Consider the following 53,104-nt stretch of genomic DNA (forward strand, 5'->3'; position numbering starts at 1 on the left):
CTTCGAACCACCGATGGGCCCGACCGGTTTTCCGTTGTCGATGAACAAGGGGCACCGGGCCCGTCCGACCAAGGACGGCCTGGCCATGATCATCCCGTACAGCCCGCAGAACTTCCGCGACCTGTTCGCCGCCGCGGGCCGTCCCGACCTGGCCGGCGATCCACGGGTGAACGGCGAGTTCATCGATGCGAAGCGGGACGGCGAGGCTCTGGCGGAGCTGCTGGAGACGGTGACGCCGCGTCTGACCACGGAGGAGTGGACGGAAGTGTGCACCAAGCACAGCATCCCCGTCGGCCCGGTGCTGCGGCTCGACGACGCGCCCGAGGACCCGTACGTCCGCGAGGGGCATCTGCTGGACGTCGCCGAACACCCCAGCGAGGGTGCCTACCGGGTGGTCGGCATACCGCTGACGTTCTCCGCCACGCCGGCCTCGGTGCGCCGGCACGCACCGCTGCCCGGCCAGCACACCGAGGAAGTGCTCGCCGAGCTCGACCGCGGTCTCACACTCGGCCCTGGTGAGGTGCGGCGATGAGCGGCGTCCGTACCGAGACCACCGGCAGCACCCTCGTCATCACCATCGACCGGCCGCTGGCCCGCAACGCCGTGAACGCCGAAGTGGCCCACGGCATCGCCGCCGCCGTCGACCGGCTGGAGTCCGACCCCGGGCTGCGGGTGGGCGTGCTCACCGGCGCGGACGGCACCTTCTGCGCGGGCATGGACCTCAAGGCCGCCGCCCTCGGCGAGCAGGTGACCGTGCCCGGCAAGGGCTTCGCCGGACTCGTCGAGGCCCCCGTCACCAAGCCGCTCATCGCGGCCGTCGAAGGCCACGCCCTGGGCGGCGGCTTCGAACTCGCCCTGGCATGCGACCTGGTGGTCGCCGCCGAGGGCGCCCGCTTCGCCCTCCCCGAGGTCAAGCGCGGCCTGATCGCCGCCGGCGGCGGAGTCGTACGGCTCCCCCGGCGCATCCCCCGGCACCTGGCGACGGAGCTGCTGCTGACCGGCCGCACGATCACTGCCGGACGCGCCCGCGAGCTGGGCGTCGTCAACCGCCTCACCCCGGACGGCGGGGCACTGCCGGCCGCGCTGGAGCTCGCGGAGGAGATCGCGGCCAACGCACCGCTGGCCCTGGCCGCGGTGAAGAGGACCGTCCGGCTGACCGACGGCGTGCCGGAGCCGGAGGCGTTCGCCGTACAGGCCGCCGAGGCCGGAGCCCTGCTGCGCTCGGCCGACTTCGCCGAGGGAGTACGAGCCTTCACCGAGAAGCGGGCCCCGCAGTGGAGCGGACGATGAACCGAGCAACCATCCTGGGTACCGTCAGCACCCCGGCCACGGCGCCCGCGTACGCCCCCGTCGCGGCCCGCTTCACCGATCGCGAATACCTCACCATCGTCTACCGCACCGACCCCGAGGCACTGCGGGCCGTGGTGCCCGAGCCGCTGCAGGTCGACGAACCGCTGGTGCGGTTCGAGGTGATCAAGATGGCGGACGCCACCGCCTACGGCCCGTACGTCGAGGCCGGGCAGGCGATTCCGGTGCGGTTCGGGGACGAGCACGGCGAGTACCTGCACGCGATGTACCTGGACAGCTTCGCCGCCACCGCCGCGGGCCGCGAGGTGAGCGCGTACCCGAAGGCCATGGGGACTCCGGCCCTGTTCGCCGACCACTCCGCGCTGGTCGGGACGCTGGACTACGGCAGCGTGCGAGTGGCCACCGCGACGATGGGCTACAAGCACCGGCCGCTCGACCCGCGCCTCGCCCACGAGCAGATCGCCGTGCCCACGTACATGCTCAAGGTCGTCCCCGGCTACGACGGCACCCCACGCGTCTGCGAACTGGTCCGGACGCGGATCACCGATCTCGTGGTCAAGGAGGCCTACACCGGCCCCGCACGGCTGCAGCTCTTCGAGCACGTGCTGGCGCCGCTGGCGGACCTGCCGGTGCGCGAGATCGTCTCGGCCTGCCACATCGTCACGGATCTCACGCTGGACAAGGCCGTTCCCGTTTACGACTACCTGACCGAGGAGGACGCGTCATGACCGCCGAGTGGGACAGCGGGCGCAAGGCCGAGGGGGAGCGCGGACGGAAGGCCGAGGGGGAGCGCGGACGGAAGGCCGAGTGGGAGGCCCAGCGGACGAGCAGGCGGGAGACCGAGCGGACGAGCGGCTCGGAGACCGAGTCGACGAGCAGGTGTGAGACCGAGTCGACGGGCGGCTCGGAGGCCGAGTCGACGGGCGGCTCGGAGGCCGAGTGGAAGGCCGTCGCCGTCGTCGGCGCCGGCACCATCGGCCTCGCGTGGGCCGCGCTGTTCGCCTCGTACGGAATCGAGGTGACCGTCACCGATCCGCGCGAGGACCTGGACGAAGCCATCGACGACGCACTGCCGATGCTCGCCGCCGGACTGCCCGGCGGCGACGCGGCCGCACTGCGCCGCCGCATCCGCTCCACCCACGACCTGGCCGAGGCCGTGGCCGGGGCCCAGCTCGTCCAGGAGAACGGCCCGGAGAACCTGGAGTTCAAACAGCGACTCTTCGCCGACATCGCCCGGCACGCCCCGGCCGGCGCGGTGCTGGCCACCTCCAGCTCCGGCATCGTCGCCTCCCGGATCGCCGCCGGCCTGCCGGACACCGTCGCCGCCCGGCTCCTGGTCGCCCACCCCTTCAATCCCCCGCACCTCGTGCCCCTCGTGGAGATCGTGCCCGGCGAGCGCACCGCGGAGGACGTCACCGAGGCAGCCGTCGCCTTCTACCGGGCCCTGGGCAAGACGCCCGTGCGGCTGCGTAAGGAAGTCCCCGGATTCGCGGCCAACCGGCTGCAGAGCGCGGTGCTCCAGGAGGCGATCCACCTCGTGATCAGCGGGGTGGTGGACGCCGAGGAACTCGACACCCTCATGAAGGCGTCACTGGGCGGCCGCTACGCAACCGTCGGCCCCTTCGAGAGCTTCCACCTGGGCGGCGGGCCCGGCGGCATCCGCCACATGATGCGGCACCTGGGCCCCGGCCTCGCCGAGGGCTGGCAGCGCCTGGGCCGCCCGGAGCTGGACGACGACGCCGTCGCCACGATCGTCCAGCAGACCGAGGCCGCCTACGGACACGGCCCCGAGGCGTACCGCGAGCGCGCCCTCCTCCGCGACCGCAAGCAACTCGCCCTGACCGCCGCACTGCGCCGCGCCGACCACGGCTGAGTCTTTGCCCGTGCCGATATGAGCCTTCAGGAGTCATCCATGCCCAAGCCCGTCCACTCCAGCCCCGACTTCTTCGGCTTCGCCGACCTCCTCAGCGACGCCGAACGGGCCGAACTTGCCACCATTCGCGATTACCTGGAAAGCGAGATCAAGCCCTTGGTCCAGGACGCCTGGGACCGGGCCGAGTTCCCCGTCGCGGCGGTCGAGAAGATGGCCAAGCTCCGGCTGGCCGGATACGCCTATCCCGAACTCGGCGACGGCCGCCCGCGCAGCGAGCTCTTCTCCGGCTTCCTCAACCTGGAGCTCAACCGGGTCGATCCGTCGCTGGCCGTCTTCTCCGGGGTCCACACCGGCCTGGCGATGGGCAGCATCCGCGGCGGCGGAAGCCGGGAGCAGCACGAGCGCTGGCTGCCGGACATGGCCTCGATGAACAAGATCGGCGCCTTCGCCCTGACCGAGCCCGAGGGCGGCTCCGACGTCGCGGGTGGCATGCGCACCACCGCCCGGCGCGAGGGCGGCACCTGGGTCCTCGACGGCGCCAAGCGGTGGATCGGCAACGGCACCTTCGCCGACCTCGTCGTGGTCTGGGCACGCGACGTCGCCGACGGCAACGTCAAGGGCTTCGTGGTGGAGAAGGGCACCCCCGGCTTCACCGCCACGAAGATCGAGGGCAAGATCGCGCTGCGGACCGTGCAGAACGCCGACATCGTCCTCGACGGGGTCCGGGTCCCCGAGGCCGACCGCCTGCAGCGCATCGACAGCTTCCGCGACACGGCCGCCGTCCTGGCGCACACGCGGGGCGGCGTGGCCTGGCAGGCGCTGGGGATCGCGGTGCGCGCCTACGAACTCGCCCGTGAGTACGCCGCCACGCGCGTGCAGTTCGGCAGGCCCATCGGATCCTTCCAGCTGATCCAGGACCTCCTGGTGAAGATGCTCGGCAACATCACCGCGATGTTCGGCATGGTCGTCCGCCTCAACCAGCTGGTCGCCGCCGGCCGGGGCAGCGCCGAACAAGCCGCGCTCGCCAAGGCGTTCACCACCACCCGCATGCGCGAATGCGTCGCCTGGGCCCGCGAGCTGTTCGGCGGGAACGGCATCGTCCTCGACTACGAGATCGCGAAGTTCTTCGCGGACGCGGAGGCCGTCTACTCCTTCGAGGGCTCCCGGGAGATGAACACCCTCATCGTCGGCAAGGCCGTCACCGGGCACAGCGCCTTCGTGTGACGAGGGGGGCGCGGTTGGCGGGGTGCCTGCAGCATGCAGCCCGCCACCGCATGCCACACGCCGCCGTCGGGGTGCCCAGCCTCACCGGACTGAGGGGGCCGGGCACCACAGCGGCGGCGCGAGCGTGCTGCTGGGAACGGAGCGGGCGTGGTGCCGCATCCGGTCGCGGACCGGTCGGACGGGCCCGGTGAGCTGCACGATGCCGCCGTCGTCGTCGGAGCGTACGGGTCCGCTGCGGGGCTCGCTTCGTACCACCGGACACGGCGGACCATGCCGGCGCACACCCCGCAGAATCCACCTCAATACCGAGAATCGAAACGCCCCCTTTACGGCGTGCGGTGGCGGTTGCCATTGTGGTTGCCGAGGCCGCTCCCCCTCCCCCGCCCCCTGTCCAGCAGCAGGCCGTCAATGATCCGCCCGTACATCAGGCGTGCGGCCCGTCCCGTCAGACCGTCGAGGAACCGGGGCACTCCGCGCACGCGCACGTCGGCGGACCACACGACGCGGCACCCCCTGGCGTCCGTCCCACCGGCGACAGTCCGCACTGTGATCTCGGCCCAGCCGTGGACCACACGCCCTCGCTTCTCCAGCCGGCAGTAGCCGGGAGCGGCGCCGGACGGGGGCGGCTGCCATCGCACGACCTCCATGGGGTCGTCGAAGGCGACGGGGCCGAGACGGGTGCGGGCGACGAAGCGCGTTCCCGTGTGGGTGGGTGGCGGAGTGGTCACCTCGATGGTGGTGAACGGCACCTGGGCGGCGTGTTCCTCCCAGTGTGTGAGCCGTTCCCAGACGGTCCCGGCCGGCAGCGGGACCTCGCGTTCGACCCGGAAGAAGGCCATGCCCGTACGCAGCCGCCGGTCGCGCTCAGCGGAGGCCGCGCGCGAGCGGGTGTCGCGGCTCGTACAGGCGCAGCTCGCCTCCGCCCGGGAGGCGGAGCGTGGTGAGCAGCCCCCATCCTTCGTCGCTGACCGGCTGGGTGAACTCCACGCCCTGCGCGGTCAGCTCTTCTACGGTCTGCCGGATGTCGTCACACATCAGGAACAGCTCGTGGCCGCCGGGTGCGTCGGAGGGGTGTACCGCGGCTTCGGCGGGCGGTAGCTCGAAGATCAGCCACCCGCCGCCGGCGTCGACGTACGGGAAGCCGAGCACGTCCCGGAGGAAGGCCCGGTCAGCCTCGGCATCCTGACTGAACACGACAACGTGCGCACCACTGATCACGTCTCCGCCCTCCCTACCGGCTCGGGAAGCCTTCCGCCCTCACCGTAAGGAGCGGGGCGGGCTGCCGCCACCGGGCAGCCCTCTCCGGCCGGGCACTCGAAGGGCCCGGGCCGGTGTGTGGTGCCGACCTTGGAGCTCGACGGCATTCAGGGCTCCGTGCTGCGCCGCCGCCTCAGTATCCGGGGACCGAGCCCGGCTCCGGGAGGCTTCCCTCCGGCAAGCTGCCCCTCGCCCCCGCCGTCAGGGCGCCACCGAGGGACTGTCCTGTCGATGTCGCCGTCTGTCCGGTGGACCGCTCGACGTCGGATGTTGTCTGTCTCAAGACCCCGCTGGTCCGGCCGACCGCGCGCACGGTCCTCCCTAGCTCGCCGCCCCCGGCCGCCCGGCCCAGCCCCGCCGTCGCCTGCTGCAGGACATCGTCCACCTTCGCGATCACCGTTACCGGGGTGATCTCTGTGCCGACCATGTCGATGCCCGGCACCGCCCCGGCCGCGGCATGGGCAACCGCGCCCGGACCGGTGACGCCTGCGCTCAGCGCGGCCGCGGTCAGGGCGGACACCGTGAGGACTCGTCGCATCCGGACTCCTTCAGTCAATTCCGGCAAGTGCATTCCTTTACGGCGAGAACGAGCCGGAGGAGCTGCCGGACACGTCCCCGTTCACCCGATCGCCACACCCGCCGTTCCTCGTCCCCGCCGGCTCCCCCCCCCCGCTGCACCGGCGCACTCGCAGTCAGCGGCGCGTGCTGCGAGCCTGCTGCCGGCGCCGAGAGGCCGATGGGAGCCTGTCCGACGGGTCGAGTGACGGGCCCGCCGACGAATCGTTCAGTCTGAGCGTGGGGCGGGGTGACCTTACGGACGTGGAGTGGGTTCGACTGGAGCCGCACCTACCGAAGAACAGGGGCCGAGGCGGGCGCTGGAAGGATCACGGTTTGATCATCAACGGCGTTCTCTTCCGCCAGCGGACTGGCGTCCCCCGGCGAGACTTGCCCACCCGGTTCGGGAACTGGGCAACGGTGCATGACCGACACCGACGTTAGTCAGCGGACGGCACCTGGGATCAGATCTTGGCGAGACGCTCAGTCACGCTGACCCATCGGACAGGCCCTAACGATGGGTCTGGGTTTCGACGCGTTGGGTGGCGGGCTGTGAGGGTACGGACCGGGCGCAGGGTCCGACACGAAAAGGGGCCCGTACCTGCGCGGCTATGCAGGTACGGGCACCGTAGCCGGTCCCGGATAAATGGTGCGGCCACCGGACGAGATCACCGCCCGCAGGTGTGACGTGCCGGCCCATCCGTCAAATCCAGGGGCGTTACACCAGGTCAGCGATGACCAGAGCGGTGACCTCCGCGACGAAGGCCAGGCTTCCGGGGTTGTCCCGCATCCAGGCCGTCGCCGTGATCGGCACCCCGTTGTTGCGCGGCTCCCCCCTCTCGACCTTCACCAGCTCCTGCGCAATCGAGCCGCCCACAGTCCGCCGTTGTTGTAACTGATGTCGAAGTGCTGGATCGCTACCTCGACAATGGGAGCGCCGTTCTCGTCCCAGCGGATGGGCTTGGAGAACTTCACCCATTCTTCCTGTGACTTGCTGTTCCTGCCGTCCGACTGCTCGATACGAAAGTGAACCGTCTGGAACTCAATTGCCACGAGCTTCCCCTCCACAGGAGGCCGGATTACCGGCGCCCTTCACTGTTCCAGCCCGTAAAGCTATGCCTCGACGGCAATGCCGTTCGGGTTTTCCAGGAGTTTCTTAGCACAGCCGCCAGGGCTTCAGACAATCACCTGTGAGAATATGAGACATCCTCAATCATAATGACGCGCCCCGGTAGTTGCGGAGCTCATCGATTACTTGTTCCACCTCCGGGCTTCTGCTGAGCCAAGGCCGCGGCGCAGCCTCCTGTCCCACTTCTGCGCAGCTCAGAGGCTGTCCGAGTGGCACTGGCGGCCGGGTTCCGGATCGGGCAGGAGGCCAGCGGCAAATATGCCGAGCCGTCGGCATTCCGTGCCCGGCGCCCGAAAGCTACTCCGCCGCAGCCCGTGTATTTTCGTGGCGATTGGCTGGTGTCCGACAGGTGGCTGGTAGCCGCCCTTGTACACGTCCTGGCATCCCGCACGGTGGACCAGACTGTTACTTCGGTGAACATGAAGTGCAGGGTTGGCCGAGATTGCCCCTCACACAACGCAAGAAGATCCATACCTTGAATGATCGCCGGCGGGTGCCGGCAGCATGACAAGGCTGGAGGGGCGTATGGGGAACTTTGCGGAGGGCACGTATCTGATCAGGAATGAGGCGACCGGGCTCTACCTGACGGTGCGGGACAAGGAGCCGGCGACTGTGTCGCAGCAGCCGAAGTACGACGCGAAGTACCAGGAACAGCAGTCGTGGGTGGTGAAGCAGGTCACGGCGGAGAAGAGCGAGATGTTCGCGGGGCTCTACCGGTTGCAGAACCTCAAGACCAAGCTGTACGTCCACATGCCGCGCGGAGTGCTCCCGGAGACCCTTCCCGGGCGGGCCATGGACCTGCTCGGCGAGGGCGCCGATGACCCGGCGACGTACTGGCAGCTCACCGACGAGGGCGACGGCCGTTACGGGCTGCACAGCGGTCTGAGCGCGAAGAATCCCGACTCGGTCAACAACTACGACCTGTGGCTCGGGATCCGTAACCTCGACCGCAACAAGGACGCCGTGCTCGAGCAGTACACGCGCCTCCCGGACAGGGACCGCGCCTTCCAGTACTGGCGCTTTGAGAAGCCCGACGTGCCCAGGAAGGAGGAGCCGCGGGTCATCGGCTGCGGCGGCTCGTTCGACTCCTACCTGGGCAGCACGTACAAGGGGACGTATCAGACCGAGTCCGTCAAGCTTCCGGACGGGACGTCGGTTATCGGCCGCGAGATCGGCGGCTTCTTCGACGGGCTCAGCCACACGGTCCCGCCCGTGCCCGGCATGGAGGGCATGGCGGAGAAGGGGTCGAACTTCGGCAGAATGCTCGGCGAGGGCGCGGCGGAGTTCCTGGCGGAGACGTATGACGTCACCGCCCGGTTCTTCCTGGACGGCAACGAGCGCAAGGTAGAGGTGACCGTGCTCAAGCGCGAGCCGGGGGCCAAGCCGTACACCCAGGTGACGGGCTTCGCACTGAACCTGGCCGGCCGGCCCGCGACGGTCCAGTTCAGTGCCCACACTTTCCACCCTTACACGGTAGGCGAGGTGAATCCGTACGACCCGAGCGTCGATCTGACGAGTGAGACAGAAGTACGGGACCTGGACCGCAAGGGCAGCCTCATGGAGCACAGGCTCCACTTCTCCGTCCAGGCAACGGAGTGCAAGGCCGGCAGTCATGTGCCGCAGCGACTGCACGAGTCCCGCACGGAGGATGGCATGAAGACCGAGATCGACCTCCGCCGAGTCTGACCGCAGACACCGTGGCCAGGGCCGGCCCGTCCTGGCCACGACGCACCGTCCTCCGGGCCCAGCTCCTCCGGAGCGGCCGGACGCGGCCGGATCGCGACCTGCATGAACGTCCTGTGTGCTCGCTGGTCACGCATGGCGCTGTCCGCAACGTGCTGACCCATAGGACGGACCCTAGTCGGCGCCGATCATTGCCCTCCGGCGGCCCCCATCCTCTTCGGGCCAGTTATGCAGCCGGGCTGAACACCGCACGAGCGGGCAGCAGGTCGGCGGGGCGACGGGTTCGACGTCCACGAGCACCGTGCCGTACGTCAGCCCTTGCGGGTGGAGTACTCGTCTGCTCCGACCACTCGCGGTGCCGGGACGTCCGGTTCCGGAAGAGCATTGACCAGGCACAACACGGTGCTCCGGCTGACGGATATCCCCAGCACGGAGGCCGACCGAGCCCCGGCCCGCCCCACCGAGGCCAGCCCCACATCAGCAAGCGCCGACCGCAGCCGCTCGGTCCGCCGTCCGTACCGGCGGGCCAGGCCCCGGATGTGCTCAACGAACGTGCGACGCAGGCACGAAGTGTTCCGGCCGAACGAAGCAACGGACTCGCAGCTGGAGCACAGCATGTCCTCCCGCGCTTGACATCTCAGCGAGAAATCACAGGTAGCAGCCATGAACCCGGCTCGATCAGGCCCCGCACTCGCGGACAGACAGCGCCGTCCGCGATGCCTTGCGGCGCCTGGAGAGCCGGCCGCGGAGTAAGAGTCCTGCGGCACCGCCAGGTCGTGGGAGCAGGCTGTCTCCGGTTTCCGCCCGCGCGGCTCCCGCGTGCGGGGTACGGCCCTTCGCACGGAACCGGCATCGTGAAATCATCCAGCGATGACCGAAACAAGCAGCGACGACGGCCGCACCTTCCAACGCGAGACCGAGCGGGTCGTCAACGAGATCGCCCAAGGACTCCGCACGTTGGACGATGGTGCTAACTGGTTCTCCGGCCTCGCTCCGAGACGCCGGCTAGAAGTACTGCAGGAAGTCACCGGCTATGCGATGCAGGCGCACATTACAGCTGCGGACGGCCATGCGGGCGTGGCGCGGTCAGGTGTGAAGCCCACGGCCAACCCCTCGGTAATGATCTGCATGGATCCGCCCCGCTACGGGTTCGCGGGCCTCCCCGCCGCTGAACACGTCAAGGCGTTCCGCGTTCTCGTTTCCGTATTCGCCGTTGCCGACACTCGCCGCCGCAAGACGTACTGCAAAGGCGCCTGCGGACATGCATGGCACAACCTGCCGGCTGCAGCCAAGCAGCCGTAGGACCGGCCATTCCGGCTCTTGGCCGGGCCGCTTCTCGGACAGATCCGCCGCGCGCAGCAGCCGGCACAGCCCGGGAAATCGGCAGAAGCCGCGCCATGTCCACTCGCTCCCAGAGTTCGCAACCTTCCCGAGATTCGGTCGTTAACGCAGAAACAGGCTGGAAACCGGTCATGAGCGCTGGTGCGGGATGAATGAGGTGACGTATGAGCGCGGCGACGCGGGCCAGGTGGGTGCGGAAACGGGCGGTGCTGGTCGGTACGGGACTGGGCACAGTGGCGTTGTCGGCGGCGCCGGCACACGCGATCATCAGCATCGGCAACCCGGCGTCCGGCAACGTCTGCGCCGCCGCGGGAGGGCCGCGAGCAGCGGGTGCGACGGTGTCCAGCACGGGAACGGTTTCGGGCAACGCCGGGCAACTGCCGCTCGGGCTGCCACGGAATCACTGTGGCAACAGTGGACTCACCTGCGCGATCGCCACCGCCGAAGAAGGAGGCCTCTCCCTCGGAGGCATCTCTATTCCTGGGGCTGAGTAGCTCGGTTCTCTTACGCACTGAGAACCCGTTGGCCGCCGCCTGTACGGTGACGCTCGTGTGCTGCGTACGGCATCCGTCCGCAGGAGAAGGTGGTGAAGGTGTCGTTGTTGTCGAGCCTGTCGGCATCGGATCCGGCGGTGGGCCAGTGGCTGGCAGCGACCGGTCGTTCCACTGCCGCGCTCCAGGAGCTCGTGCAGCGACGCCCCGGCTGCGGGCTGTCCAGGGCGCTGGTCGTGTTGGCGGACAGCGAGGCACTGGATGATGCGACGCTGCGCAGCGAGTTGCTGCTCGCCCACCGGGACGCCACGCGGGCCGGTGCCGGTGCGCGGGAGCAGTCGCTCGTCTACGCGATCTACCTGTTCACCCACCGCCATTACCGGGCCACCGCCGACCATCTGATCGTGCATTTCGCGCAGTTTCCGGCCGATGTGTTCGCAGGGAGCATGCTCAGCGCCTTTGCCCTCGCGGGCCCGCTCGACTACCGCGAGCACGGTCATACCCTCGCCGAGCAGCAGTACGCGCTCGCCGGGGCGGAGTCCTGGCCGTGGGCGTCCTGGCTGGCCGGGGCCCGTGCTGAGCAGGGGCGTCCCGACGACGCATGGGCCCTGGCCGAGCACGCCCTCGCCCTCAACCCCCGCTCGGGACCGGCCGTTCACGCCCGCGCCCACGCCGAACACGAACACGGCACCGGCCCCGCCTGTGCCGCCTACATCGACACCTGGCTCGCCGCCGACCCCCACGCCACCCAGCGCCGCCACCTGCAATGGCACGCAGCCCTGCAATCCATCGCCGCCGGTGACTTCGCCGACGCCCGACGCCGCGCCGATACCGAGCTCCACCACGGTGACGTGGGCATGCGCTCGGCCACCAACTGGCGCCTGCTCCTCGCCGGACAGGCCCCCGCCCGCACCGCGGATCTCGACCACATCCACCGGCTCTTGGCCGAGCCCGGCGGCTGGGCCGAGGTCTTCCACACCTTCCAACTGGCCCTGGGACTCGCCGTCGCCGCCGACACCGACGCCCTGCAGGCCCTCGCCCGCCGCGCCGCAAGCGATGCCCGCCCCGACTACGCCGACGTACTCGCCCCTGTAGCTCAGGCGCTGGCCCACATCACGGCGGGCCGCGCGGGACCGGCCGTCGATCTCCTCGCCGCGCTGGGCGACCGGTCGGAGCGCATCGGTGGGGTGCGCGTGGAGCGGGAGATCATCCAGGACACCCTCGCCCGCGCCCTCATCGATGCCGGCCAGCCGCAGCGCGCCGCGCACCTGCTCCACCATCGCACCACCGCCCGTCGGAACCACACCTACGAAAACCTCCTCCTCGCCCCTCAGGACCCCACCGCACGCCCTGCGGGGCGCCGGAGGGTTCGGCCGGACGGCGTGATGCCGGCACAACCACGCGTCACAGCCCCGAATACCAACACGGCATAGGGCCCACCTCGACCTGCGCCTCACCGGTGTCTTGCAGGCCGACGACCGGTGACCAGGCACGGTGGGGGTGACGGAGGCGCCGACCTCGGCCAGGAGACAGTCTTCAGAGGCAGGGTCACACAGGCTTTCCACCAGGCGTGAGCCGGCCGACGGAAGCACAATCGGAGTCGGCCCGGGCCAGGGGATCTCTCGACGGGCGGGGTCGAGCCGAAACAACACCCCGCGCGTGCACCCTGCCGGCCACCGTCCTGGACTCGGTTCCCTCAGAGAGCAGGTGGCGCCGGACGGTGGGCCGACGCCTGCTCATCGGAGAGCGGGACGTGAGCAATCACCGTACGCAGCAACCAACGTGCGCAGGGAGCCTTGGTGGTGGGAGCCGCGGAGGCCAGGCCACCAACGACCAATACCCGGCCTCGCGGGGGTGCCGCCTCGCCGAGCATCCCGGGGTCTGCGACGCCACTGCGATCGCGAGGTCGTTGCCGTATACGCCGGGGGGATCCTGAGTGTCTGGCCGCGATCGTGTTCGTGGCCACGTCGGGATGCACGTGGCAGCAGGCGCCGCCGCTGCTCGGGCCGGCCTGGCCGACGATCTGTCGCCGGTCCGCAGCCGCCGCGGTCCACGCCGTAGGCGGCCCGGCAAGCTCCACGGCGACAAGGGCTACGGCTACCCCCACGTGCGGCAATGGCTCCGCTCTCGCGGTATCGCACCACGGATCGCCCGCCGCGGCATCGAGACCTCCCAACGACTCGGAACGTCACCGATGGGTCATCGAACGGACCATGTCCTGGCTCGCCGGCTGCCGCCGGCTCCACCGCCGCTACGAACGCAAGCCGGAACACTTCCTCGCCTTCACAGCCATCGCCACGAGCCTCATCAACTGCCGACGACTCACCGAGTAGGGCGCTGCCTCAAAGACCCCTGGGCTCATACGTTGCCGCCGACACCAGCGCGGTCGATGCCAGGATCACAAGGGTGAGGAAGCTGTAGATCCAGACGGCCGAGAGGCGGTCCATCGTGACTTTGCCTCCGGGATTCTGCAGTTGGGCGAAGTAGTGCCGATACATCCGACGCCGCATCGGAAGCAGGGCGATCGGCATGGATCCAATCCCAACGCTGTACAGGAACAGGACGACTGCTGCCGGTTCCGGCCTGAGCAGGGCTGTCAGGCCGACCACAGCGTAGAGGACAGGGGCTGCCACGTAGGCGGCCCACTTGCCGTTCCTCCTGAGCTGCTCGAACTTGGCTCTTGCCGCCTCTGGTACCTCGTCAGGCTTAGGCGGCAGCGCCACGAGCGTGATCATGAACATCACAGTCACCGCAGCCGCGATCAACCACCACGTTTGTTCCGGAACCGAGAACAGCATCGCCTGTAGCTCTTCCTTCCCTGACCCACACTGAACGGCAACAGCATCCACGTTCGTCGCACGTTCCACATTTCCTGTACCCGGCAGCCTTCGGCCCGGCTCCCTGCCCGGCTCGGCTCACTACGAAGCGCTTCCAGACGCATGCATCGATGGCCCAGCAAGGCCGCATGGGCCAAAGGTAACGACGTCTTAGCGGGTACCCGGATGTCGTCCCAGTACCTGCCGAGCAGCCTTGGCGGGTAGCGGTCCGGCAGCAGCAAGATCCGGCAGCCCGCCGACCCACCGTTGCGGTCGCCGGTGTGCCGGCCTGCGCTGCGTCCCTGTTGTGGGGAGTGGGACCCGTGATCGTTGACGGATTGCCGTTATAGCACGACCGCGCTAGCATCCGTTTTAGCTTAGTCGTGCCATATAGATGGGCGGTAACTGCGTGAACCCCTGGCTGCTCGCTCTGATCATCGCGGTGGTCGTTATCGCGGTCGTGATCAAACGGCTGATCGGCGAACCCGTCAACGCGAGGGACCTCTTCGCGGCCCCGGTGATCCTCACCGGGATCGGGCTGCTGTCCCTGGCGAAGATGGCGGACGTGACCGGCACCGACCTCGCCTGGGTCACCGCGAGCGCCGTCCTCGGCGTGGCACTCGGCGCGCTCCGCGGCGCCACTGTTCAACTCGTCGACAAGGGTGGCTTCTTGTGGCAGCGCTACACCGGCCGCACCTTCCTCGCGGTGATCGGTACGCTGGCGGTCATGGCCGGCTTCAGCGTCCTGGCGGTGAAGATGGGCATGCACGAGAACGCACGCCCCATCCAGCTCTCCATCGGCGTGAGCTTCCTCGGCGAGTCCCTCGTGATCGGCCGCCGCGGTTTGGCTTCGGGAATCCCCTTCGCCCCGGCACGCCTACGTTGACTCACTGCCCACCCGCGTCGCCGCGTCGGACCCACGCCGGGCCTGTCGCACGCGAGCCGGTGGCGTGACAGCCGGACTCTCTGCGCATCGGTCTCTGCTCAACGCCCGGTTTTCCGTCAAGGGCCAGGACGCGCTCGATCGCCGCCCGGAGTTCCTCGTCCTGGAGTATGGCCTCGTAGCCGTCGCGCAGCGACAGACGCCGGTCGGTTGCCTTGGCCGCGTGAAGAGCGGTGCGTATTGCCGGAGTGGTGGTGCCGATCCGGGTGAGGGCGCGCAAGGCGTCGCCGAAGATTCCGTAGCCGCCGTCGCCCCGGCCGTCGGCGAACGGCAGCACGCACGCTTCCAAGGCCGAGACGCTCGGTTCGGACTCACCGGTGATCGCCCACAGCGTCACCGCCGCCTGCACGCGGTCCCACCCGGTCGCAAGGTCCAGAACCTGCCGCACGCGGTCGGCGTACGGTGCGGCTGCGCTGCCGAAGTCCGCCAGCAGACCAACGGGGCAGGACGGGCCTTCTTCCCTCAGCACCTCGTCACCGAAGAACCGCAAGGCGGACGGGCCGTCGCCGCCGATGCGCCAAGCAGCCCAGGCCACCTTGCGGTGGTTCGCCGGCGTGTCGAGGACCGAGCAGCGGCGCAGGGCCGGCTCGGCGGACGCGGCGGCATGACCCATCGCGGCCAGCGCACCGGCGGCGTCCAGCGAATAACAGGGGTCGTCCAGCAGCGGCACGACGTCCGGCAAGGCCGGTACCGACGCCTCGCCCCATGCTTCCAGGACACGGAGGAAGGTACCTGTCAGCAGTCCGCTCACCTGCCCGTGCGCGGCGTGGTGGCGCATGACGTCGAGCAGCTGCGGCATCAGGGCGTCTGCGTGGCCCCGCAGCGGAACCAGGAGGTCGTCGAGGTCGGGGCGACGCGGGGCGCCGACGACCCAGCCACCCGAGTATCCGTTCCGGTACGGCTCGTAGAACCGCTCTACCAGGCCCGGCAATGCACGAGCGTCACCAATACGGGCCAGCGCCCAGCGCGCGTACTCGCCGACGGTGCAGTCGATCCACTCGTCCTCCCCCGGGTCGTCGAGGAACGCGGCGAGCTGGTCCGCGTAGGACGCCGCACGCGGGCCGAGTACGGCAAGGAGGTGCGTCGCTCTGAGCCGTACGCCGTCGTCCGGATCTGTCAGCAGCCCGCCGGCCACCGGCAGCAGCGCGGCCGCCGTGGACGGCCGGCGCACCAGCAGGTCCCACGCCACGTCGAGCGCGGCGCGGCACAGGGCCGCGTCCCCGGCGCGGCAGGCCGCCTCCACCATCCCGGCCACGAACGACGTCCCCGTCTGCGGCTGGTCGTAGAAGAGGTCGGCCATGGGGGAGATGACGTCGTCGCGTGACGACGGCTCATCCGCTCCCGGGGTGTACCAGGCGGCCTCGAAGGCTTGTGGCGCGGCGGGGTCGGACAGTGCCTCCATCAGCAGACCGACCTGCTGGACCGGGATTTCCGGATCGATCCGCGCCCAGGCGCGCACGGCAGCAACCCTCACGGCGGGGTGGTTGTCCTGGAGCGCGGTGCCGAATACGGCCAGCGCCTCATCGTGCAATCCCTGGGCTTCCTGCTTCGTACGGGCGGCGGCAGCTTCAGTGGCAGCAGCGCCCAGAGCCAGCAGCAAAGGCACGCGTACCGCCGGGTCCTGCTCCGTCCGGCACAGCTCGGCCAGGGCGGCGACGCCGACCGCGAGGGGGATGGACGCCCGGCGCACCACGGGATCCGGATCCGCATGCAGCGTTCGTATCGCGCCCTGGTGGCGCTGCCACGCCTCGGGCCATCCAGCGTCGATGTGCTGCGGTTCGGCCCTCACCGCGGCTCGTCGCAGTACCTCCAGCACGTCGATGAGCGTCACTCGCGCCCCCATGCCCGGATCGGCAGCGAGCTGCACGACGAACGGCAGCGCAGCAGTTGCCGTACGCGGTAGCCCGCCGTCCCACGGGGCGAGGAGGTCGAACAGCGGGGCGCAGTCCTCTTCCGTCGCCTCCATGCCCTTGTGTACGAGACGGCGGAGCGTGCGAGCCACTTCCTCGCCGGAGCGATCTGCGTGTCCGGGGTGCTCAGGGTGAACGGCCGCGAGCCGGTCCCATGGCACCGCGTCCAGGGCCTCCCACAACTTCGGCGATACTCCAACCACGTTCACCACGTTCACAACCTGCGTTTTCGTTGACCACCTTGACCAAGGCGGCGCTACGTCTCCCGGACAAACATTGAGGACGCCACCTGCAACCGCACGGTCATACCGTACTCGGGACCCCTACGACGTGGTCCGGGGTGTCCAACCAGACGTGCTGGCCGCGGCCGTCGCCGTGAACGGTCAGGCCGAGTCGGCCGAGTCCGGGCCGGCCCTGCTCCCGCCACCACGCGTGCGCGATTTCGACCTCGTCCCACAACCGGCGAGCCCCGTACTGATACACCGTGGACGATGACGGCAGATCGTCCGGATCGTCCTCGCGGAACAGTACGCACGCCCAGGAGCGGTCGTCGTCGCCGAGGCCGCACAGCCAGACCGGCCGCCGGCCGCCCCGCGGCGCGTCGAAGACGACAGCGCAGTCCGGGACCAGGAGGCCGAGGACGAACCGCGAAAGATCCCAGTCCCCCGCGAGGGTCTCGCCGAGGGTCAGCGTCGTCGTGCCCCGCTCGGCCTTCTCCCGGGACTCGGCGGTCACGTAGTCCGCGTACGCGGGGAGCTCCTGGCGCTGGGCGCGCAAGCTCATGAACTGCACCAGCGCCGTGAAGGGCCCGCCGGCGCTGCGCCCGTCCTCGGCGACCGTGAGCGTCACCGTGGCTTCTGTCCGGGTAAAACGGGTGCCCCACGGAGCCACGATCCGGCCTCCTGGGCTGCACTGCTGCAGCCAGGCGGTGGGAATCGTGTGCACGCCGCAGGTGGCGACCACCCGGTCGTACGGCGCCCCGGGCCGGTGCCCCTGGAAGCCGTCCCCGTGCACCACCGTGACCGCCCCCAGGCCCTGCCTCGCCAGGGCCGCGCGGGCGGTGTCGGCGAGATTCCGGTCCACCTCCACCGTGGTCACTGCTCCGGCGCCGAGTCGGTGGGCGAGGAGGCCGGCGTTCCAGCCTGTGCCGGTGCCGATCTCCAGGACCCGGTGACCGGGGTGCGCGTCGAGGCCGGTGAGCATCGCGGCGACGACGGACGGGGCGGACGCCGATGACGACGCCATCCGCCCCTGCTTCAGCCCGTGATGCTCACCGTCGTCCCATTGCGTCACCAGCGGATCGCGGGACTCGGCCGCCGCTCGCCACCGCTCCGGCTCCCGGGCCCGGTCGACGGCTTCGACGTGGCCGGTGGGGACGTGGTGCCGCCAGATGACATCAGGCAGGAACCCGGCCCGGGGCAGGGCTTCGAACGCCGGCGCCCACTCGGCGGTCAGCGTGCCGTCCGCGGCGAGGTCGGCGACCAGCTTTTGCCAGCTGTTCACTTGCCGTGCTTTCCGCCGCCTCCGGGGGAACCGCCGTCCATCGTGGGCGGCTCCTTCGGGGGCGTCCAGGGCCGGCCCGGCAGCTTGTCGCCCTTGCCGCCGTCGTCTTGCTTGTCGTGCCTGCCCATGCGCGCCTCCTCCTCATGCGTTCGTCGCCGCTCGTATGCGCCTGCGCCCGCCTGTGGTTCGTATGAGGTGGACCACCGTAGGGGCGGGCCGCTGTCCGGGGAAGACGGGGCGGTGTCGCTGCGGGCACCCGGCGCGCGCCATGGAGACTTAACAGCGGCGTCATCGGGCCGGTGAGCGTGTCGGCATAGGGCCCGAGCTCAGGCTCACTGGGCGGCGGAGACCTTGTGGACGGTGGTGTCCCCGGGGTTCAGCCGCCGGCCGTCCGCGGACAGGACTTCCAGTGCGCGCAGGGGCTGCCCCTCTCGGCGGTCCACCAACTGCGAGTGCGGCTCCCCAGCGGCGAAGAAGTTCTGTTCGCCCCACTGCCGCAGTGCCACGATGACGGGGAAGAGCGCTTCGCCCTTCGGAGTCAGTACGTACTCGCGGTAGGCGCTGCCGTCGGAGGCGGGGACGGTTTCGAGGACACCGCCGGCGACCAGGGTGCGCAGGCGCGCGGTGAGGATGTTCTTCGCCACGCCGAGGCTGCGCTGGAACTCCCCGAAGCGCCGGCTCCCGTCGAAAGCGTCCCGCACGATCAGCAGGGACCACCAGTCGCCGATCGCGTCCACGGACCGGGCGACGGGGCATTCGCTGTCGTCGAAGCGCGTCCTGCTGACCATGGCGTCCCTCACTCTCACTGTGGTTGCAACATGCTACCAAGGAGGTTACCGTCACCATCAGTTTCAAGTTGAAACCAGATGGAGGGGGTTGCTGATGCCCGGCAACGGTGGAGCCGTGACACAACAGACCGACACCCGAGGCGGGGAGGGTCCCGGGGTTGTGCTGACCCGCGGCGTCGTCGCGCTCTTCGCCGTCGCCTGCGGGGCCGCGGTGGCCAACGTCTACTTCTCCCAGCCGCTCCTGGTGACGATGGGTCACGACCTCGGCATGAGCCCGGCGCTCGTCGGCAGCGTGGTCACGCTCACTCAGGTCGGATACGGGCTCGGGCTCTTCTTCCTCGTCCCCCTGGGTGACGTGGCCGACCGCAGGCGGCTCATCGTGGCCCAGTTACTGCTCCTGGTGGCGGCCCTGACCGTGGTTGCTGCCGCCCGCACGGCGGCGGTCCTGCTTGCGGGCATGGCCGCGACGGGGCTTCTCGCGGTCGTCACCCAGACGCTGGTGGCCTTCGCGGCGTCACTCGCCCCGCCCTCCGGACGGGGACGGGTCGTCGGGCTGGTCACCAGCGGCGTGGTCACCGGAATCCTGCTCGCCCGCACCGCATCCGGCCTCGTGGCCGACCTCGCGGGCTGGCGCTCCGTCTACCTCGCCTCGGCGTCGCTCACCGCCCTGCTCGCCCTGATCCTGTACCGAGCGCTGCCGCGCCGCGCCGGCGCTCCGTCGACAACGATGCGCTACGGACAGCTCCTGCGCTCCACGGTCACGCTCTTCGCGCGGGAACGGCTGCTGCGGCTCCGGGCCCTGTTCGGACTGCTCGTCTTCGCCGCCTTCAGCACCCTGTGGAGCAGCGTCGCGCTGCCGCTCAGCGAGGCCCCGTACTTCATGTCCCACACCGAGATCGGGGCGCTGGGACTGATCGGTGTCGCGGGCGCCCTGGCCGCGAGCGCGGCAGGCCGCCTGAACGACCGCGGCCTCTCCCGCCGGACCACCGGCATCGCCTTCGCCCTGCTCGCCGTCTCGTGGCTGCCCTTGGCCTTCGTTCGTAGCTCGCTCTGGGCCCTGTTCGCCGGCGTCATCCTTCTCGACCTCGCCGTGCAGGCAGTTCACGTCACCAACCAGACCCTGATCTACGCCCTGCACCCGGACGCGGGCAGCCGGCTGATCGGCGGGTACATGGTCTTCTACTCGGTCGGCAGTGCCACCGGCGCCATCGCGGTGACCTTCCTCTACACCGTGGCCGGCTGGGGCGCGGTATGCGCGCTGGGTGCCGCGTTCAGCTGCCTCGGGCTCGTGCTGTGGGCGTTCACACGAGACAGCCGCCGAGGTGACCTCCTCGTGGAGCGGACCGGGCCGGAGTAGCGCACGCCCGCGGCGTGGGCATACCTCCACCCCGGTCTCGCAGCTGCCACGAGAAAGCGACCGGCCGGCGGCGGGCCGTCCGGTCGCTGACCTCGCGTCAGGATCCCGAAGACGGCGGCACGTAGAAGTCCGTCGTGGCCGATGTCATCGCCGCGACCGTCCCGGCGGGCGTCCCGTAGGCCGCGTTCGCCTTCCCCCACGCCTCGCTGCTGGCCGTCAGGAACGAGCGCGCCTCCTCGGACTCGCTCCAGGCCTGCGTCGCCTCGCGGTCGAACGCTTCGCCCTCGGTCAGGTACATCCCGAGGCTGACCAGGCCCAGGTCCCAGCCGACACCGGTGGCGCCGGGGCCGTAGGTGTCCCAGAACGCCGGGTCGACGATGGCCACATGCTCCAGCTCGAAGAGGGTGCGTTCCTCGCCGTCGGGCGTCAGGCGCACCTCTACCTCGCTGAGGTCACCCTCCTTGGGCTCCCCGAAGATCCAGCTGACCCGCAGCAGCCGGGGCGGCTCGCAGCGCAGCACTTCGCCGCCCGCGTTCCCCTCCAGCTGGTACCGGCCGCCGGGCTTCAGTTCGCCCGTGACGGGCAGGAACCAGCGTCCGAGGCGCTCCGGGTCGGTGCACGCCTCCCAGACGTCGTGGACGGCGGCGTCATAGGTGCGCCGCATGATGATGCTGCGGCCCGTGCCCTTGGGGGTCTCGGTGTCCCGCACCTGGCGGTGCATGGCGTTGATCAGCTCGATGATGTCAGCCATCTGAGGTCTCCTCGTTCTCTTTCGCGGCAGTACGGCGCTCCGTACCGCGGTCATCGCCCCCTCGTGTGCCGTCATGCAGCCGCCGGGCGCGCTTGCCCCTGGCGAGTTCGGTGCCGAGCGCGTCGAGGCGCTGCTCCCAGAAACCGCGGAAGCGCTCCAGCCAGGTGTCCACCTCGCGCAGCGGCGCCGCGTCGATCGCGTAAAGCCGGCGCGCGCCCTCAGCTCGTACCGTCGTGAACCCGCTCTCACGCAGGACCCGGAGGTGCTGGGACACGGCCGGCTGAGAGATCGCGAATTCCTCCCGGATCGCGGCGGTCACCGCCCCGGAGGTCTGCTCGCCTTGAGCCAGCAGCTCCAGGATGCGACGCCGGACCGGGTCTCCCAGCACATCGAATGCATGCACACTCACAGCATGCCAGGCTCACCTTATATAAGGCAAGTCTTATAGTTCGCTGCCCCGACCCGTGCCGTGGCGGTCCCACCCGGCCCCACCGCACCTACCTCGCCACCTGGCGCAAACCGATCCTTGACGCCGTCCCGCGCCTCGTCAATCGTGTGATCGCTGAACCACTGTCCGTCGCTTCCGCAGCTCAGCGGCGGTGTCAGCGCAACCCTCGCCACACCCCTCGCCACACCCCTCACCGCAACTCTCACCCGGCCTACCCGCCGGTGCACCCCACAGCGCCCCCGCGGTGCCGGCGGCTCCCCCGCCGGCACCGAAGCCTTTCAAGGAGACTTCTTGTCCGGCGAGCAACACCTTCTCAAGGTCTACAGCGACCGCACCTACCTCCACACCACCACCGTCCGCCACCAGGGCACCACCGTGGCCCTGGCGATGGACGACGAGCGGCGCATCGTCTACAGCGTGCTCGACCTCTCCCGCCACGACGACGCCAAGGGTGAACTGGACGCCGCGTACTGGTCGGAGAACCCGGTCCCGCTCCGCTTCCCCTCCGAGATCGCGGAGGCCGGCATAGCGGCTGCCGGAGCGACCGCGCTGCCGGTGGTGAAGAACGGCGGCCGGGTGGAGGCCGCGCCCGGTGAGCGGCTGGACGCGGACGAAATCGACCCCTTCCTGTCCACCACGGCCCGGCTCACGGCCCTCGCGCCCTTCCACGCCCTGTCGGACGGCACGCACATCGTCGTGTTCCGTCAGTCGGTGGGGGCCGAGCACCCCGACGCCGTCCACAAGCTGGCCGGCGGCGGATCCTCCGGAGATCCCGGGCGCAGCGGCTACGTGACCGACGCCGCGGGCGCGAAGGTGGCGCTGGTGGAGGACACCCTGCTGTGCGACCGGTTCCTGCTCGTCGGCGGCGAGCTCAAGCCCGTCCTTGAGGCCCGCTACCGGCGCAGCCGGCACAAGACCCGCCCGGACTCGGCCAAGGACAGCCTGGGAACGAGCGACATGGAGGGGCGCCCCTTCCACGAGCCGACGCAGGAGCTGTCGTTCGTCCGCCGCCTGTCCGGCGGGCGCTTCGCCGCCCTGCTCGTGCCCACCGCCGTCCACGGCCGGCAACGCTGGCAGATCTTCACGCACAACGACGCCACCGGCCGCATCGACTCCTTCAACGTCGAGCAGGGCCGCGACGGCCTGTTCAACCTCCGGGGCACCCAGGCGTGGACCAGCCCCGATCCCGCCCACCGGGACGCCGTCTACGAGTCCGGCCCCGGCACCTGCCCGTTCACCGGGCAGCCCCTGATACCCGTCGTCAGCACGGAGGGTCACGCCGAGACGGCGCTGGCTTTCGGCGAGGACGACGCCCACGTACGCGTCGCGGACGCCCCGCAGCTCGCGGACCGCGACTTCACCGTGGAGTTCTGGGCGCGCCGCACCGCGCACGGCCGGCAGGAGTTCCTCTTCGGCCACGGCGACGAGTCGGGCAGCCCGCACAAGTCCCTGCACATCGGCTTCCGCGAGGACGACCGCTTCACCTTCGCCTTCTACGCCGAGGACCTCAACGCGGAGGTACGCACCGAGGACACCGCCTGGCACCACTGGGCCTGCGTCTACGAGCACGCCGCCCGGCGCCAGACGGTCTACCGCGACGGCGAGGTGGTCGGCAGCCGCACCACGGATGCCGGCTACTCCGGCACCGGCCCACTCCTCCTGGGCCGCGCCCTCGCGCAGGGTGCCCGCGCCGAGCTCGACGAGGTGCGCGTGTGGGACCGCGCGCGCACCGCCGAGGAGCTCCGGCGCGACAAGGGCGTCCGCCTGATGGGCAACGACCCGGGCCTCGTCGCCTACTACCGCTTCGACGAGGGCACCGGCACCCGCCTGCACGACCAGACCGACCACGCCCGGCACGGCGAACTCGTCGGCGGGCCGAAGTGGGTGACGTCCGAGGCGCCCATCGGTGACCACCCGGGCGTGCGCCGCGACAGCTTCACCGTCTCCGGACGCAGTGCCGTCTCCGGCCTGTCCGCCGTCCTGTACCACCAGCAGGAGGAGACGGCGGCCGGCTACGGCCAGGAGCCCAGGCCCGCCAAGCGCCAGGCCCGCGTCCTGCTGTCGTACGCCACCTCCGGCCCGGACCCGAAGACCGGCGCGGCGACCGACGAGGCGTACGTGGCCACGGTCGACTTCGGCGTCGGACGCGACGGGCGCCTGGCTCAGGTGCCCGACGAGCTGGCCCTGCCCGTGCTGGCCGCGCCGGAAGGCAGCGGCGACGTCGAGACCATCAGCGAGCTGGACGCCCGGATCCGGCAGCTGGTCCGGGACCTCGCGGCCAAGGAGAGCGAGGTCGCCGAACTCGCCCGGCGGACCGCGGACATACCGGAGCTGGAGCGCCTCCGCGAGGCGTACTACACCCGGTGGCAGGACATCGCCGGCTGGACGTGCCGCCTCCGCTTCAAGAACACCCGCGACGGCAAGCCGCAGTACCTCGCCGTGAAGGACGACGGCGCCGGCGATGAACCGCCGCTGATCCGGACCTCCGACAAGGACGCGAAGTCGGCCCTGTGGTCCGTACTGATCCCCCCGGGGGCCAGTTGGAGCGGCCCCACGCCCTACCACCTGTACAACCCGCACACCGGCAAGGACATGAACGTCGCCGGTGACCGTCAGGACAACGACGCGCCCCTGATCGTGTGGCCACGGCAGACCACCGCCGAGAACACCCACTTCCATATCGACGAGCGCAGCGACGGCTACAGCACTCTCACCAACAAGCACAGCCGGAAGGCGGTGTGTGCTCCCGACCGGCTCGGTGACCGCGTCGTCCAGTACGACCCCGCCACGGTCACCGAGTCCGGCGAGGGACTGATCGCCTTCGAGCGGGTCGCCCTCCACGAGTTCGGGCACCCCGACATCCGCGACGCGGGCGAACGCGTGGAGGCGCTCGACGCCCAGCTCGCCGAGCTCCGCACCCAGCGCGAGCTGCTGGAGCGGCGCCGCCGCGAGATCGAGGCAGGGCAGGCCGAGCTGACGGCCGGGCGCGACGAGCTCGCCCGGCTCACCGGCGGCCTCAAGGGCGCCGACGACATCGCGCTGCCCATGCCCCGGCTCTCCCTCGACCGCACCGGTCTGAGCACCTCCGGCGCCCTGCTGTCCTTCGCCCGTTCGGCGGACCGGCCGTACCTGCTCGACAGCGCCACCGGCAACGTCGTCCTGTACTTCCGGGGCGCCAACGGCCAGTTCTTCGCCACCTACTACGACACGACGGTCGTGCGCTCCTCACGGCGGCTGACGGCGGGCGACGGCCACGCGGTCACCTTCACCGCACGCGACTCCGGCACAAGCCTGGAGTCGGTGACGATCCGGGTGACGGCGGGCGACGGTCCCGGCCTCTGCGACGTGACCGTCGAGCGGGGCGAGGAACGCGAGACCTGGAAGGGGCTGCCGCGCCCGGCCGCCGACTTCGCCGCGATCATCAACGGGGCTCCGGAGACACCCGTCACGATCGGTGCGGTGAAGACGTTCGACGCCACCACCAGACTCCTGTCCGGCGGCCGGGCAGGCGACGTCGCCGGAGGTGTCCTGCGGCTCGCCGAGCCCCTCTCCGCCGCCCTGCCCGCCCGTACGCCCGTCACGGTCGGCGGTCACCTCTACCTCACGGAGACCGCCCACGCGCCGGGAACCACGACGCTCCGGCTGGACGGAGGCGAGGGCGGCCCCGAGCCGCAGCCGGGCGAACCCGTCCAGCGACTGCGCTACGACCACCGCCTCGCCTCCTCCAGCCGCCCCGGCGTCCCGCTCTCCGCCGGCTCCCGGCTGGTGCTGGCCGACCCGGGCACCGCACGGGACGTCCCGCTCGGCGAGGTCTCCGACCTCGTCGCCGGGCACGGCTGCCGCTGGCGCGCGGACAAGCCGGGCCGGGCCTACTCCTTCGACGGGCAGCAGAACGTCCTCACCCTGCCGCAGGAGCGGCTCGACCAGGTGGCGGTCACCCGCGACCTGACCCTGGAGGCCTGGGTCAACCCCGAGTCCGTGTCCGGCGCGGCCCGGATCGTCCACGCCGGCACCGGCGCCGTCCCGTACACCCTGAGTTTGCTCGCGCCGGCCGCCACGGTCGTGCCCGCCCTGGCCTTCGACGGCAAGAGCGGCGTGGCCATGACCGAGAGCGGCTTCAGCCTCGCCGGGCAGTCCTTCACGGTGGAGTTCTGGGCGCGGCGCACCAAGGAATGGCAGGGCAAGGCCCAGTACGTCGTCGGCCACGGCTCGTCGCAGGGCGGCACGCGCACGGCCCTGCACATCGGCTGGCGTGAGAACAGCACCTTCACCTTCGCCTTCTACGGTGACGACCTCACCACCACCCACGGGCAGGACCTCGCGGGCTGGCACCACTGGGCCTGCGTCTTCGACGCGAACACCCGGGAGCAGGTGATCTACCGGGACGGCGTCGCCGAGGACCGGCGCACCGCCACGGATACGTACCAGGGCGACGGTGTCTTCAGCTTCGGCAGCCACTTCGCCGGCTGGGTGCCCGACTACGCCGCCGTGGAGATGGACGAGGTCCGGCTCTGGGGCACCGCCCGCACCGCGACGGAGATCCGGGACCGCAAGAACGTGCGCCTGACGGGCCGGGAACCCGGCCTGATGGGCTACTGGCCCTGCGGCGACCCGCTCGCCCAGGTGGGCGGCAAGCCGGGCGTCCTTGACCGCTCCGGGCAGAACCGCCACGTCTACCTGCGCGGCGGCGTCACCACCGCGACCACGACCGCCGAGCTCAAGCAGGCCGCGGACACGACGTACCGCGTCGTCGCCGGGGCCGGCGACCGGCTGGTGGTCACCCGTGCCGCCTTCCCCCCGCACGAGTGGGCCCACCTCGCCGCCGCCTACGAGCAGTCCTGGGCCGTGGAGCTCAGCGACGGCGCGTACCTCGAAGCGCCCGACAACGACGCCCTCGACATCGCCGGCGACCTCACCGTCGAGGTCTTCTGCCGCGTCGACGCCCTCGGCGCGACGCAGGGCCTGCTCTCCAAGGGCCGCACCGCCGACGGCTCGGGCGGCAGCGTCCCGTACCGGCTGCTCGTCCTGCCCGACGGGAAGCTGGAGTTCGGCTTCGAGGAGCCGGACGGCAGGCTGGTGCGGTTCACCTCCACCGAAGCCGTCGGCGCCGGGACCTTCCACCGCCTGGCCGTCGTCCGCAAGGGCGGCCGGTCGATGCAGGAGCGCAAGGGCAGCAAGGAGATCACCGCGGCCGGCGCCGACGGCAAGCCCGTCCGGCAGACCGTCGAACTCGTGGAGTCCGTCGACGTCCAGGAGTGGCAGGACATCCGCTTCTTCATCGACGGCCGCGAGGCCGGATCCGCCCGCTACGAGGGGCCCGGCGCCAAGGGCAACACCGGCACGCTCGACATCGGCCGGGCCCGCGAGGGCCTGGAGACCCGCTTCCTGAGCGGTGTCGTCGCCGAAGTCCGGCTGTGGGGCCTGGCACGGGACGCGGCGCAGCTCGGCACGCCCGTCTCGGCGCGCGACCGGGGCCTGACCGCCCAGTGGCGGTTCGAGGAGAACGCGGGCAACACCGCGGCCGACACCACCGGCTCGCACCCGGCCCGCCTGCGCGGCGCGCGCTGGACCCGCAACCCCGACCCGCGCGGCAGCGCCTTCCGCGTCTACCGCAACGGCGTCTCCCTGGCCTGCGACCCCCTGGCACCGGCGGACTTCGGGGCGGCCGGCTACGGCGACGCCCAGCTCTCCCTCGGCGCACGGCTCGACGCGGGCCGGGTCACCGAGGCCTTCCACGGCGTCCTGGAAGAGGTGCGGATCTGGCGCACCGCCCGCACGCAGGAGCAGGTGCTGGACAACCTCTTCACTCGCCTCAGGGGCGAGAAGGAGGACCTGATCGCCTACTGGTCCTTCGACCGCGCCTCCACCGACGAGAGCGCGCACCTGGTCCGCGACGAGGGCCTGCGCGGCAACGACCTCACCCTCGGCGACGCCCCGCGACGCCCCTCCCCCGTGCTGTCCACCGCACCCGTCTCCACCGACACCGCCCAGGTCCGCTCCGCGCTCGCCGCGATGCGCACGCCCTTCCACGAGACGGTCACGGGCGCACCGGCCGTCGCCGAGTACGCGGACATGCAGTACACGGCCAAGGGCGAGGCGTTCGGCGTGCTCAAGCGGGCCTACGGCTACCTGCGCGACGGACGCTGGCACCTGGTCACCGGCTACAAGGTCGGCGACCTGGTCAGCGAGTGGGTCAGCCAGGTGCAGTTCGACCCGCAGCTCGTCGGCTACGTCGAGGGCGCACCGCCCGTGCCGTCGGAGAACCTCACGCCCAACACCGTCGACCCGGACCGTGCGACGTACGACGGTGTCGCGTCGGTGGAGTTCACCGAGTCCGAAGAGGTGGTGCACTCGCTGTCGTCGGCCAAGGAGCGCAGCGTCGACGCGGCGTTCGACTTCGCCCTGTCCAACGAGGTCGACGTCGACATGTGGATGATCGCCGCCCCGCTCGGCTTCGGCGTGGCCAAGTCGATGGCGAAGGCCAAGGTGTCGGTGGGCGTGCGCGGCAGCCTGGAGTTCTCCAACAGCTGGGCCGACGAGACGACCGTCTCGCAGGGCGAGAACACCACCCGTGCGATGAAGGTCGAGCTGTCCGGCAGCTGGGAGGACCCGCTCAGGCCCCTCAACCCCTCCCTCGGCCGCCGCTACGTCCCCGTCAACACCGGCTTCGCCGTCGTGCAGTCGCAGACCGCCGACGTGTTCGCGCTGCGCCTGGCCCACAGCGGGGCCCTGGTCGCCTACCGCATCCAGCCCAACCCGGACGTCCCCAAGGACTGGAACGTCGTCCCCTTCCCCCTCAACCCGCGCTACACCAAGCAGGGCACGCTGGACGGGACGGTCGGCTACGACGAGCGCGGCCGCGTCCTCGACCCCGACTACGCGTCGGCGCGCGAGCGCGGCGAGTACAGCTACTACAAGCCGCGCGAGGCGTACGCGATCAAGCGGCGCATCCAGCGCGAGCAGCAGCGGCTGCGCAGCTACTACGAGACGGTCTCCACCGATACGCACACGCCCGACCCGACCGCCGAGCGCGCCGGCCGCGTCCTGGGCGGCGCCATCGGTGGCGACACCTCTCCCGGCAAGGGGCGCGAGACGGCCGGCAACTCCACCGGGGACGGCTTCTCGCGGCGCGACCTGGTCAACACCTACGTCTGGACGGCCGACGGCGGATTCTTCGCCGAGACAACGGAGACCGCCGACGCGGTGAGCGAGACGACCTCCGGCTCGTACTCCCTGTCCGGCTCGGTGGGCGCGTCCGTCGGCACGTCCTTCGACGTCATGGGCGTCGGCGTCAACGCGCAGCTGGACGCGTCGGTCGGCGGCGGCATGACCGTCACCCGTGCGCGCGGCAAGCAGGCCACCCGCTCCTTCGGCCTGAACGTCACGTGCGCGCCGTCCGGCAACGTCCAGCAGTACGATGCGCACCGCAAGCCCGTCTTCGACGCCGACGGCAAGCCGGTCAACGCCCCGGGCAAGGTCGACGCGTACCGGTTCCTCAGCTTCTACCTCGGCGAGGACACCGAGCACTTCGACACCTTCTTCCACAAGGTCGTCGACCCGGCCTGGCTGGAGAACGGCACCGATCCGAACGCGGCCGCACTGCGGCAGGCGCGCCGGTCCGACCGCAAGCCGCCGTGCTGGCGCGTGATGCACCGCGTCACGTTCGTCAGCCGGCTCCTGCCGCCCGTGCCGCCCGCCGACGCCCCGCCGCTGGAGCGCACCATGCGGGAACTCGACCTGGACAGCAACTACGAACTGGTCCGCCGTCTCGACCCGTACGTCAAGGCCGCGGCCACCAGCCGCACCGAACTCGCCGACGCCGTGCGCGCGGCGCTGCGGGCGCACCTGCCGGAGCTGCAGCCGCACGCGGAGGAGGTCGTCGCGTTCCTCGCGCAGTACTACGGCGTGGAGGGCTGACGTGCGCTGACAGCACGGAGCGCGGTGGCCGGGCGGGGTATTCCGCCGCCCGGCCACCGCGCTGGTGTGGGACTGCTCCGCAGCGCGCGGTGTACGCGCTTACTGCCTCGTCGTGTCTACCTGCCCTCCTTCACTGCGGCCTTGGTGACGGCCGCGGGCGAGTCGTACTCCCTCTTGGGCATGGCGCTGAGCGCGTCTACGGTGTCCTGGGTGGCTCCGTGCTTCCTGGCATGATCGACCAGCTTCTCCTTGGTCGCCGGGTATTCCATGTCCTTGAGGCACTTCTGGAGCTCGATGGGGTTCGTCTTTGCCATGACCCGCGGGGTACCCGCAGGCCGCCCGGGCATGAGGCGGCGCCGCGGAATCACCCGGACGGCCGGTACCCGGCCACGGGCCCGGCCCTCCGGGCGGGCCGGTCCGCCCGGAGAGCGCCTTCGGCCCGGCAGGAGAAGACTGGACCCTGTGGGCACAGCACGACAGCGGAGGTGATTCCCGTGCCAGGACGCGAAGTCATGCCCGACACCATCAAGCGATCGGACGCCAAGGCGCAGCGGACCTGGGCCAAGGCGCACGACTCGGCCGTGGAGCAGTACGGCGAGGGCGAGCGCGCGCACCGGGTGGCCTACGGCGCGCTCAAGCACACGCACGAGAAAGTCGGCGACCACTGGCAGCCCAAGGAACACGGGCGCAAGGGCCCCTCGGACGAGCAGTCACGACGGCCGCGCGGCACCAGCGACAAGTCCGCTGAGGGCGTGGACACCCAGGCCACCAAGCAGCACTTGCAGGAACTGGCCAGGGAACTGCACGTCGAGGGCCGCTCGCGCATGACCAAAGGCGAGCTCGTCGACGCCATCCGCAAGGCCAACGCACGGGAGACCGCCGCGGCCCGTCGCTGAGGGCCCGCGGGGACCGTACGGCGCCGCGGGCCCGCTCGGAGGCGGCCGGGCCGACCGCCCTGCTCCCCGGCCGTCCTACTCCTTCGGGCGCCGCTGCTTACGAGGCGACTCCTCGTCGCGCTCGAGCGCCTCGGGGTCGCGCCACTCGTCGGACCGTGTCGTGCGGCCCGTACGTGCCTGGTGGCGCGTCGCCCGCTTCAGCTCGTCGTCCTTCTTGGGGCCGTGCTTGCTGCTGCGCTCCATGACTGCGCTGCTCCTTGTCTACGGATGCTCGGGGCTCTGCTCGGGCGGCACTCCGCCGCCGCGACCGCCGCCCTTGCGGCCCTTGTCACTGCCGTGGGCGCGCTCGGGGCCGCCGGGTCCCGCCTTCCGGTCCAGCCCGGCCTTCGACTCGGCGGACTCCTGGACGGTGGAGCCCTTCTTACTGCGGCGCACCGCCGGCTGCTGCGGGTTCTTGGTCATCGTGTCCTCCCTGAGGGGACGCCGAGCGATCGCTCCGGGGTCACCTCCACGGACCGTCTTCCCCCCAGCCTAGGCGGCATTCGCCCGGGTGGCGCGACGGGAGAACGCCCGTCCCGGGGGCGGCGGGGCCGAGCGGCGCGCCGAGCGGCGCACTGCGGTGACAGAGCGTGGTGAACGGCCACCAGCCGTTCGCGGCCAGGTCCAGGCGAGCAGTTCCTCCTCACCGCCGCTACGGAAGACGCCGGCGTGCGCCGCTGCCGGTCTCCTTCAGTTCGCCGGTGCCGAAGGGGAGCCAGGTCAGAGCGTGCGTGCTCGGGGTGGTGCCCGTGCGGGCGACGGTGACCGTGGCGCCCCGGGGGACGACGGCGGTCAGCCGGCTGCCGGGGTCGCCGGGGGCCCGTTCCGCCAGGCGGGACTGCACGCTCGTGACACGACTCGTGCGGCCGGCCGGGGCCACCGTGACCGTGAGGGTCGGCGGCGGGTCCTCGGTGTCGGGCACGTCCTGGTCTGCGCGGACGTGCCCGACCAGGAAGCCGTCGGTCTCGGCGGTGTACGTGAGCGCGGCCGCCTCGCCCAGGTCGAAGGCGGAGGAAGCGTAGGCGAGCACGGTGTGACCGTTGACGGTGAGGTCGTTGACGACCAGGTCGGGGCGGGCGACCGTGACCACGGTGCTCATGGCGTACTCCGCCGTGTTCCCGCCCTCGGTCACCTGCACCACGAGGGTGAACGCGGTGTCGCGGTGCAAGGGCGGGGTCTCCCAGTAGCGGACGGCGGTGACGTCGCACGGCGGGCCGTCATGCAGCATCGTGTACGTGGCGCCGGGCCGGGAGTCGCCCCGCCAGGTCAGCTCGGCCGGGGTGCCGCTGGCGACGAGGATCGTCTCGGGCCGGAAGTCTCCCGTGGTGAAACCGGCGGGGACCTTGGCCAGGGGCCACTCCTCGGTCCCGCTGTCCGGGGCGTCCTGGATGTGCTCCTCGATCGTCAGTTTGCTGGTGCCGACCTGGGCGTTGACCTCGATGTGGGCCAGGCCCAGGTCGAGCTGCCCGCCGGGCGGGACGGTCGCGGAGCGCTTGGGCGTCAGCACGGCGCTGCCCGGCCGGTCCGCGTCCAGCTCGAACCGCCATTTCTTGATGTCGTCCACCTGGGGCTCGGCACTGCCGGGGTTGTTGCTCAGGTCAGCGGCCCCGGTGCCCACGGGGAAGGTGAAGCGGACCGATTCGAGGTGGACCGCGTGCTGCTGATGGTTGGTGACGGTGATCCACAAAGTGGCCGTCTTCGGTGTCGAGCCCTGCGAGACCTGGATGGGCTTCGGTTCACTGATCACGTCATACGTGAGCACGCAGGGGACTTCGCCGCTGGGTCCTGCCGGCATCGTCGCACTCACCCCCACGCCGGGCCGAGGGAGAGGTACGCGTCGTTGCCCAGCGCGCCGCCGAGGGGGAACTCGGCGACCGGGTCGCCGCCCGCCACCGGCAGCTTCTGCACCGAGTCGGCCCTTTCGGAGGTGACGAAGAGAAAGGCCCCGTCCGGGGACACGGCCACGGCGTTCGTGCGATCGCGCGGTGTCCGGACGGGAGTCACCTCGGTGACGGCCTGGACGTCGATCACCTTGATCTCGTGGCCGCGGTTGGCGACGAACACCAGCGCGCCGTCGGGCGACGCGGCGAGCTGCTCGGGCGACTGCCCGACCCCGACCAGCGGAGGGTCGCCGGCACCCGCCGTCCTGGCGACGGCGACGGCGTTGACGCCGCTGTGGATGCCGAAGCACAGGACGGTGCCGTCGGGGGTGAGTGCCGTGCACATGGCGGTGATCGGGCCGCCGAAGCGCCGGCCGACCGTGTTCGTCGCGGTGTCCACGACCGCCACGACGGGATCGCCGTTCGTGGCGACGTAGACGTGGCCGCCGTCGGGCGAGGCCACGAGGCCGTCCGGGGAGGGCCCGACGTCGACGGGCTGCGCCGCGCCGGTGGCGAGGTCGATCGCGTGCACGGTCCCTGCCAGGGGGTTGGTGACGTAGGCGGCGGACGCGTCGGGCAGGGCCGTCACCCGGTACGGCCAGGAGCCCGCTCCCACCGTGCGGAGCGTGCCGGCCGTGATGTCGAGGAGCGCGAGGCTCCCCTCGCCCCCGCCCTCGCCGCGGGCCGTGGACAGGGTCCGGAACCCGTCCGGCGAGATCACGACGCCGCCGGGTTCCGCGCCCACCTGGCTCTGGCGGATCCGCTGGCCGCTGTCGGCGTCGAAGACCCACAGCCGGCCGTCGGCCCCGTCGAGCACGCTCAGGAACGTCCGGTACGGCCACCGGTCGCGCAGTGCCTTCATGCCGGAGGTGACGCGGTGTTCGTCGGGGTCGGTGTCGCACTCGGCGTACCGCACCCCGTCCGGGGCGATGAGGTGGCCGTTGCGCGTGGCGGGGTAGTTAAACGCGGCGGCCACGCCGCCGAGGACCGGGGAGTCGGGGTGGTCGGGGTTCGCCCAGTCCTTCTCCAGCGTGCCCTGTTTCACGACCTCGTCGGAGTCCAGGTCGTAGTTGACGAACTGACCGCCCCGGAAGAGGTACACGGTGCCGTCGAAGGCCGTCATGCCGGCGTCGACGCCCTGGGTGAAGTCGGGTGCGCCGTTGCGCAGGCCGGGAAACTTGTCACCGATCTGCACCGGGGAGGCGCCGCCCACCGGTTCGTTCTTGGCGATGTCGTAGAGCACGCATGTCGTGCCCTTGAAGAAGTAGACGCACGGGGTGTCGGTGGAGCAGGTGGCGTCGACGCCGGTGAGATAGGTGGCGGGGAGCTTGGGCCACAGTTCGCGGAGCGTGGTCCCGCGGCGCGGCGGCGCGGTCACCGCGGCGTCGTGGTGGACGGCCCAGCCGCCCCGGAGGAAGTAGACGGCGGCGGGGGCGCCGCCCGAGTCGGGGACGCTGAAGGCGGCGTCGATCCCTGCGGGTGTGAGGTCGGTCGTGGCGGGGTTCTCGGTCATGTCCGGTGCTCTCCCGTGCGCTGGGCGGGTGGGCGGTCAGTGGCGTCGCTGGGCGGATGGCCGGTCACTGGCGGGGACGGGGCGCGGGCTCACGTTTCGACGGGCCGCAGCGGCCCGCTGCCGAAGGGGAACCACGTCAGGGCGGCGGTGAAGGCTCCGCCGTCGCTCTTCTGCACCACGCTGACCACCGAGCCGCGGGGCACCGGGACGAGCACGCTCGCCTCCTGGTTCTCGGTGCCGCCGCGGACGTCCCAGGACTGCGTGGCGAACTTCTGCCGCTTGAGGCCCGGAGGGGTGACGAAGACGTTGAGGGTGGCGGGCGCCCCGGCCTGGTTGGTCTTGATGTAGCCGGTGATCATGCCGTCGGTGTCGGCCGCGTACGTCCACGTCCCGCTCTCGGTGCCGCCGGCGACCTCCTGAACCTCACCGAACAGCCGCACCACGCCGTTGGCGTCGAGGCTGCCGACCTCCAGGTCGGGCACGTCGACGGTCACTGCCGTGGTGAGTCCGTAGGTGACGGTCGAGCCGGCCTCCTCCGTGGTGCCCAGCAGCATGAAGGCGGTGGCGGTGTGCAGGCACGGCGAGGTCCACTCGCCGTGCCCGTCGGTGATGTACCTGTTGACGACCTCGCGCTGGTCTCCGTAGAAGAGCTCGTAGTCGGGGCCGTCCACGCACTTCCACGTCAGGGTGACGCTCTCGCCGTTGGGCACGATGGTGCAGTCGGGGCGGAAGTCCTCCAGCATGGCGCCGGCAGGGGCTTTGGCCAGCCTCCTGCCGCCGCCCGCGCGCTCGCGCAGCACTCCGGTGACGTCCGTGGCCTGCTCGCTGATGCCGAGAACGGCCGTGCCGACGGCCTCGTTGACCTCCACGTTCGCGAGGGTGATCACGATCCGTTCGCCCGGCTTGAGTTCGGTGCCGGGCTCCGCGGGCCGTACGTGGAACACGCCGCTGCCATGGTGCTCGGCCTCCCAGCCGGCGGTGCCCTCCACGCGAGCCGTGATCGTTTCGGGGCCGGCCGTGAGGGCGTGGGGCTCCTCCCCCGTCGGCACGGTGATGGTGATCGAGTCGCAGGTGACGGCGGCGGGGCCCGGGTTGGTCGCGGTGATCCGCAGGGTGGCGCGCTCACCGGACCGGTCGTCCGTACGGACGCGCAGCAGTGCTGGGCTGGTGTGCAGGGCGTAGGAAAGGGCCGTGGTCATGGCGTGCTCCGGGGGGACTGAGGGGCTGCCGGGTCCTGGGCGGGCGCCCGTCGTGCGGTGGTGCCGTCGGCGTCGCCGAGCGCGCCGGAGAGCTGGAGGAAGCCGTGCCGGGCGGCGCCGGTGGAGTCGGTGAGGGCCAGTGCGGCGTCCGGGCCGGTAAGGGGGTAGGAGGCCCAGCGGCCTGGGGCGGCCGCGGCCGGCTGGGCCCACTGCCAGGTGCCGCGCCAGCCGGACGGGCCGGGCATGACGAGGTGTTCGGTGGGCGTGCCGCCCTGGTCGTCCGCGGCCATGCGGCTGCCGGCGAGGAGCGGACCCATCCGGAACGCCAGCTTCATGCGCCCGAGGGGGCCTCGGACCCACGTCGTCGGCAGCAGGAGCCGCCCCACGGGGAGGATGTCGGTGACGGCGTGGACGGCGGCCCAGGGGTCGGCGAGGAGCGTGACCCACGCGGCGGTCTCGTTCGCGGCCCGTCCGTACGGGACGACGGGCCGCGCGGGGACGGCGATCTCCCGGCCGTCGATGGGGACGGCGTATCGCGGTTCCTGCCCTTGTCCCTCTTCCGGTGGCCGGGGGACCCGGTGCAGGCGGGTGTAGTCGGCGCCGAGGAAGAAGCCCACGAGCCCGTCACTGACCATGTCCGTGCCCAGCCGGACGTTCCACCGGTAGTCGGTGAATTCCGGGGCCGGCGGGGTGACGACGTCGTCCCAGGAGGAGGCGGTCATCGGCGGTCCGTCGAGCTCGAACTTCAGGCGGGCCCGCAGCAGGGCCATGGGGCGGCCGACGAGGGCGGCCAGGCTCGTGTCCTCTTCGCCGCCGGGGGTGGCGGCCATGCTGTCGTCGACGGCGGTCAGCAGTTCGGCGAAGGCGCCGGGCCCGGCGGCGAGGAGTTCGGTGACGAAGCCGTGCAGGTGGGGCAGGTCGGCCGCGAACGCCCGCCCGGAGGGGGTGTCCGGGCCGGGGTCGGGGTAGGGCGAGCCGGGCAGCGGGTCCCAGTCGGCGAGCTGCTCGTGGGCGGTGTTCAGCGCGGTGCGGATCTCTCCGAGGGCCGTGCCGTCCGGGGCGTGGACGAGGAGCGAGCGGGAGAGGTGGTTGGCCACGAGCCAGCCGCAGACGGGGGTCTCGCCCGCGGCCTCGCCGGGGCCCGCGTCGACGTCGATGCGGTGGTGGTCGTCCCGGGTGGAGACGAAGTCGAAGCGGAGCCGGGTGGGCTGGATCAGGCGCGGGGGCAGTTCCGCGAAGCGGTAGGGGTTCTCGGGGTTCACCGGGATCTCCGGGGTGACGCTGTCGGCCGTCCGGAGGGGGAACTGCAGCATGTTGTCGGGGCTGATGACGGCGAGGGAGCGGCCGAAGCGGTCGACGACGTGCAGCTGTGCGAAGGCGAGCTGGGCGGCGCGGACGGGCCGGAAGGCCGGCCCCTCTCCGGAGACCGGTCCGGGGTCGGGGACCTCGCTGAGGGAGACGCGGGAGGTGCGGTTGTCGACGAGGGCGGCGAGGTGGTCGTCGGGAACGATGTTCGTGGAGACGGTGTGCTGGGCGAGCCAGTCGTTGACGCCGTCGATGCGCTGGGAGAGCAGGTCCCAGTCCTCGGCCTTGCCGCGCAGGTCGTGCAGCTTCTCCACGGGGCCCCGGGGATGGTCCGCCGCGTGCTGGGCGAGGCGGGCGCGGGTGGTGAAGCCGGGCAGCGGGTTGAGCAGGGCCCGTCCGGTGAGGGTGCCCGGGGACTCGGCGCCGGTGCCGAGCCAGCGGTAGCGGGTCCCGCGGAACTCCCAGTTGTCCTGCTCGTCGGTGCGGTAGGGGGTCGGGTGGCAGTCGAGCTTCCAGATGAGGTGCAGCGGCGACCAGGGCTGCCGCCACGGCCGCGTCCAGCGGGCGAGACAGCCCGTGACGTGCGTGCCGGGGCGGGCGAGCGCCTCGTCCAGCGCTGTCGCGCCGGATTCGTCGCCCGGTGAGAAGGCGGCCAGGTCCAGGAGGAAGAACTCGCCGAGGAGCGCGTCCACGGCGGCGGGCTCGGGCAGGCCGGTCAGGTCGGGGGCGGGCGGGTCCGCGGGCGGCGGCGTCATCGCTCCGCCGATGCGGACGGCCGTCACCGTCTCGCCGGTGGTACGGCAGTCCAGGTCCGTCTCGTCGGTCAGGGGCCGGTCGAGCTTGGCGCCGCGGACGATGACCGAGGGGTCGGGGGTGCTGTGGAAGGCGGGTTCGGCGACGCGCTGGAGCTCCCGCCCCGGGGCGAGCTCGTGCCGGGCGGCGTAGGCGGTGACGGCCTCGGCCAGGTCCCCGGCGGTGTCTCCCCAGGGGATGCGCGAGCGCAGGCCGCCCTCGCCGAAGAGCGTGGTGAGCCCGAGGCGGACCTTGCCGGCGGCCGTTTCGGGATCGGCGGCCTGGAACTGGGCGTCGCACGCGGCGTCCCAGCCGTCCGGCCGGGTGGGGCGGCCGCGCAGCCACCACAGGCCGTAGAGGCGGCGCTGGTCGTGGGCGAGGTCGCGGGAGACGGCGTCGTGCTCGGCCTGTACGGCGTTGAGTTCGGCCAGCCACTCCTGCTCGGCCGCCCTCTGCTGCGGGGTGAGGGCCGGTGCCGGGCTGCCGCCGGGCTGCGGGCGGTCGACGATGCGCCAGGTGTAGCCGCCCTGGTCGGCGCCGAACCAGGTGCGGCGCAGGGCCTGGTCGAGGGCGGTCTCCCCGTCCTCGTCGAGGACGTCGAGGAGGTCGTACGAGAACGCCTCCCACAGCAGGGCCGCTTCGGGATCGTCCAGGGCCGCCGGGAGCAGGGCGGTCTCGGCGTCGGGGGCGACGTGCCCGACGGCGACATCGATGCCGGCGGTGCCCTCGGGCTTGTCCGACGCGGGGCGGTCGCCGTCGGCGTCCCAGGACAGGCCGAGGGCGGAGCCCGCGTACAGCGACCGCGCCGGGTGGAACGCGCTGTCGGTGGTGGCCCAGCGCAGGGAGTCGAGCAGGGCCCGTACGTCGCCGCCGGGCGGCGTTGCCAGGATGTCCCAGGCGGCGTCGGAGTACCAGCCGACGACGAGGTAGCTGAGCAGGGCGGGGCCGTCGAGGCCGGTGAGCGGGTCGTGGAGGGAGAAGACGTCCTCGTGGTAGGGCTGGTACATCGAGAACGTCGGCAGCCCGGGGCCCGCGGCGGTGAGGAAGGGCCGGCGGCCGGACGGTTCGCTCCAGGGCCCGTCGGCGAGGTCGTGGGAGCGGCCGATCCAGGCGGGCTTCAGCTCGGTGGCCCAGGGATCCAGGAACGGGGAGGTGCCGTCCTCGTCGTTGAGGTAGTCGCTGTCGACGACCCAGCCGGCCGCGGCGGGCGTCGCCCCGGGCGCTCCGGCGGGGCGGCTGTAGCGGACGACGAGCCAGCGGTTGGGCACGTGCGGGAACTCCACCCGCCCCGCCGGGCCGTCCTGCCGGCCGCGGCGGAGGGCGTCGGGGATCAGCCACTGCAGGTGGATGCCCTGGTCGGGTTTGGCGGAGGCGCTCTGGAAGGGGTCGGGCTCGGGCGGCCGGCGGTCCTCCAGCTGCTCGAAGTCGGCGTACCACCGGCGCCAGGTCTCGTTGTCGCGCACGCGCTTGTTGACCAGGAGGGCGTCCACCTGGACGGGAACGATCAGAGGGGACGGAGGCGGGGAGGACGGGTGGGGTGACTGGGGCGACGGGGAGGTCATGCTGCTGTCCTCACTGCTGGCCGGCGGTGACCGGGCGGAAGGCGATGCGTTGCGCGGCGTTAACGAGTTCGAGCGCGAGCGCAGCCGGGCCCAGGGGCGCGGCCGGGTCGAGCTGTCCGGCCGCCCGGAGTTCTGCGGCCAGGGCGGGGACCAGGGCATCGGTGCCGGTGGCGACGTCGAGCACTTCGGGCGTCCCGCCGGCGGTGGCAGGGCACAGGAAGCGGCTCATGCCCGGCTCGCCCGCAGGCGGGAACGCCCGCTCCAGTGACGCACCGATGGGGTCGGTGAGGCGGCGCAGGCCGATGCGGTCGCCCTCGTCGATGCCGAAGTGGATGCCTTCGTGCGGCTCGCGGAAGACCACCTGGTCGGGCACCCCGTCGACGAGGCACAGCAACAGGTCCGAGCCGATGACGACGCGGTGGACGATGTCCAGCAGCTGCGGGGCGCCGCCCTCGGCGGGCGTGCGCTGCGGCTCGACCACGACGTCGGGCCAGCCCTTGACCAGCGCGGAGCGCATCAGGAGGCCGGACAGCGGGCGCGGCGGCTCCAGTGTCTCGCGGGCGACGGCGTCGACGGCCGCGTCGAGGGAGGTGCCGATGCCGGTGCTGAGCACGCCGTCGCGCAGGGCCGCGCACCACTGGGCGTCGACGTGGAAGAACCGCAGGCTCTCGGACGGCAGCATGCGGGCGTCGGGCACGAGGTGGCCGAGCGGCGTCGCCGCGAGCAGCGCGACCTGGTCGAGCGCGGCGGCCAGCGGAGCCAGGGGCTCGGCGAGGGCTGTGCGCAGCAGGGCGCGGGCCGGGCCGGTGCGCAGGCGGTCCTGCAGCGTCGCGGCGCTGCGGAGCACGGGTACGCCGTCCGCGGCTCGCCGGGGTGCGGGGGCGGTGGTTGTGTCGCGGGAGGCCGCCGGGGTGGTGGCGGCCGTGTGCAGACGGGCGCCGAGGCCGTCGTCGATCAGTTCGTGGAAGCGGTCGCGGGCGGGGTGCGTGCCGGTGCGGCCCTTCGTCAGGGCGCGGTGTGCGACGCGGCGGGCGCGGGCGCGGAAGGCGGAGACGGTCGCGGCGAGGGTGGCGTCGGAGAGGGCGAGGGCGCGGCCGAGGGTGAAGGCGGCCGCGTAGCTGACGTCGAAGACGCCGGTGCCGGTGAGGTAGATCAGTGCTTCGTCGGCGTGCCGGTAGTGGCCGCCCTCGGGGACGGGCACGCGCTGGGCCACGCCCGGGGTGAAGGGCCCGCGGTACCAGGCGAAGGAGTGCTCTCCCGAGGGCAGGGCGTGGTCGACCGGGACGTAGCCGAGGTCCAGGCGATCGGTGGCCGAGGCCGGGGCGGCGGTGCCCGGGGTGCTCGGGCGCAGGCGCAGCCCGAGGCCGGCCGGGTCGTCGGCCATGTGCCGGATCAGCGTGGCGAAGTGGGCGTTCGCGTCGGGCGCGGCGTCGAAGGACCAGGCGTGCAGGGACACCATACGGACGACGGACGGGTCGGGCCGGGTGCCGTCGAGGTGGGCGGCGAATCCCTCCAGGGAGACGAGGTGGGCGGCGTAGCGCCCGGCGGTGCGCGGGAAGCGGTTGGCGACGACGACGGCGTAGTCGCCGGCTTCCAGCTTCTCCCCGGCCCGGCGGACGCGGGCGGCGTGCCGGTCGGTGACCTTGCGGACGTGGCACAGGTGGGCGAGGTCGGCGCGCCGGGGGACGAGGGCGGCGAAGATGTCGGAGGGCACGTCGACGGTGGTGCAGGTGCTGTCGTGGAGCTCGGGCGGGACCTCGGCATCGAGGGTGATGTCGGGGGTGAGGACGCCGTCGGTACGGGTGAGGAGTTCGCGCACAGTGCGGGTGCGGACGTGCCCTTGGGCCTTGGGGTCGTCGGGGAGTTCCTCCTCGGCGAAGAGGAGCAGGGCCAGCCAGGGCAGGCCGGGTTCCGCGGGGTCGAGGGCGCGTTCCCAGGGGAGGATGAGCCGGCTGAGGGTGATGTGCGGCAGGACGTACTCGAAGGCGCCGGTCGCCGCGGGCGCGGGGTGGAGGGCGTGGACGAAGGAGCCGTCGAGGGTGAACTGCGGCGAGCGGATCTCGAACTGCTGCCGGGCGGGGGGCAGGTCGTCCGAGCCGACGGGGCCGCCGGAGACGGTGTGGTCGAGGGTGATGGTGTAGAGGCCGCCGGGTGCGGCGGGGATGTGGTTGTCGTGGAAGTGGACGCTGAACCGGGGGGTGTCCCCGGCAGCGGTGGGCTGCGTCATGGTGGCTTCCCTCGCGCGGTTCAGATCGTCAGGGGTTCGGCGGTGAAGGCGCCCGCGGCGGCGAGGGCGGCGAAGCGGTCCGGGCGGTCGTGCGAGGGCGGGGCGAGGCCGAGGGCGGCGAGCTCGGCGTACAGGGCCTCCCGGGCGGGTGCGGCCGGGCCGGCGATGCCGGTGGCGATCGCGCCGATGCTGGTGGGCTCCTGGCCTTCCTGCCAGGGCAGGGGCTGCGGCCCTGTGGGCGGGTCGGCGGGGGTGACGGGCAGGGTGTGGCTGGGGTCGAGGTCCTGGAAGCCGAGCGCGACGTCGGTCGTCTCGCCGGGGGTCGGGCCGTCCTTCGGTGCGGGCACGGTGACGGTGAGGCCGGTGATGCGGTCGGGCAGGAGGGGGGAGGTCGCAGCGTCCGCGGCGGTGGGCTCGCCCGTGCCCCACAGGGCCTGCGGCACGTTGGCGGTGACCTTGTCGATCGACCAGCCGCGCTGGACGGGGTCGAAGCCCTCGTCGTCGCCGAGCTGCACGGCCAGCTTGTGCTCGGAGGCCAGGCCCGTGGCGGCCATGGGCCGGATGTCGAGGGCCGTTCCCTCGAACTCCTTCGACGTGACGGTGGCCTTGGAGGCGGGCACCGGGGTGGTGGTGGAGAAGGAGAAGCCGTCGGCGGAGACGACCCAGCGGTCGTCGCCGTTCGCCCGGCGGCGGGCGCGGACCTCTTCGTTCTCGGGCAGGATGCCGGTGAGCGGGGTGATGCGCAGCATCTCGTCGCGGGCGGGGAGCTGTTCCTGGAACTCGCTCCAGCTCACTTCCTTCGCCCCGCGGTCCGGGTCGGCGCCGAAGGCCACGTCGAAGGAGATGCACCACAGGTGCACGGTGGCGATGCCGCCGACGGGCGGGCCCCACAGGTCGAGGTCGACGCCGACCTCGCCGCGGACGGTGAACAGCCACAGGTCGACGGCGAAACCGATGCGGACACCGAGGTCGAACCGGAACCAGAAGGGCTTCCACTGGATCAGGGCGTTGAGCTTGGCGGTGAGCCACGCCTCGACGATGCCGGCGTGGAAGGAGACCTCCAGCCGGCCGCCGACCATGAACGCTGAGGGGGTGAGGGCGGTGTAGGCCTCGCCGCGGACGGTGACGCAGTTGGAGATGCCCCAGGTGTACCCGAGCCTGGGCACGTCCGGGTAGTGGCCGGGCCGGTCGAAGCCGGGGGCGTAGCCACCGAGGCAGAAGACGAAGTCGCCCTCGTGCGCCCCGCCGAACCAGGTCCGGTACGCGAGGCCGCCCGTGAGCCGGCACTCGGGGTCGAGGACGTAGGACTCGGGGGTGAGCTCCGCCGCGAGGGCGAGCATGTGGTCCCTGGAGGTGTACAGGGCCTGCATCGCGAGCTGGACGCGGGCGATGGCGGCGCCGGAGTCGCGGCGCACGGGGAAGGAGGCGGTGGCCAGGCCGAGGACGGCGACGGTGAAGTCGTCCCCGAGCTCGACCAGGGCGAGGACCTTGCCGTCGACGAGCCGGAAGACGGAGAAGTCGATGCCGAGCGCGAACCAGATCTGTCCCCGGGCGGGGCTCAGCCACGGCGGGCGGCCGCCGGAGCCGTCCAGGAGGGCGTCCAGGACCTCCAGCGGGGGCCGTTCCGTGCCGGCGCCCAGCTCGGCGACGAAGGGGAAGTACGGTGTCTCGGCCGGGGCCGGCACCCGGACCGAGCTGTTGTAGCCGAAGCCGGCGGCGATGCCGCGCACCTGGAAGGGAGGCGGGCCCAGGCCGTTGCGGCCCGCCAGGACGCCGTAGAGGAACAGCGAGGGGTAGCCGCCCTCGGCACGGGCGTAGGCTCCGAGGACCTTGACGCTCACCACCTTGGCCTCGATGACGGCCATGCCGGCGAACAGCATGTCGTAGGGCTGCTGGGCCTCCTTGACGAGGAACGCGCCGCCGATGCGGACCGGGGGCCGGTCGTAGGCGAGGCCGAGCCCGTCGAGGGTGGCCCGGAAGTCCCAGGCGCCGTCGGCGAGCCGGATCGCGAACCCCAGCCCGGACGCGCTGAGTTCGATGCCGCCCGCGTCGACGGTCGCGTCGATGGTGACCCGGGCGGTGCCGTCGCTGTACGACAGGCCGATCTCGGAGAGGCGGAGGGGGCCGAAGGCGGCGTCCAGGGGGATGCTCGCCTGCGCGGGGATGTCGTCCTCTTCCGCCCGGGCGGCGAGCTCCGCGCGCGGGGGCGGGGTGGGGCCCGGCTGGGGCTTGCGCCGCAGCGGGTACACCAGGCCGTAGTTCTTCTCGGAGAAGGCGGTGGCGGCGGTGACGGCCAGCGATGCCCCGGCGGTCAGGGTACGGGTAGGCAGGCCCAGTTGGACGCCCGCGTCGGCCATCAGGTCGTTGAGGGCCTTGACCTTGCGGACCCTCATCGCCGCGGAGAGGTGGAAGGCCTGGAGTCCGGCGAAGACGAGGTCGTCCTCGACGGGCGCGTGCTCGCCGACCGACGGCAGGTCGGCCAGCCCGGCCTCGAACCTGCCCTGCAACAAGACCATGCGCAGCCGGGGGCCGGCCGAGCCCGTACCGGCCTTCTGCGGGAGGGAAGCGAAGGCGAGTTGCACGTACTCGGTGGCGGCCGAGAGGACGAACGCCCGCTTCCTCTTCTCGTAGGCGAACGCGACCTGCTTGAGCACTGGGACGAGGGCGGGCGGCAGGTCGGCCGGGGCGGTGCCGAGCGCGTGGGCGACGTCGTCCCAGGACAGGCCGTCGTCGGAGGACCAGTCGCCGATGAGAGCACTCCCCTCGTAGGAGGCGGTGAACGTCATCGTCCTGGCGTCGCCGCCAGCGCCGGTGAAGGCGATCACGAGTGCGGCGGAGAACCCCTGGGCTCCGGCGGACAGCTGGAGGTGCGGGGCGAAGGGGTCCTCCTCGCCGGAGTCCTCCTCGGTCGCCGGGAGCGTGAAGTCCAGCATCACCCCGGTGACCAGCTGGGCCGGGTCGACGGTGAACGAGACGACCACGGGGCACGGGCCGTCGGCCACGGTGAAGGAGAGCGTGCCCGCCACGGTCACCTCGCCGCGGTTGGGCACCGCCCCGTTCACGGTGAGGTCCGCCGACGTCAGCCACGTCTCGAACAGCGGGCCGACGCCGGGGATGTCCCCGATGAGGTCCTGCGGCAGTACGAAGTCCCCGCCTTCGTCGGGGAAGAGGTCGAGCAGGTCTTTGAGCGAGAGCGCCATGGGTTCTCCCCGCCGTTGGTGGAGCGGCTTCGACACCGGGCGGAATCATGGCATGCACACAGCGTTACCGGAGCAGGCATAGGCCATGAATCACTGCGGTAACGGGTTTTTCCGGCCATGGGGGAATCCACGTTTTCCCTTGCCATATGCCCTGTGCACACGCGCGGAGCCCAGGGGTGAGCGCAGGCGGAGGGCGGCCGGGCGTCGTCGGCGGACGACGCGATAACGCCGGGCGAGTACGAGCCACCGGCCGATTAGCCATCCCCTGGAACGGGTGAGCGTCCGCGACCGCGCACCGGACCGGCTGCCTGGTCCTCGACGGCGAGGGCGGCCGGGCCGAGGTCACCGGCCAGGTCCTTCGCGAGGCGCGCCCAGTGGTCCAGCAGATACAGGTGGCGTCCCGGGTACAGCCGGACCGGTACCGGGCCGGCCGTGGTGTGAGCTGCCCAGCCGTCGAGTTGATCGGGCCGGAAGAAGAGGTCCGCGTGGCCGCCGGTGACGGTCACCGGACACGTCAGCGGTGGCGCGAGGGTCGGGGTGTGCATCAAGTAGTTGCTGAGTTCCCACTTGGCAACCGCCTCTACCGTGACGCGGCGCTGCCGGGCATCCGCCAAAGCCTCCGACACCAGGGCCGTCACGGCCGGGCGCCGCATGCTGTCCGCGAAGTGGCGCGTGAATGCGCGCGGCGGGACCATCGCGGAAACGGCCAGGAGTACGGGGCCGGGCAGCCGCGCGGCGGCCAGCGCGCAGGCGGTCTCGTAGGCCAGCAGTCCGCCGGTGCAGTGTCCGAAGAAGGCGAACGGCCGGCCCGCCGCGTCACCGGCCACCACTGCGGCCAGGACGCGTGCCAGCCGGGCCACGTCCCGCACCAGCGGTTCCTTGTCCCGGGTGCCGTGACCGGGCAGTTCCAGGGAACGCAACTCGACGGTGGCGGGCAGGAACCGGGCCAGCGGAAGATACAGCTTCGCCCCGGAGCCGACGAAGGGGAAGCAGTACAGCCGCACGTCCGCGTCCGGCCGTCTGCTCCCGGCCGCGAACCACGCTTCGTCCGGCGACGCCGGCCGGCCCGGCGCGCGCCCGCCCGCGGGGAACAAGTCGGTCACGATGGCACTTCTCCTCGGATGCCCTGCCACGGCTGCCCGTGCCGAAACGGCGACCGGCTCATCGGCCGGCGGCCGTCGTCTCCTGTCCGGTGGCGGCGGGCCGGTGAAGGGCCTGAGCCTCGGCACGCTCCGGCGGGCCGGCCTCTCGTGGCGACGGCAGTGCCGGGCCGGTGGGGGCGGCGCTGCCGGCGAGGCCGAGGCGGAGGTGCACGAGCTTGGCGACGTCGGCGAGGGTGCCGTTGGCGCTGCGGAGCAGCTCCATGGGCGGGATCTCGACCTCGAAGCGGTTCTGGAGGGTGACGAGCAGTTCCGCGGCCATGAGCGAGTCCAGGCCGTAGGTGTCGAAGCGCTGGTGCGGGTCGATGCGTCCGGGGTCCATCTGCAGGACTTCGGCGAGCATGCCGGCGAGGTGGCCGGTGAGGTGGTCGAGCGCCGCCTCGGGGGACATCCGGGCCAGCTCGCGGAGCAGTGCCTCTTTGCTCGTCCCGTCGCCGGTACCGCCGGCCGGCACCATGCTGATCAGCCGCGGGGTGTTGACCAGCGCGAACAGGCGGCTCAGGCGGGCCCAGTCGACGCGTGCGACGAGTGCCGTCTCGCAGCCGTTGCCGGCGAGGAGCTCCGCCTGGCCGAACGCTTCGGACGGATGGATCGTGAGCAGCCCGAAGGTCGCCATGGAGGTGGCGAGGTCATTGCGGGCGACGTATCCGCTCTCGCTGATCGCTCCCCAGGCGATGGCGAGGCCGGGCCTGCCGTGCTGCCGGCGGTTGCGGACGAGCCCCTCCAGGTAGAGGTTGGCCGCGGCGTAGGGGGCCTGCTTGACCGTACCGACGTATCCCGTACCGGAGGAGTAGGCGAGGAAAAGGTCGCAGTCCCGGTCACGGGTCAGGGCGTCCAGGACGACGGCTCCGCCGATCTTCGGCGCCATCACCGCGGCCATCCGCCCGGCGTCGAGCGCGAGGAACCCCTCGTCGTCCAGGTGCATCGCCGCGTGGACGACGCCGCGCAGCGGATGACCGCTCGCGTCGATGCCCGCGATCACGTCCGCCATGGCGGCGGGGTTGGTGGTGTCGGCCGCGAAGGCCGTGGCGGTCACCCCGCGTTCGCGCAGACCGGTGAGGGCCGCTGCGGCTTCCGGCGCCTGTGCGCCGCGGCGGCTGACGAGGGCCAGGTGGCGGGCGCCGAGGCCGGCGAGCCACTGCGCGGTCGCCGCGCCGAAGCCACCGGTGCCGCCCGTGATCAGGTAGGTGCCCTCGGCGTCCAGCCGTGGTGGCCGCGGTCGGCGTACCACCAGCGGTGGCTCGTCCAGGGGGTCGAAGGCGACGACGACCTTGCCGATGTGGCGTGAGTGCTGGAGGTGGGTGAAGGCTTCGGCGACGCGGGCCGCGGGAAAGACGGCGTGCGCCAGGGGGCGCCAGACGCTCACCTCCGCGGCGTCGCGCACGTCCCGCAGCAGGGCGTCCATCTGCGCGGGTTCGCCGAGCACCTTGGTGAGGTCCACGCCGAAGAAGGCGATGTTGTTCTTGAACGGGTCGAGCAGCAGGGGCTTGTTCTCGTAGATGTCGCGCTTGCCCAGTTCCAGGAAGCGGCCGCCCGGGCGGAGGAGTTCGAGACTGCGGCTGATGGCCTCGCCGGCGAGGGAGTTGAGGACGACGTCGACGCCGCGGCCTTGTGTGATGTCCCGTACCTGATGGGCGAAGTCGAGGGACCGGGAGTCGAGGACGTGTTCCACGCCGAGGGAGCGCAAGTAGTCCCGTTTCAGTCCGCTGCCGGCGGTGGCGATGACCCGTGCCCCGCGTCCGGAGGCATAGCGGAGGGCGGCCAGTCCCACTCCGCCCGCCGCTCCGTGCACGAGGACGGTCTCTCCGGGCTGGAGCCGTGCCAGTGTGACGAGGCAGTAGTGGACCGTGGTCAGCGCCACCGGCATGGTGGCCGCCTCCGTGTACGTCATGCCGTCGGGCAGGGGCCACACGCCCTTCTCCTGCGCCACGGTGTGGGAGGCCAGCGAGGCGGGGGCCAGCCCGGCGACCCGGTCGCCCGGCCGGAGCCGCGTGACGTCCGGACCGCAGGCCACCACGACACCGGCGCATTCCAGTCCGCAGCCGGACTCCGTCGGCGTTCCCTCGACCGCCTCGCCGGAGAGCAGGCCGGTACTCTGCATGATGTCGCGGTAGTTGAGAGCGGCGGCCCGTACCTCGATCAGCACTTCTCCCGGCCCGGGTTCGGGACGGTCCGTCTCCCGCCAGTCGAGCCGGTAGGACAGGCCGGGGTTGCGCACGTTCAGCCTGTACGTCATTCCCTCGCCCGCGGGCTCGGCGACGGGACGCGGCACCGTCCTGGCCACGAACCGGCCCTGTCGGGTGAGGACGATCTCGTCCTCAGCGGTGGGGTGGAGCAGCTCGCGGGCGAGCCGCCGCCCGTCGGCGTGCGCGTCGTCGCTCCTGTGGAGCGACAGCCGCCGGCAGCCGAGGTCCGGCAGCTCGTTGACCAGGCACCGTCCCAGCCCCCACAGGACGGCGTCGGCGGGGTGGCTGCTGGCGACGCCCTCCGCGATCCCGCAGGGCCGGGTCACGAGCCACAGCTCTGCCCGGATACCGTCCGGCAGTCCGTCGCAGGCGACCGCGCACGTCCGCAGGATCTCCGCCCGCCGCGTGGCGCGGCCGACCACGCCGGAAGCGGACTTCTCGTCCGCTTCGCCGAGGAGCAGCACGACCGCGACAGTGCCCCGGCTCTCCTGGCCGGCAGCCGCTCCCACAAGGCGCCGCCAGTCCTCGGCCGTCGAGACAGCCGGTGCCGGGGCCGCTGCCCGGCCCCCGGCCGCGATGAGGGCGTCGGTCAGCGCAGCGGCCAGGGGTTGCGCTTCGGGGGTCTCGACGGCGGTCAGGAACACGGTGTCCGGCCGGGCTTCCGGGACAACCGGCGGCTCGGCGGTCCTCGCCGCCGGCAGGTCCGCACGGGTACGGGCCAGGAGGACGGACTGGTGGTCCCGGGCGGGGGCCCGGTCGTCCCCGGTCTGGATCACATCCGTGAATCCGCACCTGCGCAGCAGCCCGGGCCATGCGTCGCGGGCCAGCAGCAGCGAGCGGGGGCGCAGGTCGGTGTCGGTCTGCCCGTAGAAGCTGTCGAACATGCCGAACAGGGGTGCCAGGGCCTCCGCGTCGTGGCTCTCGACGGCGAGCAGGCCGCCGTTGGGGGCGAGGAGGGAGGCGACGGTGCGCAGGGCGGCGCTCAGGTCCTTCGCCGTGTGCAGCGCGTTCCCGGCCACCACCAGGTCGAAGGAGTGGAGGGCGAAGCCCTGCTCGACGGGGTCCGCGTCGAGGTCGAAGGTGCGGTAGTCGACGAAGTCGTGGTCCGCGAAGCGCTTCTGGGCCCGGGGGAAGAAGAACGCCGAGGCGTCGGTGAAGCAGTACGAGGTGCGTTCCGCGGGCAGCAGCGGCAGCAGGGCCGCCGTGGTGCCGCCCGTGCCCGCGCCCACCTCCAGCACCCGCAGGGGCCGGTCGGCGGGCCAGGCGCGTACGACCTCCCGCAACAGCGCCTGCGCCAGCCGGTTGTGGAAGCGGCAGAGCGGAGCGGTGTCGTACAACTGCTCAAGCACCCTGACGGTGGCGTCGCGGGCCAGCAGTTCCATCGGATCGCGGCGGCCTCGCAGCACATCGGGGAGCCTGCGGAGCTGCTGGGCGATCAGCGCATGGCCGTGGATGAACGCCGGCGCCGCGGCCGCGGCCCGTGACATCGCCTCGGAAGGATCCACGCCCTTCGGCTTCAGGCGGTACCGGCCGTCCGGCTCGGGCAGGAGAATGCCGCGACGGCACAGGGAGGGCGTCATCAGCTCCACGAACCGGACGTGCCGCTCGTCCAGGCCGTTGCGGACCAGGTCCTGCAGGGTCCAGGCACCGGTGCCGGGGGCCAGGCCGGCGAGTGCGTCACCGAAGGCGTCGACGTAGTCGTCGGTGATGAGCGGCACGGTGTCCTCGTAGCGCACGGCCCGCCACTGGGCGCGCAGCTGCCCGATGCTCGCGGCGCAGGCCGCCGCGATGTGCCCGGGGTCGGGCATCGGCGCGGCGGTGACCGGCTCGTCGTCCCGGGGTGCGGCGCGCAGTGCCGTGTGGTGGGCCACCAGCTCGGGGCGCTGGACGGCGGCGAAGCGGCGCATGCGACAGCCGTCGAGGCGGACGGTCACCGAGCCGTCGGGGTCCGCGACGGTGATGTCCCAGCACACTTCGTCGTCGGTACGCGAGCGTTCCGTCACCCGGACGGTTCCGGTGGGCGCGGGCGTGTCCCATACCCTGGCGGCCGCGATCAGCGCGGGCAGGTAGGCCTCGCCCTCGGCCAGCCGGTCGGCGAGCAGGGGCACACCGGCCTGCAGGGCGCCGTCGAGGAGGGCGGGATGTACGGTGCAGGTCCCGGCCGGCGGGTCGTAGGAGTAGTGGGCCAGGACTTCGCCGTCGCCCACGTGCAGCTCGGTCAGGACCTGGAAGGCCGGGCCGTACCCGAGCCCTGCGGCCGCACAGCGGTTGTAGTGCTCCTCGGCCGTGAGCCGCTGCCGGCATCGTTCGTACACCGGGGCCGGGTCGGTCGTGGCCGGGCGGGGTGCGACGAGGCGCCGGACCCGGGCCCGGGCGTGCGTGCGGGGTTCGCCGGTCTTGTCGTCACTGCTGGAGACGAGCAGGATGCCGTCGTCCGGATCGAGCGACACGTGGAGCTGGACGGCGGAGGCGGTCGCCCAGGGCACGACCAGGGCGGCGGTGATCTCCAGGTGCTCCATCTCGGCGGTCTCGCCGAGTGCGCTCCGTCCGGCGGCGAGGGCCATCTCCACGTAGCCCGCGGCGGGCATGACGACGCTTCCTGCCACCCGGTGGTCGGCGAGCCAGGGCACCAGGACCGGCTCGACGGCGCCCCTCCACGAAGGCGTGGGCGCGGGGATCCGGGCACCCAGCAGGGGGTGCTCGTAGGGGCCGTCCGGGGTCCACGCCTCCTTGCCCAGGCCCCAGTGGCGCTCCCGCTGCCAGGGGTAGGCCGGCAGCTGGGCGACCCGGCCCGGTACGGGGAAGTACCGCTGCCATGCGGTCGCCGCTCCGGCGGCGATCAGCCGGGCACGGGCCGCGGCCAGGTCGCGCGTCCCCTCCGCGTCCCGGTGCAGGGTCGCCAGCACGGCCGTCGCCGTGTACGGGCGGGTGGCCGCGACGCGCCGCAGGTAGGTGCGGAGTACGGGGTGGGGGCCGATCTCCAGGAAGATGTCGGCGCCGTCCTCCATGGCCTCCTCGGCGGCGGCGGCGAACGCGACGGGCTCCCGGACGTTGCGCCACCAGTAGTCCGCGGTCAGATCGCAGCCGGCGGTGCGCGATCCGGTGACGGTGGAGTAGAAGGGGACCGAGGCGGGTCCGGGCTCCAGGTCCTTGAGCGCGGCGGTGAGCGGAGCGCGCTGGGGGTCCATGGCGCGGCTGTGGAAGGCGTAGTCCAGGCCGAGATCCCGGAAGAACACGCCGCGTCCGCCCAGTTCCTTCCCGAGCTCGTCCAGGGCGGTGGCGTCCCCGGCGACGGTGACGTCCTTCTCGCTGTTGACGCCCGCCACCTCCAGCCGGCCCGCGTAGGGCTCCAGGGCCCGGGCGGCCTGTTCCGGGCCCAGTCCCACGGCCGCCATCCGGCCGGCGCCGGCCGTGGCCGCCTGCACCCGGCTCCGCTCGAAGAGCACCTCCGCCGCCTGGGCGAGCGTCAGCGCTCCGCAGGTGTGAGCCGCGGCCACCTCTCCGACGCTGTGGCCGAGGACCATGGCCGGCTCCACGCCCTGGGCACGCAGCGCCGCGACGAGACCCACTTGCACGGCGAACAGCAACGGCTGGGCCACCTCGGTGGCCCCCAGCCGCCACTCCCCCGCCGGCCGGGCGAGCACGTCCGCCACCGACCAGCCCAGCCGCGGTGCGAGCTCGGCGTCCACGGCCGCCACGGCGGCGCGGAACACGTCGTCGCGGGCGAGGAGGTCCGCGCCCATGCCCGCCCACTGCGAGGCGTTGCCGGCGAATACGAACGCCACCCGGCCGTGCCGCACCGCCTGAACCGCGGCACCGGACGGGTCGTCGGCGGCGGCCCGGAGCCGGTCGGCGGCTTCGGAGGCGGTGGCGGCGAGGACGGCCACGCGGTGTTCGTGCTTTCCCCGGCGCAGGCAGGAGGTGTAGGCGATGTCGTAGAAGTCGTCAGGGCCCGCCGTGGCCAGGCGGTCGGCCGTACGGGAGACCGCCTCGCGCAGTGCTTGCGTGGTGCGCCCCGACACCACGACGGGCAGTTCCCGCGGCGGATCCGTGGGGCGGGCCGCGGCCGGCTGCTCCGGGGCGGCGGCGACGATGGCGTGGGCGTTGGCGCCGCCGAACCCGAAGGAGTTGACGCCGACGACCGTACGCCCGGACCCGGCCAGGGGGCGGTTCTCCGTGACGAGGTCGATGCCCAGGCCGGTGAAGTCGATCACGGGACTCGGCACTTCGGCGTGGAGCGAGGCGGGAATCGTGCGGTGCCGCAGGACGAGCAGCGCCTTGCACAGGCCGGCCATGCCGGAGGCCGGCTCCAGGTGACCGACGTTCGTCTTGACGGAACCGATCGGCAAGGGGCCCGTGATGCGCCGGATGCCCAGGGCCCGGCCGATCGCCTGAGCCTCGGCCGGGTCGCCCACGGCGGTGCCCGTGCCGTGGCCCTCGAAGTAGACCAGTTCGTCGGGGTGCACGCCGAACTCCGCGTACGCCTGCCGCAGCAGGCTCTCCTGGGCCTCGGCGCTGGGCAGGGCCAGTCCCATCGTGCGTCCGTCGCAGTTGCTGGCGGTGCCGAGGATGACGCCGTGCACCCGGTCGCCGTCGGCGAGGGCGTCGCACAGCGGTTTCAGCAGGACCATCCCGCCGCCCTCGGCGCGTACGAAACCGTCGGCGTCGGCGGAGAAGGAGGCGCACGCGCCCCGCTGCGAGAGCATCGCAGCCTGCGAGAAACCGACGTAGTGGCAGGGGGTGACCAGGATGTTGACGCCGCCGCACAACGCGGTACGGCTGGTGCCGTCCCACAGGGTGCGGCAGGCGCGGTCCAGGGCGACGAGCGAGGAGGAGCAGGCGGTGTCGACCACCATGCTGGGGCCCCGCAGGTCGAACGCGTGGGAGAGCCGGTTGGCGGCGATGGAGGAGGCGGCACCCGCGATCGTGTAGGGCCCGATATTGCTCGGCAGGTGCAGCTGCAGGGCGCCGTAGGACATGTCGGAGATGCCGACGTAGACGGCCGTGCCGGTGCCCGCGAGGACCGCCGGGTCGACGCCCGCGTCGTCCAGCGCCTCGGCGGCCAGCTCGAGGAGCAGCCGGTGCTGGGGGTCCATGTGTGCCGCTTCCTTCGGCGAGATGCCGAAGTACGCGGCGTCGAAGCCCTCGACATCCGTCAGGAATCCACCCGCAGCCGTATAGCTCTTGCCGGTACGCGGCATGCCGGCGTCCACGAAGCGGTCGGCATCGAACCGGTCGGCAGGCATGTCCGTCACGAGGTCACGCCCCTCGCGCAGGGCGCTCCACAGGCCGTCCATGTCGGCGATGCCGCCGGGCAGTCTGCAGGACACGCCCACGACGGCGATGGCTCGTTTGTCGTGGAGGGGTGGCTCCGATGTCACGGATCAGGCCTTTCTTGCAAGGAATTCCTGCTCGGTCGGCTGGCAGCCGGCACCGGTGGTGCAGCCCAGAGCCACATGGTGGACGCATCGAGTGGCCAAAATGCCGGGAAATAGCGCTAACTTTATTGATTCACCCTAAATAGGCGTTCAAGGGTTTAATGTTCCCTATGACACGTAAGGGTGGTTGACGCGTCCGGCAAGGCTTCTTCATGCCGCCTGCTCCAGCCTGCTTCAGCCGGCGCCCCGTGGCGCTCCTGCCGGCCCTCAGCAGGACTTTCGGCCAAGACGGCCCTGACGGGCGGGGCAACGCAGGGCCTTGCCGCCGGACTCGCTGCCGGGCTCGCCGGCCGGCATGGCGGCCGGCCGGAGTGTCAGCAGCGGCCTAGCATGACGTGCCGCCGCGCCCTGGAACCTCCGCGTCCGGCCCTCCGGCCCCGCTGGCCCCTCCGCCTCCTCTGCCCCCTCCGACC

At 71.9% G+C, this 53,104-nt stretch carries 36 protein-coding genes and 2 pseudogenes (1 of these 38 running past the window's edge); 15 read left to right on the top strand and 23 right to left on the bottom strand.

Annotated elements, in window-relative coordinates:
- The 5 genes in view from ACSNOH_RS02365 to ACSNOH_RS02385 are tightly spaced (at most 39 nt apart) and all read left to right on the top strand, a layout consistent with a single transcriptional unit that may run on beyond the window.
- Window positions 1–532, top strand: the final stretch of a protein-coding gene (locus ACSNOH_RS02365) for a CaiB/BaiF CoA transferase family protein (protein WP_436719459.1). Its footprint begins 671 nt before the window's first position; the window shows 532 of its 1,203 coding nt (coding positions 672–1,203); the start codon falls outside the window, past its left edge; it ends in the stop codon at window positions 530–532.
- Window positions 529–1,290, top strand: a complete 762-nt coding sequence (locus ACSNOH_RS02370) for a crotonase/enoyl-CoA hydratase family protein (RefSeq protein ID WP_436719460.1) — start codon at window positions 529–531, stop codon at window positions 1,288–1,290. The genes ACSNOH_RS02365 and ACSNOH_RS02370 overlap by 4 nt, the downstream gene beginning before the upstream one ends.
- Window positions 1,287–2,036 carry an acetoacetate decarboxylase gene (locus tag ACSNOH_RS02375; protein WP_436719461.1) on the top strand — a complete coding sequence of 250 codons (750 nt, stop codon included), beginning with the start codon at window positions 1,287–1,289 and terminating at the stop codon, window positions 2,034–2,036. The genes ACSNOH_RS02370 and ACSNOH_RS02375 overlap by 4 nt, the downstream gene beginning before the upstream one ends.
- Window positions 2,033–3,181 (top strand): 3-hydroxyacyl-CoA dehydrogenase NAD-binding domain-containing protein, encoded by a 1,149-nt coding sequence (locus ACSNOH_RS02380; RefSeq protein ID WP_436719462.1) that lies wholly within the window; start codon window positions 2,033–2,035, stop codon window positions 3,179–3,181. Before ACSNOH_RS02375 ends, ACSNOH_RS02380 begins: the two co-directional genes overlap by 4 nt.
- Window positions 3,182–3,220: 39 nt before the next feature.
- Window positions 3,221–4,405: an acyl-CoA dehydrogenase family protein gene (locus ACSNOH_RS02385; protein WP_436719463.1), complete on the top strand. Its 1,185-nt coding sequence runs from the start codon at window positions 3,221–3,223 to the stop codon at window positions 4,403–4,405.
- 326 nt (window positions 4,406–4,731) lie between these two features.
- Here ACSNOH_RS02385 and ACSNOH_RS02390 read toward each other — a convergent pair whose 3' ends face one another.
- The 3 genes from ACSNOH_RS02390 to ACSNOH_RS02400 form a co-directional block, all read right to left on the bottom strand.
- On the bottom strand, window positions 4,732–5,244 hold the full coding sequence (locus ACSNOH_RS02390; protein ID WP_436719464.1) for an SRPBCC family protein: 513 nt from the start codon (window positions 5,242–5,244) through the stop codon (window positions 4,732–4,734).
- Between the two features lie 25 nt (window positions 5,245–5,269).
- Window positions 5,270–5,599, bottom strand: coding sequence for a VOC family protein (locus tag ACSNOH_RS02395; RefSeq protein ID WP_436719465.1), 330 nt, complete (start codon window positions 5,597–5,599; stop codon window positions 5,270–5,272).
- 196 nt (window positions 5,600–5,795) lie between these two features.
- Window positions 5,796–6,200, bottom strand: a complete 405-nt coding sequence (locus ACSNOH_RS02400) for a hypothetical protein (RefSeq protein ID WP_436719466.1) — start codon at window positions 6,198–6,200, stop codon at window positions 5,796–5,798.
- Between the two features lie 257 nt (window positions 6,201–6,457).
- On the opposite strand from ACSNOH_RS02400, the pseudogene ACSNOH_RS02405 reads away from it, so the two are divergent.
- Window positions 6,458–6,811: pseudogene (locus ACSNOH_RS02405) on the top strand (transposase); the annotation flags it as partial.
- Between the two features lie 124 nt (window positions 6,812–6,935).
- On the opposite strand, the gene ACSNOH_RS02410 reads toward ACSNOH_RS02405, so the two are convergent.
- Together ACSNOH_RS02410 and ACSNOH_RS02415 are read right to left on the bottom strand one after the other, a co-directional pair.
- Window positions 6,936–7,067: a hypothetical protein gene (locus ACSNOH_RS02410; protein WP_436719467.1), complete on the bottom strand. Its 132-nt coding sequence runs from the start codon at window positions 7,065–7,067 to the stop codon at window positions 6,936–6,938.
- The gene (locus ACSNOH_RS02415; protein ID WP_436719468.1) at window positions 7,064–7,270 is read right to left on the bottom strand and encodes a hypothetical protein; all 207 of its coding nucleotides are present in this window, start codon (window positions 7,268–7,270) and stop codon (window positions 7,064–7,066) included. Before ACSNOH_RS02415 ends, ACSNOH_RS02410 begins: the two co-directional genes overlap by 4 nt.
- A 601-nt stretch (window positions 7,271–7,871) precedes the next feature.
- On the opposite strand from ACSNOH_RS02415, the gene ACSNOH_RS02420 reads away from it, so the two are divergent.
- The 5 genes and pseudogenes from ACSNOH_RS02420 to ACSNOH_RS02440 all read left to right on the top strand — a co-directional run.
- On the top strand, window positions 7,872–9,032 hold the full coding sequence (locus ACSNOH_RS02420) for an RICIN domain-containing protein (protein ID WP_436719469.1): 1,161 nt from the start codon (window positions 7,872–7,874) through the stop codon (window positions 9,030–9,032).
- An 867-nt stretch (window positions 9,033–9,899) separates the two neighbouring features.
- The gene (locus tag ACSNOH_RS02425; RefSeq protein WP_436719470.1) at window positions 9,900–10,331 is read left to right on the top strand and encodes a DUF5958 family protein; all 432 of its coding nucleotides are present in this window, start codon (window positions 9,900–9,902) and stop codon (window positions 10,329–10,331) included.
- Window positions 10,332–10,534: 203 nt separating this feature from the next.
- On the top strand, window positions 10,535–10,864 hold the full coding sequence (locus ACSNOH_RS02430; RefSeq protein ID WP_436719471.1) for a chaplin family protein: 330 nt from the start codon (window positions 10,535–10,537) through the stop codon (window positions 10,862–10,864).
- Between the two features lie 98 nt (window positions 10,865–10,962).
- On the top strand, window positions 10,963–12,294 hold the full coding sequence (locus ACSNOH_RS02435) for a hypothetical protein (protein WP_436719472.1): 1,332 nt from the start codon (window positions 10,963–10,965) through the stop codon (window positions 12,292–12,294).
- A 456-nt stretch (window positions 12,295–12,750) separates the two neighbouring features.
- Window positions 12,751–13,194, top strand: a pseudogene (locus tag ACSNOH_RS02440) (transposase); the annotation flags it as partial.
- Between the two features lie 9 nt (window positions 13,195–13,203).
- Here the strand turns inward: ACSNOH_RS02440 and ACSNOH_RS02445 are convergent.
- Window positions 13,204–13,728: a hypothetical protein gene (locus ACSNOH_RS02445; protein WP_436719473.1), complete on the bottom strand. Its 525-nt coding sequence runs from the start codon at window positions 13,726–13,728 to the stop codon at window positions 13,204–13,206.
- Window positions 13,729–14,086: 358 nt separating this feature from the next.
- Between ACSNOH_RS02445 and ACSNOH_RS02450 the strand changes: the two genes are divergently transcribed.
- On the top strand, window positions 14,087–14,563 hold the full coding sequence (locus ACSNOH_RS02450; RefSeq protein ID WP_436719474.1) for a DUF1453 domain-containing protein: 477 nt from the start codon (window positions 14,087–14,089) through the stop codon (window positions 14,561–14,563).
- A 1-nt stretch (window position 14,564) separates the two neighbouring features.
- On the opposite strand, the gene ACSNOH_RS02455 is transcribed toward ACSNOH_RS02450, so the two are convergent.
- The 4 genes from ACSNOH_RS02455 to ACSNOH_RS02470 all read right to left on the bottom strand — a co-directional run bounded on the left by ACSNOH_RS02455 (window position 14,565) and on the right by ACSNOH_RS02470 (window position 18,821).
- Window positions 14,565–16,622, bottom strand: a complete 2,058-nt coding sequence (locus ACSNOH_RS02455; protein ID WP_436719475.1) for a hypothetical protein — start codon at window positions 16,620–16,622, stop codon at window positions 14,565–14,567.
- A gap of 211 nt (window positions 16,623–16,833) precedes the next feature.
- On the bottom strand, window positions 16,834–18,033 hold the full coding sequence (locus ACSNOH_RS02460) for a methyltransferase domain-containing protein (protein WP_436719476.1): 1,200 nt from the start codon (window positions 18,031–18,033) through the stop codon (window positions 16,834–16,836).
- Complete coding sequence (locus ACSNOH_RS02465) at window positions 18,030–18,161, bottom strand: hypothetical protein (RefSeq protein ID WP_436719477.1); 132 nt, start codon at window positions 18,159–18,161, stop codon at window positions 18,030–18,032. Before ACSNOH_RS02465 ends, ACSNOH_RS02460 begins: the two co-directional genes overlap by 4 nt.
- A 204-nt stretch (window positions 18,162–18,365) precedes the next feature.
- Complete coding sequence (locus ACSNOH_RS02470) at window positions 18,366–18,821, bottom strand: winged helix-turn-helix transcriptional regulator (protein WP_436719478.1); 456 nt, start codon at window positions 18,819–18,821, stop codon at window positions 18,366–18,368.
- Between the two features lie 94 nt (window positions 18,822–18,915).
- On the opposite strand from ACSNOH_RS02470, the gene ACSNOH_RS02475 reads away from it, so the two are divergent.
- Window positions 18,916–20,178 carry an MFS transporter gene (locus tag ACSNOH_RS02475; RefSeq protein ID WP_436719479.1) on the top strand — a complete coding sequence of 421 codons (1,263 nt, stop codon included), beginning with the start codon at window positions 18,916–18,918 and terminating at the stop codon, window positions 20,176–20,178.
- 97 nt (window positions 20,179–20,275) lie between these two features.
- On the opposite strand, the gene ACSNOH_RS02480 is transcribed toward ACSNOH_RS02475, so the two are convergent.
- Window positions 20,276–20,929 carry an SRPBCC family protein gene (locus tag ACSNOH_RS02480; RefSeq protein WP_436719480.1) on the bottom strand — a complete coding sequence of 218 codons (654 nt, stop codon included), beginning with the start codon at window positions 20,927–20,929 and terminating at the stop codon, window positions 20,276–20,278.
- Window positions 20,922–21,332: an ArsR/SmtB family transcription factor gene (locus tag ACSNOH_RS02485; protein WP_436719481.1), complete on the bottom strand. Its 411-nt coding sequence runs from the start codon at window positions 21,330–21,332 to the stop codon at window positions 20,922–20,924. Before ACSNOH_RS02485 ends, ACSNOH_RS02480 begins: the two co-directional genes overlap by 8 nt.
- Before the next feature lie 336 nt (window positions 21,333–21,668).
- Between ACSNOH_RS02485 and ACSNOH_RS02490 the strand changes: the two genes are divergently transcribed.
- Entirely contained in the window at window positions 21,669–29,294 is a 7,626-nt protein-coding gene (locus ACSNOH_RS02490; protein WP_436719482.1) for a LamG-like jellyroll fold domain-containing protein, read from the top strand.
- Between the two features lie 116 nt (window positions 29,295–29,410).
- Here ACSNOH_RS02490 and ACSNOH_RS02495 read toward each other — a convergent pair whose 3' ends face one another.
- Complete coding sequence (locus ACSNOH_RS02495; RefSeq protein WP_436719483.1) at window positions 29,411–29,608, bottom strand: DUF2795 domain-containing protein; 198 nt, start codon at window positions 29,606–29,608, stop codon at window positions 29,411–29,413.
- Between the two features lie 180 nt (window positions 29,609–29,788).
- Here ACSNOH_RS02495 and ACSNOH_RS02500 point away from each other — a divergent pair, with 180 nt between their 5' ends.
- Complete coding sequence (locus ACSNOH_RS02500; protein WP_436719484.1) at window positions 29,789–30,190, top strand: ChaB family protein; 402 nt, start codon at window positions 29,789–29,791, stop codon at window positions 30,188–30,190.
- A gap of 75 nt (window positions 30,191–30,265) precedes the next feature.
- Here the strand turns inward: ACSNOH_RS02500 and ACSNOH_RS02505 are convergent, their stop codons facing one another.
- The 10 genes from ACSNOH_RS02505 to ACSNOH_RS02550 all read right to left on the bottom strand — a co-directional run bounded on the left by ACSNOH_RS02505 (window position 30,266) and on the right by ACSNOH_RS02550 (window position 52,634).
- Window positions 30,266–30,433 (bottom strand): hypothetical protein, encoded by a 168-nt coding sequence (locus ACSNOH_RS02505; protein ID WP_436719485.1) that lies wholly within the window; start codon window positions 30,431–30,433, stop codon window positions 30,266–30,268.
- Between the two features lie 18 nt (window positions 30,434–30,451).
- Window positions 30,452–30,652 (bottom strand): hypothetical protein, encoded by a 201-nt coding sequence (locus tag ACSNOH_RS02510; RefSeq protein ID WP_436719486.1) that lies wholly within the window; start codon window positions 30,650–30,652, stop codon window positions 30,452–30,454.
- A 229-nt stretch (window positions 30,653–30,881) separates the two neighbouring features.
- Window positions 30,882–31,976, bottom strand: coding sequence for a hypothetical protein (locus tag ACSNOH_RS02515; RefSeq protein ID WP_436719487.1), 1,095 nt, complete (start codon window positions 31,974–31,976; stop codon window positions 30,882–30,884).
- Window positions 31,977–32,032: 56 nt separating this feature from the next.
- Complete coding sequence (locus ACSNOH_RS02520; protein WP_436719488.1) at window positions 32,033–33,622, bottom strand: cell surface protein; 1,590 nt, start codon at window positions 33,620–33,622, stop codon at window positions 32,033–32,035.
- Window positions 33,623–33,711: 89 nt separating this feature from the next.
- Entirely contained in the window at window positions 33,712–34,821 is a 1,110-nt protein-coding gene (locus ACSNOH_RS02525; protein WP_436719489.1) for a hypothetical protein, read from the bottom strand.
- Window positions 34,818–38,480: a hypothetical protein gene (locus ACSNOH_RS02530; protein WP_436719490.1), complete on the bottom strand. Its 3,663-nt coding sequence runs from the start codon at window positions 38,478–38,480 to the stop codon at window positions 34,818–34,820. The genes ACSNOH_RS02525 and ACSNOH_RS02530 overlap by 4 nt, the downstream gene beginning before the upstream one ends.
- Before the next feature lie 10 nt (window positions 38,481–38,490).
- On the bottom strand, window positions 38,491–40,707 hold the full coding sequence (locus ACSNOH_RS02535) for a hypothetical protein (RefSeq protein ID WP_436719491.1): 2,217 nt from the start codon (window positions 40,705–40,707) through the stop codon (window positions 38,491–38,493).
- A gap of 20 nt (window positions 40,708–40,727) precedes the next feature.
- Window positions 40,728–43,907 carry a DUF6603 domain-containing protein gene (locus tag ACSNOH_RS02540; RefSeq protein ID WP_436719492.1) on the bottom strand — a complete coding sequence of 1,060 codons (3,180 nt, stop codon included), beginning with the start codon at window positions 43,905–43,907 and terminating at the stop codon, window positions 40,728–40,730.
- 254 nt (window positions 43,908–44,161) lie between these two features.
- Window positions 44,162–45,010, bottom strand: a complete 849-nt coding sequence (locus tag ACSNOH_RS02545; RefSeq protein WP_436719493.1) for a thioesterase II family protein — start codon at window positions 45,008–45,010, stop codon at window positions 44,162–44,164.
- Between the two features lie 58 nt (window positions 45,011–45,068).
- Window positions 45,069–52,634 (bottom strand): SDR family NAD(P)-dependent oxidoreductase, encoded by a 7,566-nt coding sequence (locus ACSNOH_RS02550; protein WP_436719494.1) that lies wholly within the window; start codon window positions 52,632–52,634, stop codon window positions 45,069–45,071.
- Window positions 52,635–53,104 lie beyond the last annotated feature (470 nt).

Origin of the sequence: Streptomyces sp. URMC 127 (assembly GCF_051386535.1) — a bacterium.
In the GTDB taxonomy this organism is placed as follows: Bacteria; Actinomycetota; Actinomycetes; order Streptomycetales; family Streptomycetaceae; genus Streptomyces.

Coding starts and splice junctions, on each gene's coding strand:
- ACSNOH_RS02525 (WP_436719489.1), bottom strand. CDS start 34,821: ATGACCACGGCCCTTTCCTACGCCCTGCACACCAGCCCAGCACTGCTG.
- ACSNOH_RS02375 (WP_436719461.1), top strand. CDS start 1,287: ATGAACCGAGCAACCATCCTGGGTACCGTCAGCACCCCGGCCACGGCG.
- ACSNOH_RS02535 (WP_436719491.1), bottom strand. CDS start 40,707: ATGACGCAGCCCACCGCTGCCGGGGACACCCCCCGGTTCAGCGTCCAC.
- ACSNOH_RS02430 (WP_436719471.1), top strand. CDS start 10,535: ATGAGCGCGGCGACGCGGGCCAGGTGGGTGCGGAAACGGGCGGTGCTG.
- ACSNOH_RS02480 (WP_436719480.1), bottom strand. CDS start 20,929: ATGGCTGACATCATCGAGCTGATCAACGCCATGCACCGCCAGGTGCGG.
- ACSNOH_RS02465 (WP_436719477.1), bottom strand. CDS start 18,161: ATGGGCAGGCACGACAAGCAAGACGACGGCGGCAAGGGCGACAAGCTG.
- ACSNOH_RS02425 (WP_436719470.1), top strand. CDS start 9,900: ATGACCGAAACAAGCAGCGACGACGGCCGCACCTTCCAACGCGAGACC.
- ACSNOH_RS02520 (WP_436719488.1), bottom strand. CDS start 33,622: ATGACCGAGAACCCCGCCACGACCGACCTCACACCCGCAGGGATCGAC.
- ACSNOH_RS02380 (WP_436719462.1), top strand. CDS start 2,033: ATGACCGCCGAGTGGGACAGCGGGCGCAAGGCCGAGGGGGAGCGCGGA.
- ACSNOH_RS02475 (WP_436719479.1), top strand. CDS start 18,916: ATGCCCGGCAACGGTGGAGCCGTGACACAACAGACCGACACCCGAGGC.
- ACSNOH_RS02530 (WP_436719490.1), bottom strand. CDS start 38,480: ATGACCTCCCCGTCGCCCCAGTCACCCCACCCGTCCTCCCCGCCTCCG.
- ACSNOH_RS02390 (WP_436719464.1), bottom strand. CDS start 5,244: ATGGCCTTCTTCCGGGTCGAACGCGAGGTCCCGCTGCCGGCCGGGACC.
- ACSNOH_RS02470 (WP_436719478.1), bottom strand. CDS start 18,821: ATGGTCAGCAGGACGCGCTTCGACGACAGCGAATGCCCCGTCGCCCGG.
- ACSNOH_RS02495 (WP_436719483.1), bottom strand. CDS start 29,608: ATGGCAAAGACGAACCCCATCGAGCTCCAGAAGTGCCTCAAGGACATG.
- ACSNOH_RS02400 (WP_436719466.1), bottom strand. CDS start 6,200: ATGCGACGAGTCCTCACGGTGTCCGCCCTGACCGCGGCCGCGCTGAGC.
- ACSNOH_RS02505 (WP_436719485.1), bottom strand. CDS start 30,433: ATGGAGCGCAGCAGCAAGCACGGCCCCAAGAAGGACGACGAGCTGAAG.
- ACSNOH_RS02385 (WP_436719463.1), top strand. CDS start 3,221: ATGCCCAAGCCCGTCCACTCCAGCCCCGACTTCTTCGGCTTCGCCGAC.
- ACSNOH_RS02510 (WP_436719486.1), bottom strand. CDS start 30,652: ATGACCAAGAACCCGCAGCAGCCGGCGGTGCGCCGCAGTAAGAAGGGC.
- ACSNOH_RS02420 (WP_436719469.1), top strand. CDS start 7,872: ATGGGGAACTTTGCGGAGGGCACGTATCTGATCAGGAATGAGGCGACC.
- ACSNOH_RS02540 (WP_436719492.1), bottom strand. CDS start 43,907: ATGGCGCTCTCGCTCAAAGACCTGCTCGACCTCTTCCCCGACGAAGGC.
- ACSNOH_RS02370 (WP_436719460.1), top strand. CDS start 529: ATGAGCGGCGTCCGTACCGAGACCACCGGCAGCACCCTCGTCATCACC.